Genomic DNA, 55,009 nt, shown 5'->3' on the forward strand with positions numbered 1-55,009 from the left:
CTTCGACACAGACCCCTGGTTCGCCATTCGCACGAAAGGACGACTTACGGGGGCGCACCTCCAGGTCACGTAGGGTCTGGTCAATATCTCCGCCAACTGGCTCTTGTACCGAACGTCGCCGGACAAGCACGATGAGGCGATGTCAGTCGGCCTCGGGGACCTCACCGCACGGGCGCAGGACCGGATCCACGCCGGTGACCTCGCCGGCGCGGAGGAACTGCTCGGCAACGCGCTCGCCAAGGCCGACCCGTCCCCCGCGACCGCCACCGGCGAGCTCGCGCAGGCCGCCGCGCTGGAGGCGAAAGTCCTGCTCGCGCTCGGCGAGGCGCACGGCGCCCGGGGCTGGGCGTCCTACGCCTACTCGGCGACGACCCGGCTCTACGGCGCGCACGACCCGCGTACCACCGACACCGCCACCACCCTCGCCGCCGTGCTCCACCGGGTCGGCGCGCACGAGCGGGCCGCCCGGCTCTACCACGACGTGATCCTCGAGCTGTCCGCCGCCGAGGGCCCCGAGTCGGCCCGCGTGCTGGCCGCCCACGCCGACCTGGCCACCGTCGAATACGCCCGGGGCGACTGCGCCACCGCCCGCACCCGGCTCGAGGACGCCTGGGAGCTACACCGCGAGGTATACGGCGACGGCCACCCGGCCGGCATCCGGATGCTGGCCAAGCTCGGCGCGATGGAGCGCGACTGCGGCCGCACCGACAGCTCCCACGCCCACCTCGCGCTCGCCCAGGAGCTGTGCCGCACCCACCTGGCACCCGACCACCCGCTGATCGCCCAGGTGGCCGCGCTGGCCCGGGCGGCGCCCAACCCCGACCACGTCTGCACGGTCGAGGACAGCCACCGGATCGCCACCGACTCGGGCCCGCCGCCACCGCGCGCGCCGGGCTCGCCGGAGGCCACCGGCTACGCGCGCCGGTTCACGCCGGTGCCCGAGCACACGCCGCCGGCCGCGCCCGAGCCGTTGACCCCGCCGCCGGTCGCGCCGACCCCGGTCGCACCCCCGCCGGTGGCTCCGGCGCCCGTCACGCCGACCCTGCGCGACGGCTTCGACAGTGGCTCCGCGCTCGAGGACGCCGTGGTGGCCAACGGCCCCCGGCACGCCGCCGACGACGAACCGCCCCACCTCGTCACGACCGGCACCGACCTGCGCGACGCGTACGCCACGGAGACGTACCCCGAGCCCGAGGCGGACGCCTGGGCACCGAGGACGGCCCCGCCGCCCGAGCGCCCGTTGTGGCCGGCGGAGGCGGGCGGCCCCAGCGTGGCCTGGTCCGGGCGGGCGACCGACCACGACCGGTCACAGTGGGCACAGCCGCGCGAGCCCATCGGTGACGAGGTGTGGCGCCGCCAGGCCGGCACGTGGGACAGCACGACGACGGAGACCTGGGACGGCACCGGCGACGACTGGGAAGCGACCCCGGGCTGGGACCCGAACCTCGGCTGGGACGCCCAGCCCGACCCCGACGACGCGCAGTCCGGCCAGCAGCATGGTGACGAGCGCTGGGCCGCCCCGCCCGAGCACCCCCGCGCGCTGGAGGCCGGCGACGACGCCGAGCAGCGCGCGGCCCGCCTGCCCGAACTCCGCCCGCCCGACCCGCTGCCGGTCCCCTACCTCGCCCGCAAGCGGCGGGTCGCCCCGCTCGTGATCGCCGGGGTCCTGGTCGTGGTGCTCGGCGCCGCGGCGGTGATCGCCGGCTTCGCGCTGGTCGACGGCCAGGGCCAGGTCACCACCCAGCCCACGGTGCCGCCGGCCACCGCCGGGCCGACCACCGCACCGCCGACCAGCACCGCACCCCCCGCGGCCCAGCCCGGCACACCGCCCCGCGACGTCTCCCTCGACGACGGCTCCGACGAGGTCACGCTCCGCTGGACCTACCCGTCCGGCGCCGCCGGCCCGGTGGTGGTCTCGGCCGGCCCGACCGGCCAGCAGCCGCGCCAGATCGACCAGCTTCCCGCCGGCGCCGACAACTACGTGGTCTACGGGCTCGACGCCGGCGACGACTACTGCTTCGTGGTCGGGGTCGTCTACCCGGCCGGCGTCGTCGGCCGCGCCAAGCCGGTCTGCACCGACCGGGGCTGAACCAGCACCTCCGGCTCCGGCTCCGCCATCGGCAGCCGCACCACGGCCCGCAGGCCCGGCGACGCGTCCGCGAGGGTGACCGTGCCGCCGTGCCGCGCCACCAGCTCCCGCACGATCGACAGCCCGAGCCCGGCCCCGCCCGCGTCGCGCGCCCGGGCGTCGTCGAGGCGGGTGAACCGGTCGAACACCCGCTCCCGGTCGGCCTCGGGCACGCCCGGCCCGTCGTCGGTCACGGCGATCTCGACCCGGTCGCCGACGACGCCCGCCGACAGCTCGACCCGGCTCCGGGCGTGCCGCACCGCGTTGTCGAGCAGGTTGGCCACCACCCGGTCGAGCGCCGCCTCGTCGCCCACGGTCCACGGCGCGCCCTCGACCGGCAGCAGGGTCACCCGGCCGGGATAGCGGGCGGCCGCGGCGGCGAGCAGCGCACCGACGTCGACCGGCCCGGTCACCGGCTCCGGGCGACCGCCCTGGTCGTCGGCGCGGGCGAGCAGCAGCAGGTCGTCGACCAGGCGGCCGAGCCGTCGCACGTCGGCCAGCAGCTCCTCGGTGTCGGGCGGGTCGCCGATCCGCTGCGCCACCTCGAGCTGGGTGCGCAGGTTGGCCAGCGGCGAGCGCAGCTCGTGCGCGGCGTCCGCGACGAACGTCCGCTGCCGGGCCCGGGCCCGTTCGAGCCGGCCCAGCATGCCGTTGAGGGTGACCGCCAGCCGGTGGATCTCGTCGCGCGACTCGGGCAGCGGCAGCCGGTCGGCGCGGGCGTTGTCGTTGATCGCCTCGGCACCCGCGCGCAGAGCCTCGACCGGGCGCAGCGTCGCGCCGATCGCCCGCCAGGCGATCGCCGCGAGCAGCACGACCAGCAGGGGGTACGCGATCAGCAACGAGTGCTTGAGCAGGTCCACGGCCCGGGTCAGGTCGCCGAGGGACTTGGCGACCAGCACGGTCCTGGGCTCGGCGGCGGTCCCGGCCGGCACCGCGACCACCTGCACCGGCCCGACGACGCCGATCCGCTCGCCGGGGATGTAGACGCTCGTCGGCTTCTGCGCGCCCCGGGCCGGCCGCTCGCCCGGGTAGAGGAACGGCACCAGCCGGTCGGCACCGAGCGAGGCGGCCACCACCCGGCCCTGGCCGTCGATCACCTGGGCGCGGACGTCGTCGCCGGAGACCGGCAGCGGATCGGGCAGGGAGTCGTTGGCGATCAGGTCGGCCATCCCGGCCGCGGTCTTGGCCGCCGTCTCCTCCGCACCCCGGTGCAGCGTGCTGCCGAGCACCGTGACCAGCAGGATCCCGCCGACCATCAGGCCGCAGACGAGACCGGACACGCCGAGCAGCATCAGCCGGGCGCGCAGGCTCAGCCGCCGCCACGCGCGAATCATGTCGCCAGCCGGTAACCGGCGCCGCGGACCGTCTCCAACCGCTCGCGGCCGAGCTTGCGGCGCAGGTAGCCGACGTAGACCTCGACCGCGTTCGGGGCGGTGTCGAGGCTGGCGTCCCAGACGTGGTCGAGCAGCTCGGTCTTGGACACCACCTCGCCGCGCCGGCGCATCAGGTATTCGAGGAGCGCGAACTCGCGGGCGGTCAGGCCGACCGACTCGCCGCCCTGGGTCACCGTGCGCTGCGCGGGGTCGAGCGTCAGGTCGCCGGCCTCGAGCACCGCCGGGCGCGCGGGTGCGCCGCGGCGCAGCAGCGCCCGGATGCGGGCCAGCAGCACCACGTACGAGAACGGTTTGGTCAGGTAGTCGTCAGCGCCGCAGTCGAGGCCGTCGGCCTGGTCGTATTCGCCGTCCTTGGCGGAGAGCATCAGCACCGGCAGCCAGTTGTCCTCGGCCCGCAGCGCGCGGACCACCCGGTAGCCGGACAGGCCGGGCAGCATCACATCGAGGATCATGGCGTCGTATTCGCCGTGCCGGGCCAGTTCCAGCCCGACCGGGCCGTCGCCGGCCACGTCGACCGCGAAACCCTCGGCCTGCAGCCCACGCTGCAGCGCCGACGCCAGCCGCGCCTCGTCCTCGACCACCAGCAACCGCACCAGCAAAGCGTGCCATCCCAGCCCCACACCCGCCCAGTGCTCTCAGCCGCGTCACAGCCCGGCCACGGCATCATGTTTCGCAGGAGGTACCCAACCATGTCTGTCCTGACCAAACGTCCGGTGCTGCGCTGGCTGGTCCCCGCGACCGCCGCGGCCGCGGTCATCGGCGGCGGCGCCGCCGTGGCCACCGTCGCCGGCGCGGCCGATCCGACCCTCCCCGAGCGGTCCGCCGCCCAACTCCTCGTCGACCTGCAGACCGCCCGCCTCGACGGCCTGTCCGGCACCGTCGTGACGCGGGCCGACCTCGGCCTCCCGCCCATCGTCAGCCTCGCCGGCATGCTCGGCGGCGACAACCTGGCCTCGCTGATCGACGGCCAGCACACGCTGCGGGTCTGGTACGCCGGCCCCGACAAGGCCCGCGTCTCCCTGCAGGGCGGCAACGAACAGACCGACCTGATCAAGAACGGCACGGACGCCTGGGTCTGGAGCAGCCGGGCCAAGACCGCCAACCACCTGAAGCTCGACGTCGACGGCGACCACGGGGCGCCGCCGGCAGGCGTGCCCACCTCCCCGCAGGAGGCGGCCGACCTGGCGCTCAAGGCGATCGAGCCGAGCACCCAGGTCACCGTCGGGCGGTCGACGCAGATCGCCGGGCGGGACGCGTACGAGCTCAACCTGATCCCGCGCGACCACGCCTCGCTGGTCGGCCAGGTGTCCATCGCGATCGACGCGACCGAGCACGTGCCGCTGCGGTTCCGCCTTTACCCGGCCTCCTCCGACAAGCCCGCGTTCGAGGTCGCATTCACCATGGTCAGCTTCGACCGGCCCGACGACGCGCAGTTCGCCTTCAACCCGCCGGCCGGCACCAAGGTCACCGAGGCCGGCGACAAGCTGACCGGCGACCAGGCTCGCAAGGACGCCGAGGCCCGCAAGCAGGAGCTGGCCAAGGAGCTCGCCGAGCGGCCGGCCGGCAGCGGCCCCAAGCTGATCGGTGAGGGCTGGACCACGGTGGTCATGGCGAAGACCGACCCCAAGCAGCAGGGCGCCGACGCGCCGCAGATCAGCGGGCTGCTCGGGCAGCTCCCGAAGGTCAGCGGCGACTGGGGCAGCGGCCGGCTCTTCACCAGCCGCATCGTCACCGGCCTCCTCACCGATGACGGCCGCGTGTTCGTCGGCGCGGTCAGCCCGGAGAAGCTCTACGAGCTGGCGGCCACGAACCGCTGACCACACGCGCCACTGGAGCGCCCGATCCCACGGGGTCGGGCGCTCCGCCGTGTGCGCACTACAGTTGCGCTGTGGGAATGGTGCATACCGTCGGGATCGTGCTGCATCCGCAGCGCGACTCGGCCCCTGCGATGGAGACCATCCTCCAGTGGGCGGGCACGCACGGCGCCTCGGTGCTGGGGCTCGCCGACGACATCGCCCGGATCGACTGCAGCGCGATCCCGGTCGATCCCGAGACGCTGGCCAGCAAGTCCAACATCGTGGTCAGCCTCGGCGGCGACGGCACGATGCTGCGCAGCATGCGGTTGGCCGCGGGCACGAAGACACCGGTGCTCGGGGTCAACCTGGGCAAGCTGGGCTACCTCGCCGAGATCGACGTCGACGACCTGCCGTGGGCGCTGTCCGCGATCGACAACCGGCAATATACGCTGGAGGAGCGGCTGGCGATCCGCTCGACGCTGCCCGAGGGGCGCGAGGTCACGGCCTTCAACGACATCGCTCTGGTACGCGTGCCCGGCGACGGCTCCGCCGCGATCGGGGTGCGGATCCTCGGCGTCCCGTTCGTCCGGTACGCGGCCGACGCGGTGATCGTGGCGACACCCACGGGGTCGACGGCGTACGCGTTCTCGGCCGGCGGCCCGATCGTCTCCCCGAACCTCGAGGGCGTCCTGGTCGTGCCGTCGTCGCCGCACTCCTCGTACAACCGGGCCCTGATGCTCTCCGTCGACGAGACGCTCAGCCTCGACGTGCTCGAGCGCAGCGGGCGGCTGGCGGTGGAGGTCGACGGCGGCGTGGCCACCTACGTCGGCCCGGGCGACCGGATCGACATCAACGCGGTGCCGGGCGCCGCCCAGGTGATCCGCCTGGGCCACACGACCTTCTCGGAGCGCGCCCGCCGCAAGCTCCGCGTAACCGGCAGCGCCGAGGTCGACTGAAAGGAACGGACCGTTGTTAACGCTTTTCGCATAACAACGGTCCGTTCCAAACGCACTCAGCTCGCGGTGCACGCAACCGTCGGTGAGGTGTTGGAGCCGGTCCACGAGGCGAGGAAGCCGAACGTGGTGGTGGCGCCCGCGCCGAGCGTCCCGTTGTAGCTGACGTTGCGGGCCGTCACCGCGTTGCCCGACGCGGTCAGCGTGGTGTTCCAGGACTGGTTGATGCGCTGGCCGTTGGCCCACGTCCAGCCCACCGTCCACGCGCTGATCGGCGCGCTGCCTGCGGTGACCGTGACCTCGGCCTGGAACCCACCGGGCCATTGGCCGATCACCCGGTAGGCCGCCGTGCAGCCGCGGGCCGGCGGCGGCGTGGTCGGCTGTGCGGTCGGTGACTGGGTCGGCCCGGTCGTCGGGGTCGCGGTCGGGCTGCCCGTCGGGCCGCTGCCGAAGACCGTGGCCTCGCGGGACGTCGAGCGGATGCCGTTGGCGCCGTCGACGATCCGCGTGCCCCAGCTCGTCGGGCGGGTCGGGTCGAAGTTGGTGACCATGTCGAGGTATTCGACGCCGCCGCCGTTGCCGCTCCACGACCAGCCGATGTAACCGATCCGGTTGGCCTGCGTGTAGGACATGATCGTGTCCTCGTCGGGGTTGCCGTCGGAGTGGTTGAACCCGAACTCGCCGACCACGATCGGCAGGTTCGCCGACCGGAACCGGCCGAGGTAGTCGGTGATCTCCGCGGCGGTGTCGAAGACGCCGTACATGTGGATGCTGAAGACGGTGTTGCGGTCGGGGTCGGCGGCGAACACGCTCGCGGCGTTGTCGCGCATCTCGAACCGCCAGTCCTGGCCCCAGTTGGGCGCGTCGACCATCAGCGTGTGGTCGAAGCCGGCGTCCCGCATGCGCTGGATCGCGGTGGTCGTCGCCTGCGTCCACGTCGGACTGACGGCGTTGTTGCCGACGGGCTCGTTGCCGATGTTGATGATGATGTAGCGCTCCTGGCCGGCCAGCACGTTGCGCAGGCTGATCCAGTAGTCGACGGCCGTGGACAGCGGCACGGAGCCGCTCTGTTCGCCGTACCCGGTGGTGTCGTGGTTCTCGAGGACGCAGATCAGGCGGTTCGCCCGGCACAGGCTGATCACGTTGGCCACGTCGCTGGCGCTGTTGGCGGGCCAGCGGCCGCCGCTGAGCACGACGCGCACCGTGTTGGCGCCGGTCGCCTTGATGTCGGCGAACGCCCGGGTCTGGCTCGCGTACCAGGTGTGCGGATGGCTGATGCCGCGCATGACGAACTCGGTGCCGTTGGCGTCGTAGAGACGGCCGTTGGCGACGGTGAAGCCCGCTGCGGCGTGGGCCGGCGAGCCGATGGTGAGGGTGAACATGGCCGCGAGAGCGGCCGCGGTCAGCGCCGTGACGACGGCGAGGAGTCGGGATCGCATTTCCTGCCTTCACAAGGGAGACGTGACAAGGGCCGGCAGCTGGCCCATCAGCTGCCGCCCGGCTCCCTGGGGCGCGGATCCACAGTAGGACCGCCGGGACGCACAGGTCAACCGGTTAAGTTGCGCGGACGGTTGACCGGCCCTGAGCGGGGTATGCGGGCGGAAAGGGGACATTCTCGAGGGGGTACGACGATGGTCGCGGTTGGCTACTCACTGCTGTGCGAGCAGTCCGGGCCCAAGGATCTGGTCGACTACGCCGTCCGGGCCGAGGAGGCCGGGTTCGAGCAGATCACCATCTCCGACCACTACTACCCGTGGCTCGACGTGCAGGGCCATTCGCCGTACGCGTGGTCCGTGCTCGGCGCCGTCGCCCACGCCACCTCCCGGGCCGAGCTGATGACCTACATCACCTGCCCCACCCGGCGTTACCACCCGGCGGTCGTGGCGCAACAGGCGGCGACCACGCAGCTCCTCGCGGACGGGCGGTTCGTGCTCGGCCTTGGCGCGGGCGAGAACCTCAACGAGCACGTGGTCGGGCCGTGGCCGCACGTGCGGGAGCGGCACGCGATGCTGGCCGAGGCGTTGGAGATCATCCGGCCGCTGCTGGACGGCGAGACGCTGACCTATTCGGGCGAGTACTTCGAGGTGCCCGAGGCGTACGTCTGGGACCGGTCGGAGACCCGGGTGCCGATGGCCGTCGCGCTCTCCGGTGCCGAGTCGGCGGGGATCGCCGGCGAGTACGGCGACGGCGCGATCGCCACCCAGCCCGAGGCCCGGCTGCTGCGGCTGTTCGACGACGCGGGCGGGTCCGGCAAGCCCCGCTACGGTCAGCAGCCGATCTGCTGGGGCCCGGACGAGGCGGCGGCGCGGAAGACGGCGTACGAGCAGTTCCCGTGGTTCGGGATGGGCTGGAAGGTGAACTCGAACCTGCCCAACCCGGCGGCGTTCGCCGACCTGTCGAGGTTCGTGCACGAGGAGGACGTGGCCGCCGGCATCCCGTGCGGCCCGGACACGGACCGGCACGTCGAGGCGATCGCGAAGTTCGCCGAGGCCGGGTTCACGCACGTCTCCGTGCTGCAGATCGGCGACGAGAGCCAGCGGGAGTTCTTCGACTGGGCCGCGCGCGAGTTGCTTCCCGCACTACACAGCCTGTAGCGGGAAGCCTTTCGCGGCCCGCGGTGTTGACTCTGGTTCGTGATCGACGTTCCGCTTTCCGTGCTCGATGTCGCCCCCGTCGCCGCCAACGGCTCGCCCGGTGAGGCGCTCGCCCATACGACCGCCCTCGCCCGCCGCACCGAGGAGCTCGGCTTCCGCCGGTTCTGGGTGGCCGAGCACCACAACATGCCCGCCATCGCGTCCTCGGCGCCGGCCGTCCTGCTGGCGCACCTGGCCGCGAACACCTCGACGATGCGGGTGGGCTCCGGCGGCGTGATGCTGCCGAACCACGCCCCGCTGGTCGTCGCCGAGCAGTTCGGCACGCTCGCGGCGCTGCACCCCGGGCGGATCGACCTGGGCATCGGCCGGGCGCCGGGCACCGACCAGGCGACCGCGCTGGCGCTGCGCCGGACCGTCGAAGGGCTCTCCGCGGAGCAGTTCCCGCAGGAGCTGGCCAGCCTGTTCAACTTCTTCACCCAGGACGAGCCGGGGCCGATCGTCGCCTCGCCGGGCGCCGGGGAGCGGCCCGAGGTGTGGCTGCTCGGGTCGAGCGGCTACAGCGCACAGCTCGCCGGCCTGCTCGGGCTGCCGTTCGCCTTCGCGCACCACTTCAGCGCGCAGAACACGCTGCCGGCGCTGGCGCTCTACCGGGACCGCTTCACGCCGTCGCGCTGGCTGGACGAGCCGTACGCGATGGTCGCGGTCTCGGTCGTCTGCGCGGACACCGACGAGCGCGCCCAGTTCCTCTCCGGGCCGGCCGGGCTGTCGTTCCTGCGGCTGCGCCAGGGTCGCCCGCAGCCCCTGGCCACGCCGGAGGTGGCCGCCGCCCACCCGTACACCGAGGTGGAGCGGATCTTCATGGCCGACCGCCAGGTCGGGCAGGCGGTCGGCTCTCCGTCGACGGTCGCCGGGCAGCTTTCCGCGTTGCTCGAGGCCACCAGGGCGGACGAGCTGATGCTCACCACGATGGTGTACGACGTCGAGGACCGGATCCGGTCGTTCGAGCTGGTGTCTCAGCTCACGTAGACGTTGGGGCGCGCCGGCTGCGCCATCCCGTTGCCGACGAAGAAGCTCGGGTGGGGCGGCTGGTTGTAGGCGGTGTTCTGCCAGGCGAGCGCGACCCGGTACATGGGGTCGTGCACGAGGGTGTGGATCCTGCGGTCGGTCGCGGCGGGTGTCGCGTAGATCCGCAGGGCGGTGCTGTCGCTCGTGCGCCAGATCACCTCCTCCCGCCAGTCGCCGAGGATGTCGCCGGAAAGCGCCGGGGTGGCCTTGGTGCCGTTGTTGCTGGCCACCCCGGAGCCGGTGAGCAGCCGGGTGTCGCCGCCGGTGCCGTACTTGTCGATCCGGGTCTGGTCGAGCAGCTCGCGCACCGGGTCGCCGTCCCACCAGACGACGAAGTTCGTCGACGACGGCTTGCGGCCGAGGTTGGCGCCGCTGGTCGACCGGAGGCCGTCGACGGCGGCGGACCACGACTCGGCGCCGGGGCTGCCGGCGTAGACGTCGGCGGCCACGCCGCGGCCGTTGTCGCCCGCGGGTGCGGTCGACCAGAGCACCTGTCCGGTACGCGCGTCGGCGAACCAGGAGGCCGGCTTGGTGCCGTCCTCGGAGACCTTGAAGTATTCGAGCCCCTGCCGGGCCGGGTCCAGGTCGCCGAGGTGTGCGGCGTCGCCGTGGTTGTTCCTGGTGTTCCACAGTGGAGATCCGTTGTCGTCGACGGTCATCGCACCGAACACGACCTCGTCGCGGCCGTCGGCGTCCACGTCGCCGATCGTCAGGCTGTGGTTGCCCTGACCGGCGTAGGCGCTGCCCGCGGAGTTGGAGTCGAAGGTCCAGCGCCGTTGCAGGCTTCCGGTGCGGAAGTCGTAGGCGACGATGACCGTGCGGGTGTAGTAACCGCGCGAGACGATCAGCGATGGTCGGGTGCCGTCGAGGTAGGCGGTGCCGGCGAGGAAGCGGTCGACCCGGTTGCCGTACGAGTCGCCCCAGCTCGACACGGTGCCGCGCGGCGGTTGGTAGTCCACCGTGGACCTGACGGCACCGGTGCGGCCGTCGAACATCGTGAGGAACTCCGGGCCGGAGAGCACGTAGCCGCTGCTGTTGCGGTGGTCGGCGTTGGCGTCGCCGATCACCTGGCCCGTGCCGGAGCGGCTGCCGTCGGCGGTCTTCATGGCCACCTCGGCGGCGCCGTCGCCGTCGTAGTCGTACACCTGGAACTGGGTGTAGTGCGCGCCCGCGCGGATGTTGCGGCCGAGGTCGATCCGCCACAGCCGGGCGCCGTCGAGGCGGTAGGCGTCGACGACGACCGGGCCCGTGTAGCCGGACTGCGAGTTGTCCTTGCTGTTGGACGGATCCCACTTGAGCAGGATCTCGTAGTCCCCGTCGCCGTCCAGGTCGCCGACGCTCGCGTCGTTGGCGCTGTAGGTGTACGCCTCGCCGGTCGGTGTCGTGCCGCCGTCGGGGCGCTGGATGGGGACGTCGAGGTAGCCGTTGGCGAAGCGCAGGGCCGCTGGGCTCGCGGCCTGCTCGACGCCGTTGACGACCGCGCGGACCGTGTAGCTCGCGTCGGCGGCCGCGCCGGCGTCGAGGTAGTTGGTGCTGGCGGTGATCGGGGTCGAGGTCACCCGGGTGGTGCCGCGGTAGACGTGGAAGCCGGTGTTGGTGGGCTCGGTGCCGAGCAGGCGCCAGGAGACGAGGTTGCCGTTGCCGGAGCGGACGCTGATGGCACCGCGGTCGAGGTCTTCCACCTGTTTTGCGCCCGCCTGCGGTGGCTGGGTCGTCGGTGGCGGTGTGGTCGGCGTCGGGTTGCCAGGCGCGCCGGTGCAGGCCGTGCCGTTGAGGGAGAACGTCGCCGGTGCCGGGTTGCTGCCGGTCCACGCCCCGTTGAAGCCGAACGCCGCCGTGCCGTTGGTCGGCAGCGCCGCGTTGTAGCCGGCGTCGCGGGCCGTGACCGCCGCCCCGGACTGGGTCACGGTCGCGTTCCACGCCTGGGTGACCGTCTGGCCGGCGGTGTAGCTCCAGGCCAGCGCCCACCCGTTGAGCGGGTCGCCGAGGTTGGTGACGGTCACGTTCGCGCCGAACCCGCCCTGCCACTGGTTGGTCACCGCGTAGTCGACCCGGCACCCCGCCGCCGCGGCGGCGGTGCCCACCGCGGCGGCGAGGCTCGCGCCGAGGACCGCGGTCGCCGTCACGACCGCGATCGTCCTCATTACGAGCACCGGCTTCCGTTGACGGTCACCAGGCCCGGCGCGGGGTTGGCGTAGGAGGACGACTGGGTGGCGTTGAAGCCGAACATGACGGAGGCTCCGGGCTGGAGGCGGGCGTTGTAGGACTCGTTGCGCGCGGTCAGCACCGCGCCGGCCTGGCTCGCCTGCGCCATCCACGCCTCGCGCAGCCGCTGGTCGCCGGTGAACGCGAACCGCGCGGTCCAGCCGTTGACCGGCGCGCTGCCGGTGTTGGTGATGTCGAGCTGGCCGGTGAAGCCCCCACCGCCCTGCCAGGTGCCGTAGTTGGTGTAGACCACGCGGCAGGAGATCCCCGCCGGTGCGCTCCGATCGGCGAGGAACGAGGCGATCCAGGCGAGCGCCGAGTTCCAGTTCACGGCGACCTCGTTGGTGGCGTACGAGTTGATGTCGTCGACGTAGCAGAACATCGGCTCGCAACCGTCGAGGAGCTGCTTGGCGAACGGGTCGTCGAGGCCGGCGTTGGCGCCCCCGGCGATCGATCCGGCCGGCGGGTGCGGCAGCGCGGGGTCGAGCTGGTTGGCGAAGATGCGGCTGTGCTGGTTCTCGGAGGCGTTCTCGCCCCAACCGGTCACATAGGACTGGTTGAGCGCGTTGCGGCCGAGGACGTAGTCCATCGCCTCGACCGCGCCGGTGCGGTACCTGGCCTGTCCCGTCAGGTCGAAGGCGGTGGCCAGCACGACGGCGTTGTTGATGATGTTGCTGTTGGCGCCCCAGAAGTAGGCGCCGGGTCCGCCGAACATCGGCAGGCCGTACGCCTGGCCGGCCGCGGTGGCCAGGTAGGCGTCGGCGGCGGCCGCCACCGAGGCGCGGATGCGGGTCCTCTCGGCCGCCGGCAGTCCGCTGGGGACCGTCGCCAGGTCGAGCCGGCCGAGCGCGGCGGTGCTGCCCCAGGAGAAGCCGGTCGCGGAGAAGACGTCGCCGGTGTGGTGCGGGCTGGCTTCCAGGTCGGTGCGGTAGGCCGGCGTTCCGGTCGTGAGGTAGAGCTCGGCGGCCGCCCAGTAGAACTCGTCGGTCACGTCGTTGTCGCTGTAGGCGCCGCCGCCGTTGCCGTCGTTGGCGCTGGCGTAGACGGCGGGGTGCGCCTTCGCGGCCGCATAGGCCGTCCTGGCCGCCGCCAGGGCCCGGTCGGCGAAGGCCGCGTCGTAGGGAGCCCACAGGCGGGCGCCCTGCGCCGCGGCGGCGGCCAGGTTGAGCGTCGCGGCGGTCGAGGGCGGGTGCAGCTCGCGGGGCTGCGGGTCGGCCTGCGGTGCGAGCGGAAGACCGGTCCAGTTCTGGTCGTGCAGCTTGTGGTGCGCCATGCCGGCCAGCGGTTTGCCCGCCGGGACCTGCATGCGCAGCAGCCATTCCAGCTCCCACCGGGCTTCGTCGAGGATGTCCGGCACGTTGTTGCCGCGCTCGGGCACCCGCAGCGTGCCGTCGCCGAGGGCGGCGCCGAAACCGGCGGTCGGTGCGGTCTTCGTGCGCTCGTAGGCGCTCAGCAGTTGCGCGGTCGCGATGCCGCCGTTGACCACGTATTTGCCGTGGTCGCCGGCGTCGTACCAGCCGCCGCGGGCGTCCAGCCGGTAGTCGCAGACGCCGGGCTGGCACGGCACGTCGGTGTCGCCCTGGTTGGGTGCGACGCCGAGGTGGCCGGCGGGGCGGGCGTACGCGGCACCGACCAGGCCGCCGTCGATCGCGATGCCGCTGCGCTGGATGTAGAAGAACTGCAGGGAGTCGGAGCGGAGCTGGTCGTAGAGCGTCCCGCTGATGTCGAACGGGTGGCTGGTCTCCCCGTCGGCGGCGAGCGTCAGGTGCTGCGCCTGTGCCGCGTACCCGGTGAAGTCGATGGTGTGGACGTTCTGACCGGACGCCGCGTCGGTGCCGCGCGGCGTCGTGGTGCCGCTGCGCACGACGACGCCGGCGCTGTTCTGGAGCTGCCACGGCAGCGCGGTGGTGGCGTCGGTGACGAGGGTGGCGCGCTTCGGGCCGTCGGGCAGGTAGCCGACCTGGTTGACGCGGACGCGGGGCCCGGTGTCGGGCACGTAGGGCGGCTCGGCCTCGCCGCCGCGCAGGCTCACGTTGTCGAGGCAGAGGCGGTAGCCGGCCGGGTTGGCGCCGACCTGGAACGCGACCTGCCCGGCCGGGGTGTCGTCGGGCGCGGTGAAGGTGAACTCGTAGTGGTCGCCCGCCGGGGTCAGGGCGAGGTCACGACTGAAATAACCGGTGTACGGCTCGGCGCCGAGCTGCACGGCCACTCTGACGGTCGCATTCGGGTCGGCGCTGGCATCGAAGCTGAGCGTGTAGGTCGCGCCGGCGGTGAGGAGGACGTCGTTCTGGCCGACGCCGCCGTCCCACGGGTTGGCCAGCCCGCCGGGCACCGCGGAGCAGAGCCGCCCGTCCTCGACGGCCGTGCTGGTGGTGCCGTAGGAGTACCAGCCGGCGGTCCCGTCGCCGAAGTCGCCGTTCTCGATCTGCTCGGGCGCCAGGTCACTGTCGCTGGTGAGGCTGACGTCGTCGATGCAGACGGTGTACGGGTCCGCCTTGCCGCCGAGCTGCAGGGTGAAGGTCCCGTCGGCGGCGGTCAGGCCGCTGGTGAAGGTGTGTGCCGCCGCCTGACCATCCGGACTCACCGACGTCGAGAGCACGGTGGTGTACGGCGCCGCGTTGAGCTGGACGTTGGCCGTGACGGTGGTGTCCACTGTGGTGTCGGCGGTGAACCGGAGCGTGTATTCGGCGCCGTCGACCAGCGGGATGCCGTTGTGGCCGATCGCCACGTCCCAGGGGTTCGCGGTGCCGCCGGGCACGTCGACGCAGAGCCGCCCGTCGCGCACCGCCAACGTGGTGTTGCCGGTCGCCCACCACGGCGAGGTCCCGCTCTCGAAGGTGCCGTTGGCGATGTGCTCCACGGGCGCGGCGCTCGCCGGCGTGCCGACCGCGCCGATCAGGGCGGCGGCGAGCACGACGACGGTGGCGGCAGCACGACGTTTCACGGGCCGTCCCTTCCCATCAGGCATAGACAGTCATCCTTGGAAGCGCTCCCATGTTGCCATCGCGTTTCACGACTGTCAATGTCACCGGGCGTCAGTCAGGAATGGCGGCCAGGTAGGCGTCGATGCGCTCGGCGAGCCCGCGAAGCCGGGCCAGCGCGTCGTCGACCTGATCCTCTCGATGTCGCGCGACGTAGTCCAGCCACCCGCCCTGCGCCTCGACCCAGCCGCCGAAGACCCAAGGCTCGGGCGGCACTCTCCGCCCATAGGCGCGCAGCGCCTCGGCGAAGGTCGCGGTGTCGTCGCCGCTCCAGTCGAGGGCGAGGCCCACGGCCTCACACACGGCCCCGACGGGCCCGGCAGCATCCCCGTCGAGGGCGAGCAGCATGCCGTCCACCCGGAGAAGGGTGTTCTTCCGGTCGAGATCGCGGTGGCTGTCGACGACCAGCACCGGCTCGTGCGTCGGCGCCACGCGGCGGCCCAGTTCAGCCAGGTCCGGGCCCCAACCGTCGGCCGCCCACGGCCCTGCGGGGGTTGGCTCCCATCGCGGATCGCCGTGTTCGTGGATCTTCCTGAGCAGGTTGGCCGCGTCCGCGGCGGTGCCTTCGCCTGACGTGCCGTCGACCCAGCGGTGCACCCGGAACAGTGCGCCACCGACCTCCGCGAGCGCCCGCCCGTCGTGCGGCATCGGCTCCGGCATCGCGATGCCCGCCGCCCAGGCCCGGCACTCGACGGCGTACGCGGCCTCGACGTTGCCCACGAAGTCGGGCCGATCGGCGTTGACGACCATCCGCTTGACCGCGAATACCCCGCGCGTGGTGACCAGCTTCCACAGCTCGTTGGACAGTCCCCCGGTCACCCGCACGGCGTCGCACACGGGCCGCCCGAGCCCGAACCGAGCGGCCACGTCCTCGATCGCCACCGCTCGATCCTCATCTGGATCCACCCGCGTGGCGACTGCTTTACGCGGTCGGGTCAGATGTCGATGTCGGCGACGACCGGGTAGTGGTCGCTGGCGCGGTCGGCGGTCGGTGTCCGCAGGATGCGGCACGAGCGCACGTGTTCGGCCAGGGCCGGCGTCGCGAACAGGTAGTCCAGTCGCATGCCGGAGAACTCGGCTCCGCCCAGGGCGGTCGGTGCCGTCTCGGGCGGGCCCTCGCCGACGGCGCGGAAGACGTCGACCATGCCGGCGGCGTCGAGGGCGGCGATGGCCCGGGTGTCGACCCGGCCGACCGGGCCGACGTCACGGTCCGTGTGTTCGCGGCCGGGCGGGCGCCAGCGCAGGTGCCGGACCCGGTACGGCGGCGGGAGCGCCCGCAGCCGGTCGTGGTGGTCGGTCCACGGGTCCAGGGTGTTGAGGTCGCCGAGCACGAGGGCCAGCCGGGCGTTGCCGACCGCGTTGACGAGCCAGCGGGCCTCGTGCATCCGGCGCCAGCCCCAGTGCGGGTGCAGGTGCGCGGAGATGACCGTGAGCGGGCCGCCGAGGGTGGCGACGACGACCCGGGCGGCGGCGTGGTGGAACGGGCGGGCGACGGAGCCGGCGGCGAGCACCGTCCAGTCCGGGTTCGTCAGGACCGCTACCGGCTGGCCCCAGGAGGAGCGGGCGCGGACCATCCGCATGCCGACGCGTTTCGCGAGCCAGGGTCCGGAGTCGCCACGGAGTTCTTGGAGGGCCACCACGTCAGGCACCTCGTTGGCGATGACGTCCGCGATGGCCTCAAGCCGGGTGCCGCGCGAACCGTCGTACCCCCCGGTCTTGATGTTGTAGGTCATCACCCGCATCGGCGGCCGCCGCTTCGGCGTTGGGGCGCAGCACGTAGTAGAGCAGGCCGACCCACAGCCCGGTCAGGATGATCGCGCCGAGGAAGTCGCTGGGATGGTGCATGCCGCGGTACATCCGCGAGGTGGCGACGACCAGCGGCATCACCACGGCGGCCGCGACCGTGAGCCAGCGCCACCACCGGTCGGTGCGGGCCATGACGATCAGCGCGATCGCCGTCCACAGGCACAGGGTCGCCGCGATGTGGCCGCTGGGGAAGGAGGAGGTCGGCAGGTTTTGGTCGAGGTGCGACACGTCGGGGCGCGGGCGGTCGACGGCGGCGGCCGATGCGAGGAAGAGCGTCAGCTCGCCGACCATCACCAGCGCGAGGAACAGGATCGGCCGCCATTGCCGCCAGCGTGCCAGAACGAGCGTGCAGAAGACGAGCGACACGGCGAGGATCGTGTGGGTGTCACCGGCCTTGCTGGCGTAGTGGCTCCACCCGTCGAGCAGTTCGGTCCGGTGGTCGGCGAACCAGCGCGGCACCTGGTCGTCGAGGGCGGCGAGCACCGTGCCACCGGCGTGGTAACTGGCCCACATGCCGAATCCGAAGAGCGCTCCGAGTACGAGCACCCAGCCGACGACGATCTCGGCACTCTCGACCCAGGGGTGCGGGAGCACGGCGTTCTCCCGGGGCGCGGGCTTGAGTTCCTTCGCGGCCTCGGGCTCGAGGCCCTCGGTGAGCGCGGGCTCGCGGCGGCCGTCCTCGCGGCGCCAGAGGCGGAAGGCGTAGTAGGTGACGCCGAGCCAGGCGGCGCCGAGCAGCCAGCCGGCCAGGACGTCGGAGACGAAGTGGACGCCGAGCGCGATGCGGCTCACACCGACCAGCGCGACGAGCGTCGCGACGGCGGCGATGACGGCGGTGCGCCAACGCTTGGGTACGGCCGGCAGGAAGACCAGGAGCAACGAGCCGTAGACCACGAAGGCGCCGAGCGAGTGTCCACTGGGGAAGCTGTTGCCGGGCGCGTGCGCGACGGGGACGTCGACCACGGGCCGCAGCCGGCCGACGAGCAGCTTGATCGTCGGCTCGAGGGCGAGCGCGCCGAGCCCCGACACGATCACGAAGATCGCGAGCCGGACCTGCCGCCGGATCAGCAGCGCGAGGACCGCGAGGATCACGACCCAGACCTTGAGCCCGCCACCGAGGTCGGTGACGAACCGGATGATGTCGAGGAGGCCCTCATGTTCGGAGACGTACGCGTTGACGGAGGTGGCGACGCCGTGGTCGAGGTCGTACAGCGGCCCGAACTGGAATCTGACCAGGGCGAGCAGGATGCCGAACGCGATGCCGGCGGCCACGACGGCGGCGAGCCCGGCCAGGCTCCGCGCGGTGAAGTGCTCCAGCGGTCTGCGCTCGGCCTTCGTCTCCATGAGGCGTTCGTTTACCCGGAAGTCGGCTGGTGCACACCCTCGTCCTGGGCGGTGTGCTCATCGACGGGGCTGCGCTGGGTGACCGGCTTCCAGAGGTCGGGTTCGGCGGGGTCGGGGGCGCCCACCCGGAGGCCTTCGAGCTGGGCGGTGAACGCGAACCCGAAGAAGAACGCGATGCCGGTGAGATTGGCCCAGATCAGCAGCGCCATGATCCCGGTGAGCGCGCCGTAGGTCCGGTTGAAGCTCTCGGCCAGCGAGACGTAGAGGGCGAGCAGGAGGCTGGCACCGACCCAGAGCACGGTCGCGATGCCGGCACCGAAGAGCAGCCAGGACAGCCCCGGCTGCCGCCGCCTTGGCGTGTGCCGGAAGAGAACGGCGACCGCGAACACGGTGAGCGCGATGGACGCCGGCCAGCGAAGGACGTCGAAGACGACGTGCACCCAGCCGCCCCAGCCGTACTCGCGCTGGATGGAGTCCCCGATCGGCCCGCCGGCGACGAGCATGAGGAACCCGAGGAGCATCGGAATGCCGGCGGCGACGGCGAGCACGGCGGCCCGCGCGTATTTGAACAGTGCGGGCCGGTCACGCTCGACACCGTAAATCCGGTTGGCACCGCGCTCGACCTGCGACATCGCCATCGTGAGCGCGACGAGCCCGGTGATCAGGCCGAGCGCGAGCGCCAGCTCACCGGTCTCCTCGGTCCGCTCGTCGTCGACGAGCAGCTCACGCACGACGTCGACGCTGGCGCCCGGTGTGAGCGCGATGACGGTGTCGGCGACGACCCGGCCGCCGGACTCGACCCCGAGGTCGGTGGTGAGCCCGGTGAGCGCGATCAGGAAGGGCACCACGGCCAGGCAGAGCTGAAACGCGAACGCCCGGGCGAGACTGAACCCGTCGCCGTACCGCAGCCGCACGAACGCGTCGCGGACCAGGTGCCATCCGCCGTGGCGCTGGAGGGTGTGCCAGGCGTCGTCGGCGGTGAGCTGATCGGCGGCCATCAACCGCGTTTCCGGAACGATCCGCGTCGAGCTCATTCCGCCGCCCTCCGCATGAGGCGTTCGCCCCGTTCGGCGGCCGCGTCGGCGTCGTGGGCCAGGTCGTCGGCGCTCTCCGGGCGCGGCACGCAGAGCCAGATGGCGCGGTGTCGGACCTCGACGCGCAGGACGCGGCCGGCGGGAATCACGTCGCCGTCCATCTGCCGGGGCTGCGGTCGGTTGCTGGTGACCTGGATGCGGTGGGCGCGGTAGGTCTCCATCCGCGGGACCCGCCGTCGCCCGCCCAGGACGCCGCCGATCAGCACGGCCCAGTGCCCGAGGGTACGGGGGGTGAGGATCGCGATGTCGAGCCAACCGTCGTCCGGCTCGGCCTCCTTGAACAGGCGCACGCCGCCCTGCAGGCGACCGACGTTGGCGATCAGCACGGACCGCGCCCGCCGCCGCATCGGGGGCCGGTCGTCGATGCGCACGGAGATCCGCATCGGCCGGTCACGGAGGTGCTTGAGACCACCGAAGATGTACGCGAGCCAGCCGATCCGCGCCTTGGTCGACTCGGAGGTCGAGCCGAGCATCTGCGCGTCGAACCCCATGCCGGCCATCACCGTGAACCAGCGGTCCTCGTCGCGCGACTTGACCAGCCCGAGGTCGAGCCGGCGTCGCCCACCCTCGACCGCGACGGCGATGCCCGCAGCGAGGTCGCCGGAGAGCCCGAGGTTCGCGGCGAGCAGGTTGCCGGTGCCACTGGGCAGCACGGCCAGCGCCGCCTCGGTGCCCACGAGCCCGGAGGCGCACGACATGATCGTGCCGTCGCCGCCGCACGCGAAGACGACCTCCGCGCCGGCCTCGACCGCCGCTTTGCTCTGGCCCTGCCCGGGATCTTCGCGGGTCGTCTCGTACCAGGCCGGTGCCGGCCAGCCCGCCTTCGCCAACGCCTTGTCGAGGACAGCGCGCAGCTCATCGGGGTCGTCCAGCTTGGCCGGATTCACCACGACAGCCGAACGCACCCCGGACCTGGTCACCCCCACGCAGGAAAGTGTGCAGGACCGCAACGATTTCGGCGACCCAGGCAACCCGGACGGTCCCCGTGGGTCGGGCGGGCCGCGGCCGCCAAACGTCCGGTCGAACGTCCTGTTGTCTGTTGATCACGACGCCTAGATTCGGCCGAGACATTCCGCATGTTCGATGAAACGGGGAAACATGAGACGACTTCGGGTCGCCCTGAGCGTATTCGCGGCGGCGACGCTGGGCGCCGTCCTGAGCCTGGCCGGCGCCTCGCCCGCGCAGGCGAAGCCGAACATCTGTCCGATAACCTTCGGCGGGTCGGCGGGCAGCCACATCTGCGCTTACATCCCGACCCGGGCGCCGGCCGTGCTGGACAACATGTTCCTCGTCGGCGGGGACCACCGGGTGTACGCGAACATCCAGGTCAGCTACAACAGCTACACCGGCTGGTTCCCGGTCGGCGACGCGAATTCCCGGGCATACAGCCACGTGTGGTTCAGCGGGACAGGAGACGTTCAGACAGCACGCGTGATCGGCAGCGACGGCCGGGCATGGTCGGTCGACATCGACATGCGCGACGGCGAGGTGCTGGGACTCGGCACATGGGCCAACCCCAGCGCGGTGCCGCACTCGACCGTGACGATCCGGGGGGACTCGAGTGGCTGGCGCATGACGCCCTACGTCACGACCTCGCAGTATTTCCCGAGCGGTCAGATCGACTACTACGTCGTCGGTGCGAGCTTCCACGTCTACCGGAAGGCCTGCAACACGACCTGTGGCGGCTGGCAGGACCTGGGCGGCGTCGCGCGCAGCATGGTCTTTCCCATCTGGACGAACTCCACGCAGGGCAAGATCGGCGTGATCGGTACGGACGGGCGGACGTACACGAAGATCTACAACAAGACCACCGGGGCGGGGTCGTGGGTCCTGGACAACGCCATCATCCTCTGACCGTCATCCGCGATTAGGGTGGCGGCGTGTCTGGTGCGTCGCGGTATCGCGAGTTGGGGGAGGCCGGTTGGGCCTGGGTGCTGGGCCAGGTCCGGCACGACGACGGTCCGTGGCTGCCGGAGGTGGTCGACGACGAGTCGCCGCGGCCGGCCGGGGACCGCGACTCGCTCTACGCGGGCATCGCCGGGCTGGCTCCCGTACTCGCCGAGATACGCCGCCACCGCCAACTGGACGGCGCCGAGACGGCGTTGGCCGCGGGCATCGTCGACCGGCTGGGTCGGGCGTCCGCGGTCCGCACGGACCCGTCGCTGTACGACGGCCTCGCCGGTGACGTGACCGGGTTGCGGTTGCTGACTCCCGGGCGCGAGTCGGTGGCGCTGGATCGGCTGGCCTCCCTGCGCACACCCGCGGGCTGGACACCGGCGCCGACCATCGAGGCCGAGTCCCACGGCCCGGCGGCGGACATCATCTCCGGCAGCGCCGGGGTGATGCTCGCCGCCGCCTGGGCCGGGGGCGAGTCCGCCTCCGCGATCATGACGACGGGAGGCGAGGCGCTCCTCCGGGTGGCCGAGCCGACCGAGGCCGGTCTGGACTGGCGGATGTGGCCGGGCTACCGATCGAGCAACCCCAACTTCTCGCACGGCACCGCCGGCGTGGCCTCGGCGCTGGCCGTGGCCGGCCATGCCCTGGACCGGCCGGACTTCGTCGCCGCCGCGCGGCAGGGAGCCGAGCACCTGCTGAGCATCGCCGCACTCGACGACGGCGGCTTCATCGTGGAGCACACGATCCCGCGGTCACAGCGCGAGGTGGAGCCGGTGACGTACAACTGGTGCCACGGCCCGGCCGGCACCTCCCAGGTGTTCGCCGCCCTGTCCCGCGCGGGCGTCGAGCGGGTCGGCGCCTTCGAGGTCGACGAACTGCGCCGCCGCTGCCTTCATTCGGTCCTGACGTCGGGCCTCCCGCAACGCCTGCGCCCAGGCTTCTGGGACAACGACGGCCGCTGCTGCGGCACCGCGGGCGTAGGCGACATCCTCCTCGACGCGGCCCAGGACACCAAGGACGAGCGGCACGCGGCGCTGTTGCTACGCGGCGCCGAAACGATGGCCGACGCCCTGGCCGAGCGCGCGATCCAGGACAGCGACGGTGCACGCTGGCGGTTCGTGGAGTACCGGCAGGACCCGCCACTGCTCCCGCCACGCACGGCCTGGATGCAGGGCGCGGCGGGAATCGCCGCGTTCCTACTGCGCTTGGCCCGCGTCCTGGACGACGGCCCGACCGCCGCGGTCGTCGACCGCCCGGACCAGTGGTGGACCCTGCCCGAGCAACTCTGCGTCACCCGCTCTCAACCCCCGCTGGCGGCTGAGTAGCCCGCCGAGCGGTGGTCTGCGGAGTTCGAGCCCGGGGCTCGCCGCGGTGGCCGGCCGATTCGAGGCGGCGGGGCACGCAACCCCCACAGGAAGCGGCCGTACACGCCTAAACGGCAGGTTCGGTCCCGCGTCACCTCGCCCGCGAGGGCAATCACGAAGCAGCCAGACACGGCTGCACGGTAGGTTCGGCCCCGCGCCACCTCGCGCCCAAGCGGGCAATCACGAAGCAGCCGGACACGGCTACACGGCAGCTTCGACCCCGCGCCACCCCGCCCCCGCGCGCAAACCACGAAGCAGCCAGACACGCCGACACCGCAGGTTCGACCCCGCGCCACCCCGCCCGCGCGGACTAAGCCGCGAGGTGCGGCGAAACGCGCGCACGGCAGGTCCCATCCGACGCCAACCACAGCTCCGACCGCGCTCAACCTGCCCGACACGCCGGAACGCGCGCACGGCGGTCTGACGCCAAGCTCAGGACGGTGCCGGTGCCGGTGCCGGTGCCAGTGCCGTGGCCGGGGGCGTGGCCGTGTCCGTGTCCGTGGCCGTGTCCGCGAGCGTGGCCGTGTCCGCGAGCGTGGCCCTGGCCGCGGGCGACGCGGGTCACGGCGGGTCGCGGCGGGTCGCGGCGGACGCACACGGGTAGATCCATGCCCACGGCGGTGCGTGGGTGTGGTTCGGGGCATGGTGCGTGGTGGCTGGGCTGCCTACGATGATCACTACTTGCTGGCGGGAAGGGGTTTCCGTGGGCGTGCGTGCGGTGTCGCGGACCCGGTCGTTCGGTGTGGTGGTTGGGTCCTACCTGCTCGCGCTCACCGTGGCCTATGCGGTTGTGGTGCTGGCGCCTCCTTCCTGGCATCCCTTGGTCACCGCGTTCGTCGCCGATCTGGTCGCCACGTTTTTGATCTTCGCGTTGTCGATGGTGGTCGACAACGCGAGCCTGTACGACCCCTACTGGAGCGTCGCCCCGCCCCTCGTGGCCGGCTGGTGGGTGGTCGTCGCCGACGGCGGCGATCGTGTGCGGCAGGTCGTCGTGCTCCTGCTGATCACCGTGTGGGCGGTGCGGCTGACCGGCAACTGGGCCTACGGCTGGGGCGGGCTGCACCAGGTCGACTGGCGCTACACGCACCTGCGCGCCACCCGAGGGCGGGTGCCTTGGTGGTTGGTCAACCTCGGCGGCATCCAGCTCATGCCGACGCTCGTCGTCTTTCTCGGGCTGCTCTCCGTCTGGCCCGCGCTTGCCGGATCACGTCCTTTCGGTGTGCTCGACGTGGTCGCCACGGCGGTGACCGCGGGCGCGATCGCGCTCGAGGCCGTGGCTGATCTGCAGTTGCACCGCTTCGCGGCCGCGGTGGGCAACCGCGGCCGCATCATGGCGACCGGGGTCTGGCGGCGCACGCGCCACCCGAACTACCTCGGTGAGATCGCGTTCTGGTGGGGGTTGTGGCTCTTCGGGGTCGCCGCCGCGCCCTCGTGGTGGTGGACCTTGGTCGGGCCCGTGGGCATGGTCGTGCTCTTCAAGGCCGCGAGCATCCCGCTGATGGACCGTCGGTCGCTGGACCGCCGCAGCGGCTATGCCGACCACATGCGCGAGGTGCCCGCGCTGCTTCCCCGCCTGCGCTGACCGCGTCGCCGTCGCCACGTCACATCACCGAGCCGAACCGAACGAACGCTGCTGCTGCTGAGGGCCATCGCCCCACGGACCGCCGTCGCCACCCCGGGTGGCCATCTCCACATCCATGCACGCAGATTAGAACGTACGTACGACAATTTTAGGCGGTCATTGACATGCAGCCGAAGGGCTGCCTATGGTGAAAAGGCAGCCGAACGGCTGCATGTGAGGTGAAGCCGGTGGACCTCGTGTTCAAGGCGTTGGCCGACCCGAGCCGGCGCCAACTGCTCGACACGCTGAACGCGCGCAACGGCCAGACGCTGCGCGAGCTCTGCGCCGGGCTCGACATGGCACGCCAGTCGGTCAGCAAGCACCTCGCCGTGCTCGAGGCCGCCGAGCTCGTCACGACGGTCCGGCGCGGCCGGGAGAAGCTGCACTACCTCAACGCCGCGCCGGTCAACGCGATCGCCGACCGATGGATCAACCGGTACGACCGCGGCCGCGCACAGACCCTCGCCGACCTCAAGACCGCATTGGAGCAGACGCCGATGAGCGCACAGGAGTTCGTCTACACGACCTACATCAACACCACGCCCGAACGGCTCTGGCAGGCGCTGACCGACCCGGCCTTCACGAAGCGCTACTGGGGCACGGAGTTCGAGACGGACTGGTCCCCCGGCTCGCCGATGGTGTGGGTCTCCGACGGCACGCGGATCGCCGACGCCGAGCAGGTGGTCGTGGAGTCCGATCCCTACCGGCGGCTTTCCTACACCTGGCACACCTTCACCGACGAGTGGGCGAAGACCTACGACATCACCGAAGCCGACCGGGCCACCTTCGCCGCCGAGCCACGGTCCACAGTGAACTTCGAGCTCGAGCCGGCCGGCACGGCGGTCAAGCTGACCGTGATCCACACCGGGTTCGCGCCTGGCAGCGCCGTCCTCAAGAGCATCAACGACGGCTGGCCGCAGATCATCGCCAGCCTCAAGACGCTCCTGGAGACCGGCACGCTCCCCGAGCAGTGACCGCTAGAGCCGCGACACCTGATAGTGGCTGATCAGCCAACCGTCCCCCACGCGGCGCGCGATCACGCTCAGGAAGACCGTCAGCACCGGCCGGTCGACGAAGCCGAAGTCGACGCTCAGGTACCCGAGCACGACATCACCGGCCAGCCGACGCGTCTCGCGAACGTCGTAAGCGGCGGTCATGCCGATCGGCTGATCGGCGTAGTACTCGGCGACGCCCGCGGGACCGACCGTATAAGGATGCAGCCCTTGGAAGATCGCATCGTCGGTGAAGCAGGAGGCGACCCGCTCGGGGTCGTGCGCGTCGACGGCGGACTTCCACCGGTCCAGGACGCCTCGCAGGATCTCGTGCTCGGTCATGCGAATCAGCGGCCGGGGTCGTTCGGGTGCGGCGACAGCGGCGTGACCGCGTCCTGCCGCCACGCGCGCAGCGGCATCGAGGCGAGCACCGCCTCCAGGTCCGCAGCGTCGGCGGCGCTGAACAACCCCCATGTGCGCCACTGGCCGGGCGCCAACGGCGGCCGCCACAACCGCAGCAGACTGCCCTGCGCCGCGAGTTCCGCGGACCGTGCGGCCTCGCGCTTACGCATGTCGGCGACCTCGTCGTCCGAGGTCCCGTCGGGCACGGTGGTCACCATGTCGACCAGAAATTCCACCTCTCGACGGTACGTCGTCAACCACAGTTGACAAGAGCGCGCCTGTCAACGTAGATTGACATCATGACTCAGGCAGTGGACCTCGCCGCGGCCGCCAGCAGCACCGACCCCAAGGTCGGGCTGCGCGCGGTGTTGGCCCTGCGCCGTCTCCTGGAGAGCCTGGAGACGGTGCAGGTCGACAACGCGCGGGCGCAGGGCTGGTCGTGGCAGGACATCGCCGCCGCGCTCGAGGTGAGCCGGCAGGCGGTACACAAGAAGCACGCCGGGCGTCCGGTCGTGCGACCGTCACAGGAGGCGTGATGTTCGAGCGGTTCACCGACCGGGCGCGATCGGTCGTCAAGGGCGCCGTGGCCGAGTCGCGCGCGCTGCACCACGACAAGGTCGGCACCGAGCATCTGCTCCTCGCGATGCTCGACGACGAGCGCGAAAGCGGTGGTGGCGTCGCCGGCCGGGTGTTGCGCGGCGCGGGCGTCACCGCCGACGACATCCGCGCGCGGATCGAGTCGCACGTCGGCCAGGGCCCACGGGCGCTCGGCACCGCCGACGCCGAGGCACTGCGACAGATCGGGATCGACCTGGAAGCGGTGCGCCGCAAGGTCGAGGAAGCCTTCGGCGAAGGCGCCCTCAGCCGCCCACCGGCCCGCCCGCACTCCCGCGGCCTGTTCGGCTTCCGCCGGCGCCGCTACTACACGGGCGGCCCGTTCTCGCCGCGCGCCAAGAAGGTGCTGGAGCTGTCGCTGCGCGAAGCGATCCGCCTCAAGCACAAGCACATCGGCACCGAGCACGTCCTGCTCGGCCTGCTCCGCGAGGGCGAAGGCCTCGGTGTCATGGTCCTGACGGAATCCGGCGTCGAGGTCGAAGACCTACGCCGCAAGGTAATCGAAGAACTCCGCGCCACGGCGTAGCGAACAAAGATCGGCAGGTAGGTCGGGCGATCACCGCCCGACCTACCCACACCTCCCGGCCGCGGGTCTGTTTCGAAGGTGTCCGGAGCGAGGCGAGCCACCGCCGTCGGCCGATCGAGGCCGGCCATGGCCGGATGAACGCCGGCGTTGACGCAACCGCACCGCGCTCACCGGCGAAGTCACTGCCGGCCCGCGACGACCGCGAGACCGGTGTCGCCGGGGCCAGGGCCGCCCAGGTGCCGGCCGGGCAAAGCAACCGCGCCCAGCCCATCATCGATCACCCCGACCACTCCCCCTGCCTGGCGGCGTCCGCGGGACTGGCGGCAGCACCAACCGCAGCGCACGCCCCGGGGCGGACGAACACAGATGCGCGGCCGCCCGCCGCGCGGTCAGCACGTCGAGACAGACCCAGGTTGGCGCCACCGCACCGCGCTCGGCGGAGAATTCAGCGGCCGGCCCGCCCGTGAACATCCCGAGGGCAAACAACCGCGCACAGCCCGTCATCGACCATCCCGACAGGTCGCCGTTGGCGTCCGCCGGGCCGGCGGCAGCGCCAACCGAACCGCATGCAGCAGTCAGCCGGCCCATGCAGGCGGACCCGTGCGACACGTTCAACAAGAGCGATCGACGAGCGGCGGGCGGAAATTTGGTCGTCATGCGGCCTACACTGGTGGCGTGCGGATTCGGTGCATGCGATTTAGGAGCCCCCGGGTGACCGGTGGGTTGTCTGTCGTGCGCTGATCCGTTCCGCTTTCTCGCGGGTGCGGGAGACCACAGAACCCCTGGTTTCGGCCGGGGGTTTTTCGTTTCCGCCTGTCTCCCCTTCACCCGTGAGGAAACCACGATGTCCTACCTGACCCCTGCCCAACTCCAGGCCGCCCTCGAACAGCGCGACCTCACCGACCCCGACGCCGGCGAGCACGCCGTCCAACAGGTCGTCAGCAAGATCGAGACCGCGCTGCACGACACCTGGGGCATACCCGTGCGGCGCGACCCAGGCCCCCGCATCGTCCCGGTCGCGGACAACTACGACCGCCTCCGGTACGACACGGCCGCCGTCACCAGGGATCGCCGCTACAGCCGCTACGTCGACCACGAGCGGATGCTGCGTTCGCACACCACCGCCCGCATACCGGCCCTGCTTGACCGCCTCACCGACACGGACGTGCTGCTCAGCGTGCCCGGCATCAGCTACCGCCGCGACGTGATCGACCGGCAGCACGTCGGTGAGCCGCACCAGCTCGACCTGTGGCGGGTCCGCACCGGTGGCCCGCCGCTGACGGACGACGACCTGACACAGATGATCGCGACAGTCGTCGGCGCCGTCCTGCCCGGAAAGGCGATCGAGACGCCCGACAGCCCGCATCCCTACACACTGGACGGACGCGAGATCTACGTCGACGGCGTCGAGATCGGTGAGTGCGGGCTCGCCCACCCAGAGGTCCTGCCCGCGGGAGCGACCGGCCTCGCGATGGGGCTCGGGCTCGACCGGATCACCATGCTGGTCAAGGGAATCGACGACATCCGCCTCCTCCGCGCCGCGGACCCCCGGGTGGCCGACCAGATGCGCGACCTGGCGCCGTACCACCCGGTCTCGGCCAAGCCCGCCACCGCCCGCGACCTCTCCCTGGCCGTCGCCGACGACCGCGACGCCGAACAACTGGGTGACCGGGCCCGCGCCGCCCTCGGCGACGACTCCCAGGCCATCGAGGAGATCAGCGTAAGGAGCGAGACCGCCTACGCGGACCTGCCGGAATCGGCCCGCCGGCGGATGGGCCTACGACCGGGCCAGAAGAACGTCCTGCTCCGCCTCCTCCTGCGCGACCTGGACCGCACCTTGGACGCGGCAGAGGCCAACGCGATCCGCGACCGCGTCTACGAGGCCCTCCACGAAGGCGGAGAACACGAATGGGCAGCGCGCTAAGGCCTTGCGCTCTCACGGCGCCGAGGTCCAGACGGCGTCCGGGTGTGCGCGGGGAAAGGTCGATTCAACAGCCGGGCTGGGCCGGCCTCCGCGTGCGGTCGATCGTCGTCTGGGGCCCGGCGGCGACACGGACGGTTTTCGGCTCCGTCGACGCCACCGACCCGGCGCGGCGCGGCGCCCGTGATCCAACGAGAAAGGCCCTAAGCCAACACCGAGGGCAGGTCGAACACCGACGACAACCGGTCACCCGGCGGCACCGACGCGTGGCGCGCCGCCGGGTCGATCAGCAGTGAGCGCATGCCCAAGGCACGCGGGCCGAAGTAGTCCGCGGACGGGTTGTCGCCGACGAACACCGCCGCAGAGGCCGGGATGCCCAACCGGGACAGGGCGACCTCGTAGATCGACGGCGCCGGCTTGCGGACACCCACCTCCACCGAGGTGACCACGGCGTCGAACAACCCGGCGACGCCCATCGCCGAAAGATGGCCGGGCACCAGGTCGGGCTCGTGCGTGTTGGACACGACCGCCAGCCGGAACCGCTGCGACAAGGACGACAGCAGCGCGGGCAACCCCGGCAGGTAGCGCACGCCCGCGTTCCACTCCGCGATGTAGACGTCGACGAACGCCGCGAGGTCCGCCGGCGACGCGTCGGGCAGGAACGAACCCGCCACGTCCAGCATCGAGAACTCCCGGTGCGCGGCGGCGCAGCGCGCCTCCCACGCCATCCACTCCGCGTCCCACCGCACGAGGAACTCGTCGGCCGGCAGCGACGCCATCGCCGCCGACTTCACCGGCGTGCGCGCGTGCCCATCGTCGTAGTCGACCAGCGTGCCGAAGAAGTCGAACAGGATGTGCGTCACTCGGCCTCGCCGGCGGGAACCGCCGAAGTGGGAGCGACGCCCTCCTCGGGGTCGATGGGAAGCACGACGTGGAACCACGTCGACCCCGGCTTGGAGTCGACCCGGATGTCACCGTGGTGCTTGTTGACCACAATCCGGTAGGAGATGTCGAGCCCGAGCCCCGTGCCCTCGCCCACCGGCTTGGTGGTGAAGAACGGCTCGAAGATCCGCGGCCGCACGTCCTTGGGGATGCCGGGCCCGGTGTCGCCGATCGACACGACCAGGTTGTCGCCCTCGCGCGACGTGCGGACCGTCAGCGTGCCCGACTGCCCCATCGCGCTGATCGCGTTGTCGATCAGGTTGGTCCACACCTGGTTGAGCTCGGCCGCGTATGCCGGGATGTCCGGCAGCGTGCGGTCGTATTCCTTGACCAGCTTGATCCCCTCGGGGAACTTCGCGTGCAGCATCACCAACGTCGCGTGCAGCAACTCGTGCACGTTGACCGTCTGGTGCGGCGCCCGGTCGAGCTGTGAGTATTGCTTGGCCGCCGCGACCAGCGACGAGATGCGGGTGACCGACTCGTCGATCTCGGTCATCAGCTGCTCGGTGTCGAGCGTGTAGGTCAGCCAACGCAGCGCGTTCTCGAAGTTGTCGGGGCCGATCTCGCCGCGCACCTTCTCCAGGAACTCGATGTCGACCGCGCCTGAGACCAGCGTCGGCGCGATGTCCCAGGCGCCGGTGATGTCGTGCTGCTCCAGCCAGTCACCGACCTCGTCCTCGGCGTCGCTGGTCTGCATCGGGGTCAGCTCGGGTGCGCCCGCCGCCCGCTTGATCGCCTCTTCCTGCAGGCCGACCAGCGCGTGCAGCCGCGTGCCGTCGATCCGGCCGTCGGCGATCAGGGCCAGCTTGTGCCGCATGCCGGTGAACCGGGTGCGCAGCACCGAGGTCGCCCGGACGGCGGCCGCGGCCGGGTTGTTGAGCTCGTGGGTCAGGCCGGCCGACAGCGAGCCCAGCGCCAGCAGCCGCTCGCGCTCGCTGACCATCGTCTGCATCGAGCGCATGCCGAAGAACAGGCCCTCCAGCAGGTGCATCGCCATCGGGAACCAGTCGCGCAGCGCGCCGGCCAGCTCGTCGGCGGGCAGTTGGTAGACCTCGACGTCGGAGATGGCGATCATGCTGTTGAGGTAGATCTGCGGGATCTTCTCGATGTAGGCCTGCGTCGCGCCGGCATACGCACCCACCTGGTCGGTGCGGGTCGTCTCGATCTCGTCGCCGCGGACCTTGCGGCTGAGCGCGATCGTGCCGCTCAACAGCACGTAGAAGCAGGTCGCCTCCTCGCCCTCCCGGTAGACGGACGCGCCGCCCGGGTAGTGCTCGACCGACCCGTGGCTGGCGAGGAAGTCGAGCTGCTCGGCGTCGAGCTTCTCGAACAGGAACAGCTCGCGCAGCTCGGCCGGGGAGAGCCGGTCGCCTTCGGCGTGCCCGGCGAGTTCGGTGCTCATTGTGCCTCCAGATAACGGTGCACCAGGGAGATGGCCATCGCGCCCTCACCCACCGCGGATGCGACCCGCTTGACCGAGTCGGAACGGACGTCGCCGGCGGCGAACACGCCAGGGACGCTGCATTCGAGGTGGTAGGGGTCGCGGGGCATGGACCAGCCGACCGGGCGGCTGCCGCCGGCGATCAGATCGGGCCCGGTGATCACGAAGCCGTGGTCGTCACGGGTGATCACCCCGTCGAGCCAGTCGGTGCGCGGCTCGGCGCCGATGAAGATGAACAGCCACGAGGTCTCGACGGGCCGGGTCGACCCGTCGCGCGTGTCGCGCAGCACCAGCCGCTCGAGGTGCTCCTCGCCGCCGGCCTCGCTGACCTCGGTGTGTGAGTGGACCTCGATGTTCTCGTGGCTGTCGATCTGGTCGATCAGGTAGCGAGACATGGTGCGGGTCAGCCCGTCACCCCGGACCAGGATGTGCACCTTGCGGGCGTACCGCGAGAAATAGACCGCGGCCTGGCCGGCGGAGTTGGCGCCGCCGACGATGTAGACGTCCTGCCCGGAGCAGCTCGGCGCCTCGGTGGCCGCCGAGCCGTAGAAGACGCCCCGCCCCCGGTAGTCGTTGAGGCCGGGCGCCTCGAGCATGCGGTAGGAGACGCCGGTGGCCAGCACGACCGCGTGCGAGGCCACCTCACTGCCGTCGCCGAACCGCAGCACCCGGGTCGTGCCGCGCACGTCGAGCTCGGTCGCCTCACGGGTGGTCAGCAGCTCGGCGCCGAACCGGACCGCCTGGCGGCGGGCCCGCTCGGCGAGCTGCGCGCCGGAGACCCCGTCGGGAAAGCCCAGATAGTTTTCGATCCGGCTGCTCTGCCCCGCCTGCCCACCGGTGGCGTGCCGCTCGACGAGCAGGGTGCGCAGCCCCTCGGAGGCGCCGTAGACCGCCGCTCCCAGCCCAGCCGGCCCGGCGCCGACGACCACGAGGTCGTAGAAGTCCTTCGCCGGTGTCGTGGACAGCCCGACGTGGGTCGCCAGATCACCCTCGGAAGGCTGGACCAGCGACTTGCCCTCGGGAGTGACCACCAGCGGCACGTCGGTCTCTTCGACTCCCGCCGCGGCCAGCAGTCGGGCGCCCTCCGGCTCGTCCGACAGATACCACCGATAGGGCACGAGGTTGCGGGCCAGGAAGTCGCGGACCTTGAACGAGGGCGCCGACCAGCGGTGGCCGACCACACGCGTGACGGTGGCGGAAGCCTCGGGCGTCGACGTCCACGCCTCGAGCAGGGAGTCGAGCACCGGGTAGAGCTTCTCCTCCGGCGGGTTCCAGGGCTTGAGCAGGTAGTGGTCGAGGTCGACGCGGTTTATCGCGTCGATGGCGGCGTCGGTGTCGGCATAGGCCGTGAGCAGCACCCGGCGGGCCCGGGGAAACAGGTCCATCGCCGCTTCGAGGAACTCGATGCCGTTCATGTGCGGCATGCGGAAGTCGGCGAGCAGGACTGCCACCTGGTCGCCGCGTAGCTTGATCTCCTTGAGCGCGTCGAGCGCCTCCGCCCCCGAGTTGGCGCGGACGACCCGGTAACGGTCGCCGTATTGACGGCGCACGTCACGGGCGACGGCCCGGGAAACGGCAAGGTCGTCGTCAACGGTGAGGATCGCCGGATTCGCCATGCCCCAATGAAAGCACTAGTCGCTACAAACCTGTCGCCGCCTGTGGACAACGTCGTACGCGCCTGACCGGATCAGTCCGCTCCGAGACGTGATGCGGCCTTCCGCGCCGGACGGTGCCAAGGCGACGATCGGGACATGAACCGCGCACTCTTCGTCATCGACGTCCAGGAGTCCTTCCGCCAACGAGAGATCTGGCGAGCCGGCTCCAATCCCGACCTCATCCTCAACGTCAACCGCCTGGTCGAAAATTTCCGCGCGAGCGGCGACTTCGTCGTCTGGGTCCTGCACAGCGAGCCCGGCACCGGCGGCGTCTTCGACCCGGCCAACGGCCACGTGCGGCTCCTCGACGGCATCACCCCGCCAACGAACAACGAGCCCACCTTGGTCAAGACCTCGCACAACGTCTTCACCACCACCAACGCCGGCCAGTTCCTCACCGAACGGCGGATCTTCGACCTCACCGTCTGCGGCATCCGCACGGAGCAGTGCGTCGAGACGACGGCAAGGGTCGGAGGCGATCTGGGGTACGCCGTCACGTTCGTCACGGACGCGACGCTCACCTTCCCGATCCCCCACCCGGACTCCGCCGGCGCGAGTGTCGACGAGATCCTGGCCGACCCCCGCACCCTAAGCAACGAGGCAATAGTGGAACGCACGGAGCGTGTCCTCGACGGCCGGTTCGCGACCGTGCGGAAAACCGCGGAAGTGGCCGGTGCGGCCTTCGTGGCATGATGACCAGATCGTGACCACCGTCGCCTTCCTGCTCGTGCCCGGCCTGCACCTGCTCGACCTGGCCGGGCCCGCTCAGGTGTTCTCCACCGCGCGCGACTTCGGCCTGGGCTACGAGCTGACCTACGTCGCCGAACAGGCCGAGGTGCCCACCGCGCAGGGCCTGCCCGTGCACGCCGAAGCCAGCCTGCCCGCGCTGCGCCGCACGGACCTGTTGATCGTGCCGGGTTGGCGCTCCCCGACGCTGCGCGGCACGGGCCGGCTCGCTCCGGACACGATCAACTGGGTCACCGCGCACCACCAGGCCGGCGGCACGGTCGCCAGCGTCTGCTCGGGCGCCGACGTGCTCGGCCGGGCCGGCCTGCTCGATGGCCGCCGCTGCACGACCCATCACGATCTCCAGGACGAGTTGGCCCGGCGCTACCAGCGGGCGACGGTGGTCCGCGACGTGCTCTACGTCGTCGACGGCCGGGTCGTCACCTCCGCCGGCATCGCCAGCGGCATCGACCTGGCGTTGCACCTGATCGCGACGCGGCACGGCCCGGCGGCTGCCGCCCGGATCGGCCGCGAGATGGTCGTCTACGCCCGCCGCAACGGCGACGAGCGGCAGAGCAGCGCGATGCTGCGGCACCGCGGCCACCTCAGCGACGTCGTGCACAAGGTCCAGGATCTGATCGACCAGCGGTACGCCGAGCGCCTGCCACTGGTCGACCTCGCGGATGCCGGCGGGGTCAGCGAGCGCACGCTCACCCGGCAGTTCAGCCAGGCGACCGGGTTGACCCCGCTCGGCTACCAGCAGGCGCTGCGCCTCGAACGGGCCGAGCACCTGATCGGCCACGGCAGCACCGTGCAGGCGGCGGCCCGCGCCGTCGGCTTCGACGACCCGCGGATGCTGCGCCGCCTACGCTCCCGGGGTTGAGATCGTCTCCGGATATTTGATGCCCGCTCCCGTGTTGAGCACGACCACCTCGTCGTCGGCGGTGAGCCAGCCGCTGTCCCGCAGCTTGCGGGCGGCGGTCAGGCAGGCCGCGCCCTCGGGGCACAGCAGCAGCCCCTCCCGCTCGCCGAACGCCCGCAGGTCGGCCAGGATCTCCTCGTCGTCGACGGCGATCGCGGTGCCCGACGTCGCAGCCAGCGCGTCCAGGATGAGCTCGTCGCCGAGCGGTGCCGGCACGGTGATCCCGAACGCGACGGTACGCGCGTCCGTCCACGGCTCCGCCCGCCGCGCGCCGGCCTCGAACGCCCGCACGATCGGCGCGCACCCGGTCGACTGCACGGCGACCAGCCGCGGCAGCCGGTCCCCGATCCAGCCCAGCTCCCGCAGCTCCCCGAGGGCCTTGTGGATCCCGATCAGCCCGACCCCGCCACCGGTCGGATAGACGATCACGTCGGGCACCCGCCAGCCGAGCTGCTCGCAGATCTCGTACCCCATCGTCTTCTTGCCCTCGAGCCGGTAGGGCTCCCGCAGCGTGCCGGCGTCGAAGATGTCGCCGCCCGCCGCGGCGAGCAGGTCGGCGACCAGCCGGCCGGCGTCGTTGATCAGCCCGTCGACGAGGATCAGCTCGCCGCCGGCGGCGACCACCTCGTTGCGGGTGATGGCCGGTGCGCCCAATGGCATCGCGATCGTCGACCGGAGCCCGCCGCGGGCGGCGTAGGTGGCCCAGGCCGCGCCCGCGTTGCCGTTGGTCGGCATCGCGACGTGCCGGGCGCCCAGCTCGCGGGCCCGGGAGACGCCGACGGCCGCGCCGCGCGCCTTGAACGAGCCGGTCGGCACGAGCCCCTCGTCCTTGACCAGCAACCGATCCAGGCCGATGGCGGCGCCGTAGCGGGCGGCCGGCCACAGCGGGGTCCAGCCCTCCCCTAGCGTCACCCGGTGCGCGTCGTCCCGCACCGGCAACAGCTCCCGGTAGCGCCACAGGTCGGCACTCCGGCGCGCGATGTCTGCGGGCGCGACCGCGGCCCGCACCGCGTCGAGGTCGTAGCGGGCCAGCAGCGGCGAACCGCACTCGCACAGGTTGGTCAGGACCTCGGCGTCATGCTGCCGGCCGCAGCGCGGGCAGGCCAGGTGGGTGAGGAACACTCGCCGATTGTCCGCTACCGGGCCACGGCGGTACGCAGGCGCTGCCGCTGGCGTTCCGGGCCGGCCGCGGCGTCGTGGCGCACCAGGTGCCGCACGGCGTGGGCGCGCTCGGCGGCGGAGATGGCCTCCGCCCGCAGGCTGCGGGCCGCCGCAGCCGCGGACTCCGCCGCCGTCCAGGCGATCCGCTCCTCGCGGGCCGCGGTGCGCTCGGCGGCGCGCAGGGTCACGCTGATCGCCCGGCGCAGCATCGCCTCCTGCTCCGCGGGGTGGCGACGCGGGTCCCAGCCGTTGCGGTGCGCGAGCGCGTCGTTGAGATCCAACAAGGACAGTTCATTGTGGGCACACGCGGACATGGCCGCGCGGTGGAGCCAGCGCTCGCGTTCCGCGTACTCCTCCGTGGTCTGCGGTGTGGCCGGGGTGGGCAGCAACGCGGCGGCGGTCATCCGGCGGGCGGTCAGGTCGGCCGACTCGTACGCGGTCCAGGCCCGCTCGGCGGTCTCCTGCGCGGCGAGCCACGCCTCGTGGTGGCGGCCGGCGGTGGCCTCGGCGCGGGCCGCGGCGACGCCGACCTCTTCTGCGTAGCGGACCAGTTCGGCGGCGGCCTCGGCGCGCCGGTGCCGGCGGATCCGGGCGGCGCGCAGCCGGGTGCGCAACCGTGGCCGCCGCGGCCCGCGGGGCCCGACCAGGTGCAGGCCCGCGATCGCGAGGACCGCGAGGCCGAGGAGGATCGACCAGATGAGCACGGCGTGCGGCACGCCGACGAAGAAGATCTGCAGGGCGGATTCCATGTGACACCTCACCGGAGGGCGTTGGAGGGGGACGACGGGTGCCGAGCGGTGCTCAGCGGGTGGCGGTGTCGTCGATCGCCGGTGGGGCGCGGGGCGCGGCCTGCGCAGGGTGCGTCGCGGTGGGCGGCCGGGCCGCCGGGTGCGCGACCGGGGCCGGGTCGGTGCCGTGGTCGACGACCGGGGTGGGCGCCTCGACGACGATCAAGTCCTCGGCGGCCGGCTCGGATGCCATTGCGGCCACGGGCGAAGGGGCGCTGGCCGGGGACGGCGCGGCGGGTGCAGACAGGCCGATCCCTGCGGCTAGCGCCAAAGCCGCCAAACCCGTCACAACCCGCACAGAACAGCGCACGATCCGGCGGAAGGGCCGGATCAATGCGTCGCGAAGCACCTGGCCAACCTATCTCCTCTGTCCCAACAGGGCACGATACGGTCATCACGCCCGTCGATCGCAGTCCCGTCGCCGGGATGCCATTTCCGCGCGTTGTTGGCAAGCTGTGCGGGTGCGGTCCCAACAGGTCCTCGACGGGCGATACCGACTCGACGACCGACTCGGCGCCGGCGGCATGTCGGTCGTGTGGCGCGCTCACGATCTCGTGCTGCAGCGCCCGGTAGCCGTCAAGGTGCTGGCCAACCGGCACGCGGTCAGCGTCGCCGCGCGCCAGCGCATCCGTGCCGAGGCCAGGGCCGCCGCCCGGCTCTGGCACCCGCACGTGACGGGCGTCTTCGACTACGGCGAGGCCACCGACGACGGCGCCAAGGTGCCCTACGTGGTGATGGAACTGCTGCCCGGCCGCACGCTCGCCCAGCGGCTCGAGGACGGGCCGCTGCCGCCGCGCGTCGCCCTGCGTACCCTCTCGGAAGTCGCCTCCGCACTGGCCGCCGCGCATGCCCAGGACCTGGTGCACCGCGACGTCAAACCGTCCAATGTGATGCTGACGCCGTCCGGCGCGAAGGTCGTCGACTTCGGCATCGCGGCGGTGGTCGGCCGCGACGAGCTCGAGGCCGACGGGCTGCTCCTCGGCACGCCCGCCTACCTCGCACCCGAGCGGCTCACCCTCGGGCAGGTCACACCCGCGTCCGACGTGTACGCGCTGGGCCTGCTGATCTACCGCGCGCTGACCGACCGCCTGCCCTGGGAGGCCGACACCACGACCCAGATGATCGACGCGCACGTGTACGTCGAACCCGAACCGCTGCCGCCGCTGACCGGCATCCCGCCGGAGGTCAACGCGATCTGCGACCGTTGCCTGGCCAAGGAGCCCGCCGACCGGCCGACCGCCGCCGAGGTGGCCGAGGTGCTCGCCACCGCGGCCGGGATCGTGCCGCCACCGCAGGACGACGACCCGGCGCCGGCCGGTCCGGTCGCCGCGATCGAAAGCCCGGCCGCGGTCGACGTGATGGATGCCGGTCGCCCGGCGGTCGACCCGGAGCTGACCACGGAGGTCGTGCGGGCCGCACCGGTGCGCCGGCCCGCCCGGCGGCGGACCATGTTGCTCACCGGCGCCGGCGGGCTGCTGGTCGCCGGCGCGGTGGTGGCCGCGCTGCTGGTGCCCGGCGACGACCCCGCGGGCACCGCCGACGCCGCAGGCCCGGTCACGCCGGCGGCCACGACATCGGCAGCGCCGCGCCCGGGTCCCACCGGCGGGACCCCGACCGGCACCTCCCCGACTCGCGCCGGCACGACCGGAGACGAGCAGGGCTCCGCGGGTCAGGACACCGGCGACTCCGCCCCCGACGCGGGCGGCACACCCGAGGCGACCCGCGGCCCGGGCACCGGTTCAGGCGCGAACCCGGTGACCGAGGCACCTGACCCCGGCCCCACGCCCGGCCGTTCCGTCCAGCTGCCGGTGCTCGGCCTCGACATCACCGCCCGCTGCGTCGGCGACCAGGTCGAGGTCCTCGAACCAGCCGACCAGCGCTCCGGCCCGCAGGACCGGGTGACCATCAAGGTCCTCGGCCTGAGCGCGAGCCTGGCCTGCCGCAACGGGGTCCCGAGCATTATCTGACCCTAAACCGCGGCGGCGTCCGGCTCCGGCAGCCAGTCGCGGGCCGGGTCGAACGGCTCCCAGCCCTCGGCCCGCCCCAATTCCCACAACCGGCGCCGCAGCAACGCGACCGCGGGGCTCGGATCGTCCTGACGCTGGAGCAGCCACCACGGCCAGCGCGGCACGGGCTCGATGACAGGGACGATGTGGACACCCGCGTCGGCACCCATCGGCATGTCGACCGGCACGAGGATCGCGCGGTCCGGATGGTCGCGGAGGTAGTCGACCGCGTGCTCCATGCCGATGTTCGAGCCGCCGGCCACCAACGGCACCGCGAACCGCGCGGCGAAGTGCTCGTAGTAGCCGGTGAGCTCGGCCGCACCCGTCGCGGCGGGATGCCGGAGGCCGCCCGCGGCCAGGTCGCCCGGCCGCACCGACGCGGCCCCGGCCAGCGGATGCCGCCCGTCGACCAGCACTCCCATCGGCGTCAGGCACACCAACGTCCGCTCCACCGCGGCCGGCACCGGCCGGCCCAGGTCGTGCACCCGGCCGAACGCCACGTCGACCTCGCCGCGGGCCAGGGCGTCCAACGCGGCCGACACGCTGCGCCGCATGCTCACCTCGAACGTCAGCCGGGGCTCGGTGACGCCGATGCGCTGCACCCAGCGCAGCGGCGCGTGGCGGTTCGCCCAGACGTCGACCCGCAGCGGCCGGACGATGGACCTGGTCTCGGCCACCGCGGTGTCCGCCGCGACCAGCAGCGCGCGGGCGTGCGGCAGGAACCGCGCGCCCGCCTCGGTCAGCTCCACCGCCCGGCTGTCGCGAGTCAGCAGTGGCTCTCCGAGCAGCTGCTCCAGCCGCTGGATCCGCTTGGACAGCGCCTGCTGGGTCAGGTTGAGCCGGCTCGCCGCTCGGCCGAAATGGTGGAGATCGGCCACCGCGACGAACGCGCGTACCTGTCCGAGATCGAAGTCCACCCGTCCACGATGGCCGATCCCGCCGCGGTGTCAACGCAGGGCCTTGATGCCGTCCCGGTACGTCGGGTACACGGGCTCCCAACTCAGCTCGGCGCGGGCCGTCGCGTTGGAGAGGCGGGCCACGGTGGTGAGAAACGCGTGCAGGTAGGGCCCGACCGGCCGGATCACCCACAACGGCACCGTCATCGGCTTCGGCGTCCCGAACGTCTCCGCGAGATACCTGACGTGCGCGGTCATCGAGGCCGACTCGTCGTCGACGATGTGGTACGCCGCGCCGGGTCGGCCGCGCTCGAGGGCCGCGACCGTGGCGGTGCCGGCGTCCTCGAGGTGGGTCCACGGCAGTGAGCCGCGCACCCGCTCCGACACGACCGGCAGCGCCCGCTTGCGCAGCATCTCGACGATCGCGTCGCTGCCACCGCCGCCGTAGCCGGGGCCGTAGAGGGCGCCGAAGCGCAGCGAGATTCCTTCGACGCCCTCGGTGTGGAACGCCACGTGCTCCTTGACCCGGAAGCCCTCCAGGTGGCGCTCCAGAGCCGGGGTCCGGCCCGGCGGCGCCCACGGTGTGTTGGACTCCGTGATGACGCGGTCGCCGAAGTCGCCGTACCCGTAACCGAAATGCATCGACTCGACGACCAGCCGGCGGGCGCCGACGGCCTGGACCGCCTCGGCGAAGTTGCGGCTCCCCCACACCCGCAACGCATCCGTGGCGGTCATGTCGGAGTGCCGCATCGGCGGCTTGCGCAGCGCGGTCGCCGCGTGCACGGCCGCGTCGGCGCGCTGGCCGTCGACGGCGCGCAGCAGCCCGTCGCGGTCCAGCAGGTCGGCGACCACCGGCTCGACGCCGTCGTCACGCAGCCGGCGGGCGCCGTCGGGCGACCGGGTCAGCCCCACCACTTCGTGCCCAGAGCGGACCAGCGCGGCGGACATGTGCCGCCCGAGCACGCCGGACGCTCCCGCCAACAGGACCCTCATCACTGCCTCCCAACGAAAATCTCCATGGGAACAGCAGATCAGCAATCTTCGCGGCCGGTCCAACGAATGTTCGTCTCCGTCGCCAACCGTCGGTTGTCGGCCCAGCCAGGAGTACGCTCGGCCGGGTGACCAAGGAGTTCGATCTGGACCTGGGGGACGGCCAGAACCTCCACGTCTACGACACCGGCCGGCCCGCACCGCACACCGTGTTCTGGCACCACGGCACGCCCAACCTCGGCGCACCGCCGGTGCCGCTCCTCGACGAGCGCGTGCGCTGGGTCTCCTACGACCGGCCGGGATACGGCCCCTCGACGCGCGTGCCCGGGCGCGACGTGTCGTCGGCCGCGCGGTTCACGACCGCGATCGCCGACCTCCTCGGGCTCGACCGGTTCGGGGTGGTCGGGCATTCCGGCGGCGGGCCGCACGCGCTGGCCGTCGCCGCGCTGCTGCCGGAGCGGGTGACCGGCGTCGTGATCGGGTCCAGCCCCGCGCCGTGGGGCGCGGAGGGCCTCGACTGGTTCGGCGACATGGCGCCGGGCGCGGCCGCCGCGTTCCACGCGGCACTGGCCGGCCCGGAGGCGCGCCAGTCATTCGGCGAGCAGCCGCCGGGCGACCCGGACATCGGTTTCTGCGACGCCGACGAGGACGCCCTCGCGACCGACTGGTCGTGGGTGCTCGACGTGGTGCGGCCGGCGATCGCGCAGGGCCCGACGGCCGCGGCCGACGACGACCTGGCCTACGTGGCGCCGTGGGGCTTCGACCCGGCGGCGGTCAGCGCGCCGGTCCTCGTGCTGACCGGCACGCGCGACCGGATGGTCCCGCCGGCACACGGGGCGTGGCTCGCCCGGCAGATCCCGTCTGCCACGTTGCGGGCCTCCGATGTGGACGGGCACGTGTCCGTCCTGCGCCGGTTCCCCGACGCGATGGCGTGGCTCACGAGCCGGTGAGCGCGAGGCGACCGGTCCAGCCGCCGAGCACCTCGGCCGGGTCGGTGGCGAGCACGTCGCTCAACAGCCCGGCGTAGACGTCGCGGAAGTCCACCGTGTGCTTCAGGTCGCCGTCGTCCAGGTCGGTCAGGCTCGGCTGCTCGCCGTGCAGGCCGCCGCGGACGCCGGAGCCGAGGACGAACACGTTGGACGCGGTGCCGTGGTCGGTGCCGTCGCTGGCGTTGGCCCGCACCCGGCGGCCGAACTCCGAGTAGACCGCCACCGTGACCGGGCGGCCGGCCATCCGGTCGGCGAACGCGGTCACCGCCTTGTCGACCTTGCCGAGCAGGATCTCCTGGAGCTGCTTCTCGTCGGCGTGGGTGTCGAAGCCGCCGAGCGACACGGAGAACGCCCGGGTGGCCACGCCCGCCTCGACGCACTGGGCCACCAGGTCGAGCTGGGCGCCGAGCTCGGCCCGCCCGCCGGTGCCGGTGGCCGGGTCACCGCCGTCGTCGTCCGCGTCGGGGTCGTCGGGCTGCGCGTCGCGTACCTCGGTGATCATCTGATCGATCCGGTCCAGGTCGGCGAAGCAGCGGGCGGCGCGGGCCTGGAGCGGCGGTTCGCCGGCGGCTTCCGCACCGAAGCCGGTCACGCCCGGGGCGCGGCGGCGGGCGCCGGTCGGCACCGCGGCGCCGGCGCTGGTGGCGCCCGCGAGCAGCGGTGGCAGGGCCGGCTCGAAGCTGACCGCGAGGCGGGGGTCGCCACCGGCCGTGTCGAGCCAGCGGCCGAGCCAGCCGGTCGTGCCGGGCCGCACCGGGTCGGCGGTCTGCCAGATGTCCATCGAGCGGAAGTGGCTGCGGTCGGGCTTGGGATAGCCGACACCGCGGACGACGGCCAGCCGGCCGTCGGTGAACAGCCGGTGGAAGCCCTTCATGGCCGGGTTGAGGCCGGTCCGGTCGTCGAGCCGCAGCACCTCGCCGGCGTCGTAGGCGATGCCGGGCCGGGCGTCCTGATAGGACGCGTCGGCGTAGGGCACCACGGTGTTGAGGCCGTCGTTGCCGCCGTAGAGGGTCACCAGCACGAGGGTGCCGGCGTCCGCGGGACGGTCGCCGGCCGTCGCCAGGATGTCCTTCAGCGTGTACGCGGTGGCCCCGGCCGCCAGCGCACCGGCACCGACCACTCCGCTCGCGATCAGGAACTTCCGTCTGGTGAGCGTATCCATGCTTGTGCTCCTCAGTGGACGGTGTATTCGGGGCTGACCAGACCGAGCCGCAGCAGCTGTTCGGGCTTGTCCGTAGCTCCCGCGAGCACCGACCGGGTGCGGTCGGTCCAGCCGTCGACGACGAGCAGCCGGGCCAGCGCCTCTGTCCGTCCGGCCGCCGGCGCCGCCTTGAGTCGGTTCTTGACGGCGGGCGCCGCCCACGCGGCGAACTGCTCGGCCAGCCGCAGCCGGGCCTGCAGCGAGCTCGTGGTCAGCCAGGCCGCGCCGGCCGGCCAGCCGCCGACGCTCGGTGGCCGCAACGGCACCTGGTCGAGCCCGTTGAGCCCGCTGACGAGCTGTTTGCGCTGCTGGTCGGTGAGGCGGGCCGGGCGCACGCCGAGCTGCCGCAGCGCGCCGACCGCCCACTCGACGGGCTGCTTGACGAGCTGGCCGCCGGTGCCGGGGAAATCGGGATCCGTCAGCAGTGCGCGCAGGAGGTCGTCGACGTTTCGCCGGGCCGTGAACGCCGCGCTGAGGCGCTCGCGTACGCCATCGGGGATCGGGTCGTTGCTCGCGAAGCGGAACCAGAGCCGTTGTGCGAGAAAGGTCGCGGCGGCTGGCTCGCCCGCGACGAGCGCGGCGAACCCGTCGGCGTCGAAGTCGCCGGTCTGACCGAGGATCGTCTTGGCGCGGCGGTCGTGGCGGCGCGGCACGAAGCGCGCGGTGCCGGTGGCGCGGTCGATCGTCCAACCGGTCAACGCCCGGGCGCCGGCCTTGACGTCGCTCTCGGTGTAGTTGCCGATGCCCAGCGTGAAAAGCTCCATCAGCTCACGCGCGAGGTTCTCGTTGGGTGCCTTGACGGTGTTCTTCTGCCCGTCGAGCCAGACGATCAGCGCCGGGTCGCGCACCATCCGCTCGGCGAACGCGGTGAAGTCGCCGCGGCCGTGCTCCCGGAACGTCTGCAGCTGGCCGAGCATGAGCCGGGCGACCTTGACCTTCTGCGCGCTGGTCGCCCAGTGGCCGTGCCAGAAGAACACCATCTTCTCGGCGAGTTGGTGCTCGGCCGTCACCATGCGGTCGAGCCACCACTCGACGGCGGTGGTCACCTGCTGGCGGCGCTCCTGGTTGAACTGCTGGCGCTGCTCGCGCGTCGCGTCCTTGCCGGGGCTGTCTCTGGCGGGGAAGACCGGCGCTCCCGGGTCGTCGTCGGCCGGCTGCGTCAGTCGCTCGACCGTAGCGGGGTATCCGGCCCGCTCGGCCGCGTCGACCTCCTCGGCGGTCGGTCCGAAGGTGGCGCGGCGCAGCAGGTGGGCGATCCTCGCGCGGTCTGCCATGCGGGAGAGGCTAGGCCAATCGCGTACGAGGAAGGTAAAGGCGTTGTCAGCGGGGCGTCTTGTTCGGGTCGGCCAGCGGCACGATCCGCTCCTCGCCGAGCCGGGTCAGCACGTCGAGCGGCCGCACGGCCATCCCGATGAGACGGGCGAGCCGCGGCTTGCCCTGCCGGCGCAGCATGCGCGGGCCGAGACCGACCATGGAGGCGGTGAGCGCCGGCAGCGGGCGACCGAAGAAGGTCAACTCGACGATCCGACCGGCGTCGTCGAGGCGCAGCAGTTGCGCCTCCTCCACCAGTTGCTTCCCGACCCGACAATCCGCGACGAGGGCGTACGCCGTGCCGTCGCCGACCTCGGTGTGGAAGCGGACGTCGTCGAACGTCTCGACGGCCGAACGCAGCACGTCGGTGATCTGTGCGCGGCCACGGAAACGGAACTTGTCGGTCAGCGGCGAGATGAACACCGCGTCGTCGGCCAGACACGCACCGGCGGCCTCGGCGTCACCGGCCTCGAGCGCCGCTCGCCAGTCAGCGATCGTCTTCATCGACGCGCCTGCGCTGCGCGCAGCGACTCCGCGGCCGTCAGGAGCGAGGCGCCGAGCAGGACGCTGTCCTTGAGCAGGGCTTCACCGAGCATCGAAAGCTGCGGAAACCGCCGGTCCTGCCAGGCCTCGGGCGTCGTGACGAGGAAGCTCAGTGTGCCAACCATCATGGTCGCGGCCCCGAGACTGCCGACCGCGGACGCTTGCGGCGCGAACGGCTTGGCGGCGACGAGCATCCCGAGCCCGACCTGCGTGCCGCCGACCAGCCGACCGAGCCCGTGCGCACCGAGCTTCTTACGCAGAAGAGAGGTGAGCGGACTGCCCTTCACGAGCGGTTCGGCGTTCTGGACCTCGTAATCGACGAACTTGAGCCCACCAACCCAAACGAAAACGGTAGCGAGCCCATAACGCGCGATCGTCAGCCCCAGCGAACCCAGCTCGCTGACCGGTGTGTGTCGCGTGTGCATGATTATGCTCCTGGTCGCCAGAGCTTCCTCACCCAGTATGGAACGCCGCTGGCGTGCGGTCCGGCGATACGCCGAATCCCACGGGTCTCGCGGGTGCGCACGAGTCTCCCTGGTCGTTGCACTATCCATATTGGATTCCTTGCATGGCCTTGTCCCAATGTCCGTCGAGACAGCGAGCGCGGCATCGCGACGGGATCTCGCTGGCGTGGGGTCTGGTGGGTGCGGCAGACTTCGTGGCTGTGGCGGGCGAGATCGCGCGACTTGTCGGGCTGCTGGACGACGACTCGACCGAGATCGCCGAGGACGCGAAGGCTGAGCTGATCTCGATCGGGAGCAAGGCGGTTCAGCCGTTGGCGGCCGCCGTCGGATCGCTGGACCGGTCCGGCCAGCTGTCCGCGATCGAGGTCTTCGAGCAGGTCGGGGATTCCGCTGCGGGACCCGCGTTGATCGACCTGCTCGGCAGTGAGCACGAGACGGTTCGCGACTGGTCGGCGTGGGCGATCGCCACGCTCGGCATCCGGGAGGCGGTGCCGACGTTGCGCGAGGCGTATCTTCAGCAGCGACGCAGCGCCGACGGGCCTGACGCCTCGGAGGCGGTAGCCATCCGCCACGCGCTGACGGTGCTGGGAGCACGGCGGGAGGTCCTGCCACCGTTGACGGCGTCGCTGCGAACGCCTGCCGGCAGCATTGAACGGGCCTGGCCCTCTGCCCGGCTGGCAGACGTTGTCAACGACCTGGCCGACCACGACCAGGCGGTGCTGTACTTCCAACTGTGGGCGGTTACCGACGACGGCACGTTCTGGCACGGCCATGAACGGCTCGACGAGCCGCTCGACTTCGGCCAGCCGTGGCGGCAGGTCGTCGAGAATGCGAGAGAGTCCACGTTGGTCGAGGTGGCCTTCGTGGTCCCTAGGCCGAACCTGTTCGCGACCATGGAGTGGATCAATCGCGCGGATCTCTCATGACCAGCGATCTGATTGATCCGGTGGCCCCGTCGCGGCTGGACGTGCTGTTGCGAAGGTAGCCGACGATCTGATCGGCAACGTGCTCGTCGCAGACGTCGGCCTGCGCTGGCTGTATCACCCCTATGACGGCGGCTTGGACGGATCAAGGTGTGGCGTACGACGGCCTGCGTGGGTCCAGCAGTTCGGTTAGGCGACCTCGGTCGAGCACCTCGATCAGCGCGTCGGTCCCTCGTTCGAGCTTGACCGCCAGCTCGTCCGGGTGCAGCGGGATCAGGGCGTGCAGGGCGATGCGAGCGCCGTTGCCGACTTCGATCGTTCGGGCCTCGGGTGCCACCCGCAGCATCGGCGTCACCACGACTCCAGCGAACGCGGTGTCCGCGTCGTAGGGCTCCGCAGGATCGCCGTTCGGCACCGAATGCCATTCGCCGATCCACGTCCCGTATTCGTGCGGAAGCCGGGCAATCTGCTTGAGGAGTCGCAGCGGCCATCCCGCCGGCTCGCCCAACCCGGATCCCTCGGTCAGCGGCCAGTCGTCCGGAAGGCTGATCATGAGTTCCGCGTAGGGGCTGATGCCGTGGCCTGCCGGTACGGTCATCGGCAACTCGCTCATGCCCGACGTGACCAGCGTGCGGTACGGCCGTTCCTCGGTCGGTGCCACCACGTAGATGTGCACCCCGACCAGGTGCGAGGCGAACTCGTGATAGACGAACTCGACCGGCCCGAAGTATTGATCGATGTGCCGGTCGATGGCTTCGGCGAACCCGTGCTGGGGCCCTCGGGCAGCCACGAACCCCTCGTGCAGCGCCTGATGACGGAGAACTCCTGACCCGCGCGGCTCGTCCACGAGGACGCAGCCTAGGACATGATCCAACGGCCCCGCCGCACCGGTCCATGCCGCGGTAGGACCGCGCCCCCGCCCGCCCCGAGCCGCAATATCCTTTTTGGAAGATGGAGATCAGCCGACACGCTGAGTGAAGACGCTGGCGTGGTCTGTCGCCGGCGCACCCAGGACTCGGACGAGAAGGATCGCAGTTCATCCGCGCCGCGCCTGGCAGCGCGTATGCATCCTTGATTGTCGATGTAACGCTTCGAATTTCCCTGCGGGCACTGTGTGATATTTCTCCCAATCGATGTGGACCAACTCCGATGTGCGTGCCCTTACTGTCGATCAACGATGCACGGTCGACCACCATCTTCGAGGGTTGGCCGTGCCGATTCATGCCAGGTCGAACAGGCCCGGAGACGGATCGAGCCAGGAGGGGAACGCATGGATCAGACAACCCTCTTCGATCGCCTGGCGGGTCAGCTGCACCGCCTGAGCATCCTGACCAGGACCGACCCGACCGTCGCCGGTCGGCTGCTCGCTGATCTGCTCGGACCGGCGGGTGCGCGCCCGCTCGACCGGGCGCCGGCCTGGCCGTCCGGCATCGCCGATGACCACACACCCGTCGAGTTCTCGCTCGCATTCCATGCCGGGACGCCGCCGACCCTGCGGATCCTTGCCGAGGCGCCCGCTGACGTGCTCACGCCGGCCGCCCATCTCGCCGCCGGGCATGCCTTCGTCCGCGCGCAGGCGGACCGACTCACCCTGTCCCTGGCCGCGTTCGACCGGGTGCGTCATCTGTTCATGCCGAACGATCCACGCGCCGCCTTTACGCTCTGGCACTCGCTGGTGTTCGCCCGGCGACCAGAGCTCAAGGTGTACTTCAATCCGGAGATCCGTGGCACCGACAGGGCGACCGAGTTGGTCCAGGAGGGGCTTGGCCTGCTCGGACTGGCGGCCTCCTACCCCGCCCTAGTCGACCGCATGCGCGACCGCGCACTGGCTGGGGTCGACCGGCTTGCGTTCTTCGCCCTGGATCTGCACGACGGGCCGCACGCCCGGGTCAAGCTCTACCTGGCCCATCACGACGCCACCGCCGACGACATGGTGCACGCGGCCGCGGCGGTCAAGGACGTCGACCCCGGTGAGCTGCGCGAGTTCTGCAGGATCGCCGGCGACGGCGTCGACGTCTTCGCCGGCCTACCGCTGATCGGCAGCTACACCTTCACGGCCGGTGCCACCTACCCGGTCGGCTACAGCCTGTACGTGCCGATCCGCGGTTACGTCACCGACGACGGTGAGGCGTACGAGCGTGTCGCTGCTGTGCTGCGGCGCTATCGATTCGACATCAGCTACCTGGACCAGGCCCTCGCCGCCGTGACGTCCCGGCGACTGCGCGACGGCGTCGGGCTGCTTGCCCACGTCTCGCTTCGTCTTGGCCCGCCGCGGCCGGGGGTCACCGTGTACCTGTCCGCCGAGGCATACCGGGTGCAACCACCCGGCGCCGCGGCCATGCCCACCCGGATCGTCGAGCCGTCGAGGAGCGAGTCATGACGATAGACCCAGTGACGATGCTGCCGCCTTACCGGATCAAGGTGGTCGAACCGATCCCGTTCCTCGATGCCGGGCAACGGCGGGAGGCGATGGCCAGCGCCGGCTACAACCCCTTCAACCTGCGTGCCGACCAGGTGACCATCGACCTGCTCTCCGACTCGGGCACCGGCGCGACCTCCGCCGACCAGGAGGCGGCGGCGGCCCGGGGCGACGAATCGTACGCGGGGGCGCGGTCCTGGTTCCGTTTCCGGGAGGAGATCGCAGACCTGACCGGCTACCCCCACGTCCTGCCCGTGCACCAGGGCCGGGCGGGCGAACGCGTCCTGTTCGGTGCCCTGCTCAAGCCCGGGCAGATCTGCGTCTCCAACACGCATTTCGACACCACCCACGCCAATGTGGAGCTGGTCGGGGCGCAGGCGTTGGACCTGCCCTGCCCGGAGGCTCTCGACTTCGACAGCCCCGCGCCGTTCAAGGGCAACATCGACCTGGACCGGCTGGCCGAGGTCCTCGCCGGACCCGACGGGAAGCGCGTCGGGCTGGTGCTGATGACGATCACCAACAACGGCCTCGGCGCGCAGCCGGTGTCGATGGCCAACCTGGCGGCCGCGGCGGACCTGGCCCGGCGGCACGGTGTGCCCTTCTTCCTCGACGCCGCCCGGTTCGCCGAGAACGCCTGGCTGGTCAGCAGGCGCGAAGCCGGATACCAGGACTGGACGCCGCGCGCCATCGCGGTCCGCGCGTTCGAGCTCGCCGACGGGTGCGTGGTGAGCCTCAAGAAAGACGGGCTGTCATCGATCGGTGCGTTCATCGGCCTGCGCGATGCGGACCTGCACGCCCGGTGTGAAGCGAACCTTATCGCCACCGAGGGCTTCTCCACGTACGGCGGCCTCGCCGGACACGACCTGGAACGCCTCGCGGTGGGTGTCCGCGAAGTTCTCGAGCCCGCCTACCTGCAGGCACGGGCCGCCGCCACCGCCCGGCTCGCTCAAATGATCAACGATGCCGGCGTGGCCACCGTGCAGCCGGCCGGCGTCCACGCGCTGTACCTCAACGCCGGGCGGCTCCTGCCGCACCTGCCGGCCGAGCGGTTCCCTGGACATGCGCTGGCCTGCCAACTCTACCTCGACGGCGGCATCCGGTGCGCCGAGCTGGGCTCGCTGTATCTGGGCACCATGGACGACGACCACCGGCTCGTGCGGCCAGCACCGTTCGAGCTCGTCCGGCTCGCCATCCCCCGCCGGGTGTACGCCGAGGAGCACCTGCGGTACGTGGCAGCGGTGCTCGGCGAGATCGCCAAAGACCCGGAGCAGGTGACCGGCTACCGCATCGTGTCGGCGCCGGCCGTCCTGCGGCACTTCAAGGTGCGCTTGGAACCCCTGCGGTAACCAGCCTGCCTCAGGCGACCGCCGGTATCCGGCTCAACGCGTGCTGGACGAGCCGCACCAGCGCCTGTTTGCTGGACTCGCGGTCCCGCGCGTCGCACCACACCAGCGGCACGTCGGGACCGAGCTCAAGAGCTTCGCGCACTTCAGGCTCGGTGTACGGACACTCGCCGAAGAATCGGTTGACCGCGGCCACGAACGGGATGCCACGCCGCTCGAAGTAGTCCACCGCGGCGAAGCTGGTGGCCAGCCGCCGCGTGTCCACCAGAACGATCGCGCCGACCGCGCCCCGGGACAGCTCGTCCCAGATGAACCAGAAACGGTCCTGTCCTGGCGTGCCGAACAGATACAGCACCACGTCGTCAGTGATGGTGATGCGCCCGAAATCCAGCGCCACCGTCGTGTTCCGCTTGCTTTCCACGCCGGCGAGGTCGTCTATGCCGACGCTGGCAGAGGTGAGCGTCTCCTCCGTGGTCAGCGGCTCGATCTCACTGACGGAACCTACCAAGGTGGTCTTGCCGGTCCCGAAACCACCAGCAATCACGATCTTGACGGACCGGTGCACCGTTTCTTCAGCCCTTCGGTCAGAGGTTCAGGAGGCCATCGAGGACCAGTTGCAGCGTCTCGCGCTGCTCCATCGGACGTTCCGCCCCGACGGTGAGATAGCCCTCCTCCAGCAGCACGTCCACCAGCACCTTGGTGCTGGTCAGAGTGCGGCGCAAATGGGCGCTGATCTCGGCGACCGACTGCCAGCGGTAACACAGCTCGTAGAGCCGGCGGGCCTCCGGTTCGAGACGGCTCGGATCCATCGGCATGGCCAGGACCTGGGTGCTGATGTCCAGCGTGCTCTGCGCGCGCGGCAAAGCGCGCCCCTTCACCTGGACGTAAAGCGGCACCAGGCTCTCCGCGTCGTCCCAACCGTCGGTCATGCCGGAAGACCGTCCCGGGCCGTCGCCCGCACCGGGGTTCCCATCACCTGGCCGACCTGGCGGACCATGCGGGCGGTGGCGTAACCCATGCTGCCCAGGTCGACGGTCGAGTCGCACAGCACGGCCAGCCGGGCGTTCTTGCCCGCCGCCACGATCAGCAGCACATGTCCCTGCTGACCTTGATACTCGATCAGGACCTGTCCCACCGGCCCGCTGCCGAACCGCTCGCCGGAACCCCCGGCCAGACTGTAGAGCGCGCTCGCGCTCGCCGACAGCACCTCGGCTTCCTGGTCACTCAACGACGACGACTTCTGAATTTTGATGCCGTCCGCCGACAGCACCATCGCGTGGACGACACCCGGGTTGGTCTCGAAGTCGTCGAGGAGCCACGTCAGGTCTTGTCGGGCTGCAGGGTTCATCGTCATGGGGTTCCTTGGTCGGCTGAGGGACCCGGGACCTCGGGGGCGGAGGTGCCGGCATGCAGGTTGTTACGGAAACGCGCGAAGCGGGCCAACGAGGTCTCCACTGCGGCTGCCTGGTCGGCCGTCGCCAGGCCCTCCTCGGCGGCGCTCGGACCCTCGGTGCGCAGGCCGTCGGCCAGATGCGCCTGCGGGGATCGCTTCGGCAGTCGCGGACGGGTCTGGGCCTCCGGCCCGCTTTCCTCAAGGGCAGGGGCTTCCGGCACTACCCGTCCTTCCAGCACCGGACGGCCCGCCCTGGCGGACGGAGGCTCGTCCTTCGCGACCATGGCCGCAGACGTGCCGACCGGGAACATGCTGACCTGCGGCGTGCGCAGCACGCCATCACGCGGCTCGGGTGCGGCCTCTTCGCGCATAGGCGGCGCGGAAGCGACAGCGGGGTACCGCCCGGCTGGCTGCGCGTAGCCGGCAGCGCGCGCGGGCGTTGCCCGAATCTGCGGCGGGGACGCGACGGCCCCGTCGCGAAACTGCGGCGGCGACGCGCTGACTCCGGCCATTGCCGGCTGCCGAGCCGCGTCGGTGTCGACCGGCGCCGCTCCCGGGGCGAGGATCAACGCCTTCGGCACCAGCACGATGGCCAGGGTGCCCCCGTACGCCGAGGAGCGCAGCGTGACCTGCACGTTCTCACGCCTGGCCAGCTCCGCGACCACATGGAGGCCGATTGTCGACCCGTCGCGTAGGGCCGTGATATCCGGTGTGGCACCGGTGACCAGCAGGTCGTTGCGCCGCCGCAACTCGTCGGGCTCCATGCCCAGGCCCCGGTCCTCCACCTCGATCGCGACGCCGTTCTCGACGACGTTGCACGTCACCGTCACCTCCGAGCCCGGTGGGGAGAACTGCAGCGCGTTGTCGATGAGCTCGGCCAACAGGTGCAGGACATCGGTGATGGCCTGCGGCGCCAGCGCCACATCGGGCACAGTCCGCACAGCCACCCGTTCGTAGTCGCGGGACTCGCTCTGCGCGGCCTTGATGACCGACCGGATCGGCACGGCAGTCCGGAACTTCCGGCCCACCTGACCGCCGGACAGGATCAGCAGATTTTCCAGGAAGCGACGCGTCTGCGCGAGCTTGTGGTGTGCGTCGAACAGCTGCCCCAACATCTTGGCATCGCCGACCTGCCGCTGCATCTCGGTCACCACCATCAGTGCCGCCTGCAACGGCATCTGTGGCCGATGTGCGACTCCACGCAGCATGACCTGGGCAGCCTGCCGAAGCGTCGCCTGATCCGCGGCGGCCTTCACGGCCACCTGCAGCGCCTGCTGGATGACCTCCCCGACCCGGCCGATCTCGTCCGCACCGTACTGCGGCACAGGCATCTCGACACTCAGGTCCACCTGTTCGCCTCGGCTGAGCCGAGTCATGATGGTCGGGAGCTGCTGGTTTACCACTTCGGCGGCGTCCTTCGCCAGCCGCTCCAGCCGGATCGACAGCGACCGGTCGACCAGGATCCGCGACTGTCGGACCGCCCAAGCCGCCGCCAGGAGGACCAGCAGCAGCGCGATCGCGCTCGCCAGGGACGCGATGAACAGCTGCTCGTTGCCCGTGCTCAGGGCCTGCGCCGACACCTCGTCGGCCTGCTGCACGGTCAGATCGGCCAAAGCGAGTGAGACCTCATGGGTCAGCGACTCCCACTCGCCGCGGTCGAGCGACACATTGCGCGGCACACCGTCGCGCCAGCTTCCGGCCGCGATCAGCGACTGCTCGACGCGGCCCAGCCGCTGCCACGGGTCGCTCTCGACGAGCGCGACGTAGCGCGCCCGCGCGCCGGGCTCCAAATGGGGCTCGATGGTCTGAAGCAAGTTGTGGTAGGCGCCCACCAACTGGACAAACTCGAGGTAGTCCGCCTGCGAGAGGGTCCGGGACCCGAGCGCGCCATTGATCAGGGAACCCGCCCGCGACATCGCCTCGCTGACCCGGAACACATCCGTCGCGGTCAGACCGCCCTGCGCCGCCGTAGCGTCCGGCACCACCCGCGCCTGCGTGTCGAAGAGGTCGGTCGCGGCCGCCAACAACTCGTCGTAGAAGGCGGCCACATCCGCAGGGCTGCCCGTCCGAGAGTCCACTGTGCTGCGCACGGTCGGAAGCCGATCCAGATAACCGGTCAGCTTGGCCCACCGGGACGTGATCGACTCCGGGGCAAGACTCAGGGCGTTCTCGGCCGCGACACGCAGCGCGCCGAGCCGCTCCTCGGTCTGCTGACGCTGCTCCAGCAGGCCGTCCAGCCCGCGGCTCCGCTGCGTCAGATAGATGATGCTCAGCGCACGTTCCTGCTGGACGGACGCCAGAGCCGGCACGGCCGGGATAGAGACCTGACGCACGCTGTTGGCCACCGCACGGTTGTAGAAACCGTTGAAGACCAGGTAGGCCGACGCGGCAAGACTGATCGCCAACGCTGCCGCGCTGGGAATCAGCACAAGCCTGATCACCCGCCGCTTGATCGACTCCCGGCGGTAGTCGGAAGTTCCGGCCCGCTCGCTGAGCTGCGCGTCAGCGTGTTTGCCACGGGCGGCACGCGAATACGCCAACCTACTGTCCAATCGTTGGCAACCCCAGAAACCGGCGCGCGAGGACCCAGACCTACGCCGATGCGTGGCCACCCTACCGTCGTCTGTGGTCGCGCACCACCCTAAGATCGACAATGGACGGAAGAGCTTTCGTTGCAGGGGCAACCCCCCCCACCGTCGCGCAGGTCTGGTGCCACTACGGGATAGGCAGCTGCTGCCGCGACGAGCCAGCTGAAGCCCGACGTACAACGTCCAAGGCGCCACGACCGCGCGTCATGCCGCGGCTCGCGGTCGCCACCCAGGCGGATACATTCCGTTACTCGGTGATCACCAACAGCGTTCGTCTATGGCACGACGGTTCTTGCCAAGAGACCCCGACGCTGATCCACGGGACGCGCGACGCCGTCCTGGTTGACGCCCTGACCACCAACGCGCAGGGCCAGTAGTTGCGACGGTGAAACTGACCCCTTAGCGACGCGATGTCGTCGGCCAGCACGTGCCCGGCTGATGCCATCACCGGCAACCCTGTACAGCCAAGCGGGAACCCCTTGCCGGCGCTGTCGCCTCCCAGGTCGCGCATAGGTCGCGCATAGGCCCGGTCGCCACCGTGCACGTGCGGTGCCCGAACGAGGCCCGCGATGAGGAGAAGCGTGCATGAAGCGAACCACCCGCGCCACGCGGATCGGGCTCTGGCTGGCGGCGGTGGCGGCCACCACCATGAGGTCAGTCGTGGTGCTGCGGTCACCGTCGCAGGCGGCCACTGTGCACCGCAAACGGATCGGCCAGAACAACTACGGCTACGTGCGCGGCAGGGCGAGGTTGGCAAGCGCGTTCGCCGTGCTTGCGCCGCTGACGATCCTCCCCGGGATCGTCATGGGCCCGACACCGGCCAATGCCGCCGCCAACCCGAACCCCTCCAGGATCACCGATGCGTCGTGGTGGCTCATGGAGCAGCTGCTGGCTCTTCAGCCTGGATCGCAGAACGGCGGCATCTACGCCAACAAGCCGGGCTACCACAACACCCGTAGCGCTAACGATCCTGAGAACTACTCCGTCAGGGACGCCGAAGACCAGGGCGGACCGTCGGACAAGGCCGCCGCGTACGACTGGACCTTCCCGGAAGCACAGGGCTTCGTCGGCACCTTCGACGCCCACTCGACTGAGCCGACGCCACCCAGGACGCTCGCCGTCAACTACGGCAACATCGCCCGCTTCTCCAACCGCCTGCTGGCCTCTGCGAAGGACGCGAACGACCCGCGCCTCAATGGATGGCGGGAGTTCTTCGGCCAGGCGGACTCTGACGACTCCGTCGAAGGCTGGGACTTCCGTTACGGCCGTTCTGCCACGTCTGACAGCTCGCACCTTTGGCACATCCACCTGAGCGAGGACCGGGACAAGGTCACGAGCCTCGACAACAAAAAGGCTCTGTTGAGCGTGCTTCGCGGAGAGACCGTGGACCAGTGGCGGGAGTCCGGGTCGTCCTCGGGTGTGTCTGGTGATTTCAACGGTGACAACAAGGATGACGTCATGGCCCGTAGCGCGACCACGGGCGAGTTGTGGCTGTACCCGGGTACCGGGTCGTTCACCACTGACGCGATTCTGGGACAGCCCATCCGGGTGGGCACCGGGTGGAGCCAGTTCGATCTGATCTTCAGTGGTGACTTCAACCGCGACGGCAAG

General features: G+C 71.4%; 49 protein-coding genes and 2 pseudogenes. 22 read left to right on the forward strand and 29 right to left on the reverse strand.

The genetic code is table 11. The annotated features are described in order from the left end of the window. Positions 1-139 precede the first annotated feature (139 nt). Complete coding sequence (locus tag Air01nite_RS29260) at positions 140-2,089, forward strand: tetratricopeptide repeat protein (protein ID WP_203706564.1); 1,950 nt, start codon at positions 140-142, stop codon at positions 2,087-2,089. Here Air01nite_RS29260 and Air01nite_RS29265 read toward each other — a convergent pair. Next, on the reverse strand, positions 2,035-3,420 hold the full coding sequence (locus tag Air01nite_RS29265; protein WP_203706607.1) for a sensor histidine kinase: 1,386 nt from the start codon (positions 3,418-3,420) through the stop codon (positions 2,035-2,037). The genes Air01nite_RS29260 and Air01nite_RS29265 overlap by 55 nt on opposite strands. Before the next feature lie 38 nt (positions 3,421-3,458). Beyond that, the gene (locus Air01nite_RS29270; RefSeq protein WP_203706565.1) at positions 3,459-4,115 is read right to left on the reverse strand and encodes a response regulator transcription factor; all 657 of its coding nucleotides are present in this window, start codon (positions 4,113-4,115) and stop codon (positions 3,459-3,461) included. Positions 4,116-4,211: 96 nt separating this feature from the next. Here Air01nite_RS29270 and Air01nite_RS29275 point away from each other — a divergent pair, with 96 nt between their 5' ends. Then, positions 4,212-5,339 (forward strand): LolA family protein, encoded by a 1,128-nt coding sequence (locus tag Air01nite_RS29275; RefSeq protein ID WP_203706566.1) that lies wholly within the window; start codon positions 4,212-4,214, stop codon positions 5,337-5,339. Positions 5,340-5,416: 77 nt separating this feature from the next. Beyond that, the gene (locus Air01nite_RS29280) at positions 5,417-6,274 is read left to right on the forward strand and encodes an NAD(+)/NADH kinase (RefSeq protein ID WP_239091053.1); all 858 of its coding nucleotides are present in this window, start codon (positions 5,417-5,419) and stop codon (positions 6,272-6,274) included. A gap of 56 nt (positions 6,275-6,330) precedes the next feature. Here the strand turns inward: Air01nite_RS29280 and Air01nite_RS29285 are convergent, their stop codons facing one another. Continuing rightward, entirely contained in the window at positions 6,331-7,710 is a 1,380-nt protein-coding gene (locus tag Air01nite_RS29285; RefSeq protein ID WP_203706568.1) for a cellulase family glycosylhydrolase, read from the reverse strand. A 192-nt stretch (positions 7,711-7,902) separates the two neighbouring features. On the opposite strand from Air01nite_RS29285, the gene Air01nite_RS29290 reads away from it, so the two are divergent. After that, positions 7,903-8,865: a TIGR03557 family F420-dependent LLM class oxidoreductase gene (locus Air01nite_RS29290; protein ID WP_203706569.1), complete on the forward strand. Its 963-nt coding sequence runs from the start codon at positions 7,903-7,905 to the stop codon at positions 8,863-8,865. 39 nt (positions 8,866-8,904) lie between these two features. Then, positions 8,905-9,891, forward strand: a complete 987-nt coding sequence (locus Air01nite_RS29295) for an LLM class flavin-dependent oxidoreductase (RefSeq protein WP_203706570.1) — start codon at positions 8,905-8,907, stop codon at positions 9,889-9,891. Here the strand turns inward: Air01nite_RS29295 and Air01nite_RS29300 are convergent. The 7 genes from Air01nite_RS29300 to Air01nite_RS29330 all read right to left on the reverse strand — a co-directional run bounded on the left by Air01nite_RS29300 (position 9,879) and on the right by Air01nite_RS29330 (position 20,286). Next, a complete protein-coding gene (locus Air01nite_RS29300; protein ID WP_203706571.1) occupies positions 9,879-12,074 on the reverse strand; it encodes a rhamnogalacturonan lyase family protein in 2,196 nt (731 codons plus the stop codon). The genes Air01nite_RS29295 and Air01nite_RS29300 overlap by 13 nt on opposite strands. Then, complete coding sequence (locus tag Air01nite_RS29305) at positions 12,074-15,103, reverse strand: glycoside hydrolase family 9 protein (RefSeq protein WP_203706572.1); 3,030 nt, start codon at positions 15,101-15,103, stop codon at positions 12,074-12,076. Before Air01nite_RS29305 ends, Air01nite_RS29300 begins: the two co-directional genes overlap by 1 nt. Positions 15,104-15,170: 67 nt before the next feature. Then, the gene (locus tag Air01nite_RS29310) at positions 15,171-15,998 is read right to left on the reverse strand and encodes a phosphotransferase (protein WP_203706573.1); all 828 of its coding nucleotides are present in this window, start codon (positions 15,996-15,998) and stop codon (positions 15,171-15,173) included. Between the two features lie 53 nt (positions 15,999-16,051). Beyond that, positions 16,052-16,849, reverse strand: a complete 798-nt coding sequence (locus Air01nite_RS29315; RefSeq protein WP_239091045.1) for an endonuclease/exonuclease/phosphatase family protein — start codon at positions 16,847-16,849, stop codon at positions 16,052-16,054. Next, entirely contained in the window at positions 16,794-18,266 is a 1,473-nt protein-coding gene (locus Air01nite_RS29320) for a phosphatase PAP2 family protein (protein WP_203706575.1), read from the reverse strand. Before Air01nite_RS29320 ends, Air01nite_RS29315 begins: the two co-directional genes overlap by 56 nt. An 11-nt stretch (positions 18,267-18,277) precedes the next feature. Then, positions 18,278-19,300 carry a YihY/virulence factor BrkB family protein gene (locus tag Air01nite_RS29325; RefSeq protein ID WP_203706576.1) on the reverse strand — a complete coding sequence of 341 codons (1,023 nt, stop codon included), beginning with the start codon at positions 19,298-19,300 and terminating at the stop codon, positions 18,278-18,280. Beyond that, on the reverse strand, positions 19,297-20,286 hold the full coding sequence (locus Air01nite_RS29330) for a diacylglycerol/lipid kinase family protein (protein ID WP_239091046.1): 990 nt from the start codon (positions 20,284-20,286) through the stop codon (positions 19,297-19,299). Before Air01nite_RS29330 ends, Air01nite_RS29325 begins: the two co-directional genes overlap by 4 nt. Positions 20,287-20,458: 172 nt before the next feature. On the opposite strand from Air01nite_RS29330, the gene Air01nite_RS29335 reads away from it, so the two are divergent. The 4 genes from Air01nite_RS29335 (at position 20,459) to Air01nite_RS29350 (ending at position 25,215) form a co-directional block, all read left to right on the forward strand. Then, positions 20,459-21,214 carry a hypothetical protein gene (locus tag Air01nite_RS29335; protein WP_203706577.1) on the forward strand — a complete coding sequence of 252 codons (756 nt, stop codon included), beginning with the start codon at positions 20,459-20,461 and terminating at the stop codon, positions 21,212-21,214. A gap of 26 nt (positions 21,215-21,240) precedes the next feature. After that, a complete protein-coding gene (locus tag Air01nite_RS29340) occupies positions 21,241-22,581 on the forward strand; it encodes a lanthionine synthetase LanC family protein (protein WP_203706578.1) in 1,341 nt (446 codons plus the stop codon). A gap of 742 nt (positions 22,582-23,323) precedes the next feature. Next, positions 23,324-24,202, forward strand: coding sequence for a DUF1295 domain-containing protein (locus tag Air01nite_RS29345; RefSeq protein WP_239091047.1), 879 nt, complete (start codon positions 23,324-23,326; stop codon positions 24,200-24,202). Positions 24,203-24,429: 227 nt separating this feature from the next. Beyond that, a complete protein-coding gene (locus tag Air01nite_RS29350; RefSeq protein ID WP_239091048.1) occupies positions 24,430-25,215 on the forward strand; it encodes an ArsR/SmtB family transcription factor in 786 nt (261 codons plus the stop codon). Between the two features lie 3 nt (positions 25,216-25,218). On the opposite strand, the gene Air01nite_RS29355 is transcribed toward Air01nite_RS29350, so the two are convergent. Together Air01nite_RS29355 and Air01nite_RS29360 are read right to left on the reverse strand one after the other, a co-directional pair. Then, positions 25,219-25,575, reverse strand: coding sequence for a YybH family protein (locus Air01nite_RS29355; RefSeq protein WP_203706581.1), 357 nt, complete (start codon positions 25,573-25,575; stop codon positions 25,219-25,221). A 5-nt stretch (positions 25,576-25,580) separates the two neighbouring features. Further along, a complete protein-coding gene (locus tag Air01nite_RS29360; protein ID WP_203706582.1) occupies positions 25,581-25,871 on the reverse strand; it encodes a muconolactone Delta-isomerase family protein in 291 nt (96 codons plus the stop codon). A gap of 63 nt (positions 25,872-25,934) precedes the next feature. Here Air01nite_RS29360 and Air01nite_RS29365 point away from each other — a divergent pair, with 63 nt between their 5' ends. The 3 genes from Air01nite_RS29365 (at position 25,935) to srmL (ending at position 28,700) form a co-directional block, all read left to right on the forward strand. Next, on the forward strand, positions 25,935-26,171 hold the full coding sequence (locus Air01nite_RS29365) for a helix-turn-helix domain-containing protein (protein ID WP_089248094.1): 237 nt from the start codon (positions 25,935-25,937) through the stop codon (positions 26,169-26,171). After that, positions 26,171-26,776, forward strand: coding sequence for a Clp protease N-terminal domain-containing protein (locus tag Air01nite_RS29370; RefSeq protein WP_203706583.1), 606 nt, complete (start codon positions 26,171-26,173; stop codon positions 26,774-26,776). Before Air01nite_RS29365 ends, Air01nite_RS29370 begins: the two co-directional genes overlap by 1 nt. Before the next feature lie 844 nt (positions 26,777-27,620). After that, positions 27,621-28,700, forward strand: a complete 1,080-nt coding sequence (gene srmL, locus Air01nite_RS29375) for a PheS-related mystery ligase SrmL (RefSeq protein ID WP_203706584.1) — start codon at positions 27,621-27,623, stop codon at positions 28,698-28,700. A gap of 200 nt (positions 28,701-28,900) precedes the next feature. Here the strand turns inward: srmL and Air01nite_RS29380 are convergent, their stop codons facing one another. From Air01nite_RS29380 to Air01nite_RS29390, 3 genes are read right to left on the reverse strand one after another with little or no spacing between them, the layout of a single operon-like run. Further along, entirely contained in the window at positions 28,901-29,560 is a 660-nt protein-coding gene (locus tag Air01nite_RS29380; RefSeq protein ID WP_203706585.1) for an HAD family hydrolase, read from the reverse strand. Next, positions 29,557-31,041, reverse strand: a complete 1,485-nt coding sequence (locus tag Air01nite_RS29385) for an ATP-binding protein (RefSeq protein ID WP_203706586.1) — start codon at positions 31,039-31,041, stop codon at positions 29,557-29,559. Before Air01nite_RS29385 ends, Air01nite_RS29380 begins: the two co-directional genes overlap by 4 nt. Continuing rightward, on the reverse strand, positions 31,038-32,696 hold the full coding sequence (locus Air01nite_RS29390; protein ID WP_203706587.1) for an NAD(P)/FAD-dependent oxidoreductase: 1,659 nt from the start codon (positions 32,694-32,696) through the stop codon (positions 31,038-31,040). The genes Air01nite_RS29385 and Air01nite_RS29390 overlap by 4 nt, the downstream gene beginning before the upstream one ends. Positions 32,697-32,831: 135 nt before the next feature. Here Air01nite_RS29390 and Air01nite_RS29395 point away from each other — a divergent pair, with 135 nt between their 5' ends. Both Air01nite_RS29395 and Air01nite_RS29400 read left to right on the forward strand, forming a co-directional pair. Then, the gene (locus Air01nite_RS29395) at positions 32,832-33,428 is read left to right on the forward strand and encodes an isochorismatase family protein (protein ID WP_203706588.1); all 597 of its coding nucleotides are present in this window, start codon (positions 32,832-32,834) and stop codon (positions 33,426-33,428) included. A 10-nt stretch (positions 33,429-33,438) separates the two neighbouring features. Continuing rightward, positions 33,439-34,344, forward strand: coding sequence for a GlxA family transcriptional regulator (locus Air01nite_RS29400; RefSeq protein ID WP_203706589.1), 906 nt, complete (start codon positions 33,439-33,441; stop codon positions 34,342-34,344). Here Air01nite_RS29400 and Air01nite_RS29405 read toward each other — a convergent pair. The 3 genes from Air01nite_RS29405 to Air01nite_RS29415 are packed head-to-tail and all read right to left on the reverse strand — an operon-like array spanning position 34,327 to position 36,525. Beyond that, positions 34,327-35,505: a threonine synthase gene (locus Air01nite_RS29405; protein WP_203706590.1), complete on the reverse strand. Its 1,179-nt coding sequence runs from the start codon at positions 35,503-35,505 to the stop codon at positions 34,327-34,329. The two genes, Air01nite_RS29400 and Air01nite_RS29405, sit on opposite strands and share 18 nt — an antisense overlap. 14 nt (positions 35,506-35,519) lie before the next feature. Next, a complete protein-coding gene (locus Air01nite_RS29410; RefSeq protein WP_203706591.1) occupies positions 35,520-36,293 on the reverse strand; it encodes a hypothetical protein in 774 nt (257 codons plus the stop codon). Between the two features lie 52 nt (positions 36,294-36,345). Further along, positions 36,346-36,525 (reverse strand): hypothetical protein, encoded by a 180-nt coding sequence (locus Air01nite_RS29415; RefSeq protein ID WP_203706592.1) that lies wholly within the window; start codon positions 36,523-36,525, stop codon positions 36,346-36,348. Between the two features lie 268 nt (positions 36,526-36,793). On the opposite strand from Air01nite_RS29415, the gene Air01nite_RS29420 reads away from it, so the two are divergent. Then, positions 36,794-38,299 carry a serine/threonine-protein kinase gene (locus Air01nite_RS29420; RefSeq protein WP_239091049.1) on the forward strand — a complete coding sequence of 502 codons (1,506 nt, stop codon included), beginning with the start codon at positions 36,794-36,796 and terminating at the stop codon, positions 38,297-38,299. A gap of 2 nt (positions 38,300-38,301) precedes the next feature. Here Air01nite_RS29420 and Air01nite_RS29425 read toward each other — a convergent pair whose 3' ends face one another. Then, positions 38,302-39,255, reverse strand: a complete 954-nt coding sequence (locus Air01nite_RS29425) for a LysR family transcriptional regulator (RefSeq protein ID WP_203706593.1) — start codon at positions 39,253-39,255, stop codon at positions 38,302-38,304. Between the two features lie 30 nt (positions 39,256-39,285). After that, positions 39,286-40,227 carry an NAD-dependent epimerase/dehydratase family protein gene (locus tag Air01nite_RS29430; RefSeq protein ID WP_203706594.1) on the reverse strand — a complete coding sequence of 314 codons (942 nt, stop codon included), beginning with the start codon at positions 40,225-40,227 and terminating at the stop codon, positions 39,286-39,288. A 125-nt stretch (positions 40,228-40,352) separates the two neighbouring features. Here Air01nite_RS29430 and Air01nite_RS29435 point away from each other — a divergent pair, with 125 nt between their 5' ends. After that, entirely contained in the window at positions 40,353-41,174 is an 822-nt protein-coding gene (locus Air01nite_RS29435; protein ID WP_203706595.1) for an alpha/beta fold hydrolase, read from the forward strand. On the opposite strand, the gene Air01nite_RS29440 is transcribed toward Air01nite_RS29435, so the two are convergent. The 4 genes from Air01nite_RS29440 to Air01nite_RS29455 are packed head-to-tail and all read right to left on the reverse strand — an operon-like array spanning position 41,161 to position 44,693. Beyond that, the gene (locus tag Air01nite_RS29440; RefSeq protein ID WP_203706596.1) at positions 41,161-42,375 is read right to left on the reverse strand and encodes a DUF1501 domain-containing protein; all 1,215 of its coding nucleotides are present in this window, start codon (positions 42,373-42,375) and stop codon (positions 41,161-41,163) included. The two genes, Air01nite_RS29435 and Air01nite_RS29440, sit on opposite strands and share 14 nt — an antisense overlap. A gap of 11 nt (positions 42,376-42,386) precedes the next feature. Continuing rightward, positions 42,387-43,688, reverse strand: coding sequence for a DUF1800 domain-containing protein (locus tag Air01nite_RS29445; protein ID WP_203706597.1), 1,302 nt, complete (start codon positions 43,686-43,688; stop codon positions 42,387-42,389). A gap of 46 nt (positions 43,689-43,734) precedes the next feature. Further along, positions 43,735-44,229 carry a nuclear transport factor 2 family protein gene (locus Air01nite_RS29450; protein ID WP_203706598.1) on the reverse strand — a complete coding sequence of 165 codons (495 nt, stop codon included), beginning with the start codon at positions 44,227-44,229 and terminating at the stop codon, positions 43,735-43,737. Beyond that, complete coding sequence (locus Air01nite_RS29455; RefSeq protein WP_203706599.1) at positions 44,226-44,693, reverse strand: YkgB family protein; 468 nt, start codon at positions 44,691-44,693, stop codon at positions 44,226-44,228. The genes Air01nite_RS29450 and Air01nite_RS29455 overlap by 4 nt, the downstream gene beginning before the upstream one ends. A 53-nt stretch (positions 44,694-44,746) precedes the next feature. Here Air01nite_RS29455 and Air01nite_RS29460 point away from each other — a divergent pair, with 53 nt between their 5' ends. Continuing rightward, positions 44,747-45,658 carry a HEAT repeat domain-containing protein gene (locus Air01nite_RS29460; protein WP_239091050.1) on the forward strand — a complete coding sequence of 304 codons (912 nt, stop codon included), beginning with the start codon at positions 44,747-44,749 and terminating at the stop codon, positions 45,656-45,658. Positions 45,659-45,800: 142 nt separating this feature from the next. Here the strand turns inward: Air01nite_RS29460 and Air01nite_RS29465 are convergent, their stop codons facing one another. Further along, a complete protein-coding gene (locus Air01nite_RS29465; RefSeq protein WP_239091051.1) occupies positions 45,801-46,445 on the reverse strand; it encodes a suppressor of fused domain protein in 645 nt (214 codons plus the stop codon). A gap of 480 nt (positions 46,446-46,925) precedes the next feature. Between Air01nite_RS29465 and Air01nite_RS29470 the strand changes: the two genes are divergently transcribed. Then, the gene (locus Air01nite_RS29470) at positions 46,926-48,035 is read left to right on the forward strand and encodes a tryptophan dimethylallyltransferase family protein (RefSeq protein WP_203706601.1); all 1,110 of its coding nucleotides are present in this window, start codon (positions 46,926-46,928) and stop codon (positions 48,033-48,035) included. Beyond that, positions 48,032-49,420 carry a tryptophanase gene (locus Air01nite_RS29475; protein ID WP_203706602.1) on the forward strand — a complete coding sequence of 463 codons (1,389 nt, stop codon included), beginning with the start codon at positions 48,032-48,034 and terminating at the stop codon, positions 49,418-49,420. The genes Air01nite_RS29470 and Air01nite_RS29475 overlap by 4 nt, the downstream gene beginning before the upstream one ends. 10 nt (positions 49,421-49,430) lie before the next feature. On the opposite strand, the gene Air01nite_RS29480 is transcribed toward Air01nite_RS29475, so the two are convergent. Genes Air01nite_RS29480 through Air01nite_RS29495 form a run of 4 tightly spaced genes read right to left on the reverse strand, consistent with a single transcriptional unit; the run spans position 49,431 to position 53,350 of the window. Next, the gene (locus tag Air01nite_RS29480) at positions 49,431-49,982 is read right to left on the reverse strand and encodes a GTP-binding protein (RefSeq protein ID WP_203706603.1); all 552 of its coding nucleotides are present in this window, start codon (positions 49,980-49,982) and stop codon (positions 49,431-49,433) included. Between the two features lie 19 nt (positions 49,983-50,001). Further along, the gene (locus Air01nite_RS29485; RefSeq protein WP_203706604.1) at positions 50,002-50,346 is read right to left on the reverse strand and encodes a DUF742 domain-containing protein; all 345 of its coding nucleotides are present in this window, start codon (positions 50,344-50,346) and stop codon (positions 50,002-50,004) included. Further along, positions 50,343-50,765 carry a roadblock/LC7 domain-containing protein gene (locus Air01nite_RS29490; protein ID WP_239091052.1) on the reverse strand — a complete coding sequence of 141 codons (423 nt, stop codon included), beginning with the start codon at positions 50,763-50,765 and terminating at the stop codon, positions 50,343-50,345. The genes Air01nite_RS29485 and Air01nite_RS29490 overlap by 4 nt, the downstream gene beginning before the upstream one ends. 2 nt (positions 50,766-50,767) lie before the next feature. Then, complete coding sequence (locus Air01nite_RS29495; protein ID WP_203706606.1) at positions 50,768-53,350, reverse strand: sensor histidine kinase; 2,583 nt, start codon at positions 53,348-53,350, stop codon at positions 50,768-50,770. A 798-nt stretch (positions 53,351-54,148) separates the two neighbouring features. Between Air01nite_RS29495 and Air01nite_RS42065 the strand changes: the two are divergent. The 3 genes and pseudogenes from Air01nite_RS42065 to Air01nite_RS41340 all read left to right on the forward strand — a co-directional run. Beyond that, positions 54,149-54,455 (forward strand): annotated as a pseudogene (locus Air01nite_RS42065) (hypothetical protein); the annotation flags it as partial. A gap of 74 nt (positions 54,456-54,529) precedes the next feature. After that, a pseudogene (locus Air01nite_RS42000) lies at positions 54,530-54,796 on the forward strand (hypothetical protein); the annotation flags it as partial. A 21-nt stretch (positions 54,797-54,817) separates the two neighbouring features. After that, positions 54,818-55,009 (forward strand): FG-GAP repeat domain-containing protein (locus tag Air01nite_RS41340; RefSeq protein WP_275408315.1); only part of this gene is annotated, 192 nt, incomplete at its 3' end.

This window comes from Asanoa iriomotensis, assembly GCF_016862515.1.
Taxonomy (GTDB): domain Bacteria; phylum Actinomycetota; class Actinomycetes; order Mycobacteriales; family Micromonosporaceae; genus Asanoa; species Asanoa iriomotensis.

Coding starts and splice junctions, on each gene's coding strand:
- Air01nite_RS29260 (WP_203706564.1), top strand. CDS start 140: ATGTCAGTCGGCCTCGGGGACCTCACCGCACGGGCGCAGGACCGGATC.
- Air01nite_RS29265 (WP_203706607.1), bottom strand. CDS start 3,420: ATGCTGCTCGGCGTGTCCGGTCTCGTCTGCGGCCTGATGGTCGGCGGG.
- Air01nite_RS29275 (WP_203706566.1), top strand. CDS start 4,212: ATGTCTGTCCTGACCAAACGTCCGGTGCTGCGCTGGCTGGTCCCCGCG.
- Air01nite_RS29280 (WP_239091053.1), top strand. CDS start 5,417: ATGGTGCATACCGTCGGGATCGTGCTGCATCCGCAGCGCGACTCGGCC.
- Air01nite_RS29285 (WP_203706568.1), bottom strand. CDS start 7,710: ATGCGATCCCGACTCCTCGCCGTCGTCACGGCGCTGACCGCGGCCGCT.
- Air01nite_RS29290 (WP_203706569.1), top strand. CDS start 7,903: ATGGTCGCGGTTGGCTACTCACTGCTGTGCGAGCAGTCCGGGCCCAAG.
- Air01nite_RS29300 (WP_203706571.1), bottom strand. CDS start 12,074: ATGAGGACGATCGCGGTCGTGACGGCGACCGCGGTCCTCGGCGCGAGC.
- Air01nite_RS29305 (WP_203706572.1), bottom strand. CDS start 15,103: ATGCCTGATGGGAAGGGACGGCCCGTGAAACGTCGTGCTGCCGCCACC.
- Air01nite_RS29315 (WP_239091045.1), bottom strand. CDS start 16,849: ATGACCTACAACATCAAGACCGGGGGGTACGACGGTTCGCGCGGCACC.
- Air01nite_RS29320 (WP_203706575.1), bottom strand. CDS start 18,266: ATGGAGACGAAGGCCGAGCGCAGACCGCTGGAGCACTTCACCGCGCGG.
- Air01nite_RS29325 (WP_203706576.1), bottom strand. CDS start 19,300: ATGAGCTCGACGCGGATCGTTCCGGAAACGCGGTTGATGGCCGCCGAT.
- Air01nite_RS29335 (WP_203706577.1), top strand. CDS start 20,459: ATGAGACGACTTCGGGTCGCCCTGAGCGTATTCGCGGCGGCGACGCTG.
- Air01nite_RS29355 (WP_203706581.1), bottom strand. CDS start 25,575: ATGACCGAGCACGAGATCCTGCGAGGCGTCCTGGACCGGTGGAAGTCC.
- Air01nite_RS29365 (WP_089248094.1), top strand. CDS start 25,935: ATGACTCAGGCAGTGGACCTCGCCGCGGCCGCCAGCAGCACCGACCCC.
- Air01nite_RS29370 (WP_203706583.1), top strand. CDS start 26,171: ATGTTCGAGCGGTTCACCGACCGGGCGCGATCGGTCGTCAAGGGCGCC.
- srmL (WP_203706584.1), top strand. CDS start 27,621: ATGTCCTACCTGACCCCTGCCCAACTCCAGGCCGCCCTCGAACAGCGC.
- Air01nite_RS29385 (WP_203706586.1), bottom strand. CDS start 31,041: ATGAGCACCGAACTCGCCGGGCACGCCGAAGGCGACCGGCTCTCCCCG.
- Air01nite_RS29390 (WP_203706587.1), bottom strand. CDS start 32,696: ATGGCGAATCCGGCGATCCTCACCGTTGACGACGACCTTGCCGTTTCC.
- Air01nite_RS29395 (WP_203706588.1), top strand. CDS start 32,832: ATGAACCGCGCACTCTTCGTCATCGACGTCCAGGAGTCCTTCCGCCAA.
- Air01nite_RS29410 (WP_203706591.1), bottom strand. CDS start 36,293: ATGGAATCCGCCCTGCAGATCTTCTTCGTCGGCGTGCCGCACGCCGTG.
- Air01nite_RS29415 (WP_203706592.1), bottom strand. CDS start 36,525: ATGGCATCCGAGCCGGCCGCCGAGGACTTGATCGTCGTCGAGGCGCCC.
- Air01nite_RS29430 (WP_203706594.1), bottom strand. CDS start 40,227: ATGAGGGTCCTGTTGGCGGGAGCGTCCGGCGTGCTCGGGCGGCACATG.
- Air01nite_RS29440 (WP_203706596.1), bottom strand. CDS start 42,375: ATGGATACGCTCACCAGACGGAAGTTCCTGATCGCGAGCGGAGTGGTC.
- Air01nite_RS29445 (WP_203706597.1), bottom strand. CDS start 43,688: ATGGCAGACCGCGCGAGGATCGCCCACCTGCTGCGCCGCGCCACCTTC.
- Air01nite_RS29450 (WP_203706598.1), bottom strand. CDS start 44,229: ATGAAGACGATCGCTGACTGGCGAGCGGCGCTCGAGGCCGGTGACGCC.
- Air01nite_RS29455 (WP_203706599.1), bottom strand. CDS start 44,693: ATGCACACGCGACACACACCGGTCAGCGAGCTGGGTTCGCTGGGGCTG.
- Air01nite_RS29470 (WP_203706601.1), top strand. CDS start 46,926: ATGGATCAGACAACCCTCTTCGATCGCCTGGCGGGTCAGCTGCACCGC.
- Air01nite_RS29475 (WP_203706602.1), top strand. CDS start 48,032: ATGACGATAGACCCAGTGACGATGCTGCCGCCTTACCGGATCAAGGTG.
- Air01nite_RS29485 (WP_203706604.1), bottom strand. CDS start 50,346: ATGACCGACGGTTGGGACGACGCGGAGAGCCTGGTGCCGCTTTACGTC.
- Air01nite_RS29490 (WP_239091052.1), bottom strand. CDS start 50,765: ATGAACCCTGCAGCCCGACAAGACCTGACGTGGCTCCTCGACGACTTC.